Here is a 56,437-nt window from a genome sequence, read left to right as displayed (position 1 = left end):
CCACCGATTGCGGCGGCAGGACCGAGGTCGGCTCGTCAAGGATCAGGAGTTTCGGTTCGGTCATCAGGCAGCGGATGATCTCGACCCGCTGCCTTTCGCCGACAGACAGGGAATGGACATGGGCCGACGGATCGACTTCGAGCCCGAAATCCTGCCCGAGCGCCCGAATGCGTCGCGCGAGTTCGGGCTTCGTTCCCGGCACGATCAGCGAGATGTTCTCGACAACAGTCAGCGTCTCGAACAACGAGAAGTGCTGGAACACCATGCCGATCCCGTGGCGCCGTGCCTCGGCGGGCGAACTCAGGCGAACAGGCTGTCCCTGCCAGAACACTTGCCCCTCGTCAGGTTGTTCAACCCCATAGATCAGCTTCATCAACGTGGACTTGCCCGCGCCGTTTTCGCCCAGGATCGCATGGATCGAGTTCGGAGCCACGTCGAGGTCGATGCCCCGGTTGGCTCGGACCTGACCATAGCTCTTGGTCATTCCGCGAAGGGACAGAAGCGGCGCGGGCATGAGCGTTACTGCGGCAGCGGCGTGGCCACGCCCTTCACATGCCAGTCCATCGCGACGATCTGATCGTCGGTCAGGGTAGTGCCGGCCGCGACGCCTTCGCTGCCGTCGGCCTTCGTGATCGGGCCGGTGAAGGGCGAGAAGCTGCCATCGGCGATCGTGGCTTCGACTTCCTTGATCTTGGCCATCAGATCGGCGGGCACGTTCGGGCTCCAGTCCACCACCTCGACTACCTTGTCCGCTACGCCGAGGAAGGCGTTCGCCCCCTGGAAGGTTCCGGCGACATGGGCATCGACGGAGGCCTTAAAGAAGGGCGACCAGTCGGTGGCGACGCAGCCGAGGTAGGTCTTGGGTGCGTAGGACTTCATCGAGGAGTTGAGGTTGAACGAGGGAACGCCCGCTTCCTCGCAGACCGAAATGACCGAAGGCGTGTCCTGCGCGTTCGAGAAGATCACGTCGCAGCCCTGCGCCAGCAGCGCCTTGGCGGCTTCCTGTTCCTTGGCCGGGTCGAACCACGAGTTCACCCAAACCACGGAAACCTCGATGTTCGGGTTCACCGCCTGCGCACCAAGGGTGAAGGCGTTGATCGATGTGATGAGTTCCGGAATGGCAAAGGCCGAGACCGAGCCGAGCTTGCCGGATTTCGACAGCGCGGCGGCGGCCATGCCCATCAGGTAGGTGCCCTGGAAATACTTGGCCGCGAAGGGCGAGAAGTTCGGGGCGACCATGAAGCCCGAAGCATGCAGGACCGTGACCGAGGGATCGCGCTTGGCGATCTGCATCGCGCCGTTCTGGTATCCGAAGGAACCGGCGATCAGGACCTTGTTCCCGTCTGCCACGGCCTTGTTCATGATCCGGTCAGCATCCGGGCCTTCGGGGATGTTCTCGACGATGGTGATCTTGACCGCGTCGCCATAGGCGGCCTTCACGGGGTCGAGGCCTGCGACGAGGCTGTGCGACCAACCCACATCGCCATTCGGCGACGGCAGGATCAGCGCGATGCCGAGCGGCTCGGCCGCATGGGCACGCGCGCCGATCGCGGCGGCGATGGCGCCAAGGGCGGTGGTCTGAAGGAAGGTGCGTCTGTCGATCATCTGGGCTCTCCTGTTGCGCTTTTTCAGAGGTTTATCGTTGCCAGCGCAGCTTCGGCCTCGGCCGCCATCTGCGCCTCGTCAAGGCCGGGGAACTCCCCCTTGGCCCAGACGATCCGTCCGTTGACCATCGTCAGGTCGGTCGCCATGCCGATGCCGACCTTGGGGATCAGGCTCGCCGGGTCGTGCCTTGTGCCGACATAGTCCATCCGCCGGCTGTCGATGGCAAAAAGGTCAGCCGCCATGCCGGGCGCCAGACGGCCGATGTCGCTGCGCCCCAGAAGGGCGGCGCCCCCAGTTGTCCCATAAGCGAGAAAATCGCGCGGCTCCGGCACCGGATGGGCGCGGGTCGAGGCGGCAAGGCATTGCAGCATGTAGGCGGAATGGACGCAGTGCATCAGGTTCGAATTGTCGTTCGACGCCGAACCGTCGCAGCCGAGGCCCACCCGCAGCCCGAAAGCCGCCATCGCCGGGATGTCCGTCACTTCTGCGCCCACCAGATAGACCGGCTCGGGGCAATGGGCGACGCCGGTGCCCGACGCCGCCATCTTGCGCAGTTCGTCATGCGTCAGTTCCCAGCAATGGGCATAGAAGGTGTCCGGCCCGGCAAAGCCGATTTCCTCAAGGTAATCCACCGTCCGCATCCCGTGGCGCGCCGCGATCACAGGGCTTTCGCCCTCGCCGACATGGGTATGCAGGAACACGCCCTTGTCACGTGCCAGCGCCACAGATTCCGTGAAGGTCTCGCGGTAGCAGTTGACCGGCTGGCAGGGCGACACCACGACCTGCCGCAGGCCGAAGGGCGACGCGTCGTGGTAGGCGTCGATCAGGCGCGCGCAGTCGGCAATGAACTCGTCGGTCGTCTCCAGCATCGCATCGGGGATGGTCGAGCCTTCCGACTTCGGCAGGGTGTTCCCGCCCCGCCCGGCATGAAAGCGCAGGCCGATCTTCCCGGCCGCCTCGAACTGGCGGTCGACGATGCGTTTCCCGGCATGGCGGGGGAAGTTGTACTGGTGGTCGAAAGCGGTTGTGCAGCCGTGCTTGGCCAGTTCTGCCATCGCGGTCAGCGAGGAATGGTAGAAACACTCCTCGGTCAGGCGTGAAAAGATCGGGTAGATCAGGTCGAGCCATTCGATGACCGAAAGCTTCGTCCAGTCCAGCTCTGCCCGGTTACGCACGAAACACTGGAAGAAGTGATGGTGGGTGTTGACGAGGCCGGGGTACAGGAACCAGCCGCGTGCGTCGATCACCTCGGTTCCGGCGGGCGCCACCAGATCGCGGCCGATGGCGCGGATCGCCGGGCCTTCCGTCAGCAGATTCACGTCGCGCAGCACGCCGTCCGCCGCACCGGGATCGGTGACAACAGCCGCGCAGCCGCGAAACAGGTAGTTCGGCATCACACCCGCTCCGGGATCGGGCCCGGTTCGGGCTTGAGGTCGTGCAGGCGGTGGATGCCCGGCATCTCGATGAAGCCCGGCAGTGCCCGGATCGACCGGGTCCAGAGCCGGATTGACGGATAAGGATCGACCGAGATGCCACCGTCGGGCGCCAGCATCGAATGCGGGAAACAGGCGATGTCGGCGATGGTCGGGCGATCGCCCGCAAGGAAGGCGTGTCCCGCCAGCCGCTGCTCGACCAGCGCCGCCTCGATCTCGCGCAGGCACTGGGTGCCGGCCCTGCGGCAGGCCTGGATATCGGCGGGCTTGTTCAGCATGTCATGGACGCGGGCCTTGCCGATTGAGGCCGACAGGCGCTGCGAGAAGGCCAGCCATTGCGCCACCCGTCCCCGCATCGCCGGCGTGTCGTCGCCGAGCCATGCAGGCCCGGCCTTGGCGGCAAGATAGGTCAGGATCGCCGAGGATTCCGTCAGGATCAGCCCGTCATCCTCGAAGATCGGGATGGTGCCAGAGGGGTTCATCGCCAGAAACGGCGCGGTCTTGTGCTCACCGCCGGGGTGAAAATCGACGGGGCGCAGCGTGATCCTCGCCCCGGTCAGCGCGGCCAGCAGGCGCACCTTGTAGCAGTCTGGGCTGAGGATGTAATCGTACAGGATCATGCCGCCACCAGTTGCGCGCCATAGGTGAAGCCGTGGCGCTTCAGCCAGCGGCGATAGGCGACCGAGGTCATGTCGGCGCGTGTCGGGATCTCCATTCCTGGGTCCAGCGGGAGCAGCCGTGGCAGCTGGTTCTCCAGGATTGAGCGGTCCTGCAGGAAGATCATCTGCTGGAAATGGATGAGGTCGGTCATCGGCGTCTGGTCATCGAACAGCGCCATCCACGGCCAGACCTGGCACAGGTCTTCGGCCATCGGCTGCACGAACAGGGTGATGACATCCCATTCGCCGGGGCGCGGCGGGCAGGTCTTGTACAGGATCGAGACGGTCGGCGCCGGAACCCGGTACATGTAATCGGTCGTGATCCCCCCTGCGGCCGATTTCGCTGCCTGCGGCTGGTAGAATTTCACCTTGGTCGCCCAGACCTCGTCCACCTCCTCGCGGATCTGCACCTCGTAGCGCTGGACCTCGGTATGGGGTTCGGCGCCGAGGATGTCGGTATGGACGAAAGGGAAATGCGCGATGTCGAGGAAGTTTTCGACGGCGCGAAGCGGCGAGCATTTCACCCGCACGACGCCCACATCGACAAGGCGGCGGCCGGGCTGATCGGCCTCGGGAATGTCGAAGAGTTCCTTCGTCGGAGACCCGAGCGAGGTCCAGACATGGCCGTAGCGGGCGCGCACCGGCAGGGTGCGGCCATCTTCTGCGCTGACAACCGGCGCGCCCAAACTGTCGCAAGCAACGTTGATCGCTTCGCCCATGAGCAGCGTATCACGGCCGGCCTTGGTCAGTTGGGTCAGGATGCCGACCGGATACCATTCGTTGAGCATCGGTGTGTCGGTCATGCGGCCAGCCTTTCGCTTTCAACCCTACGGCGGAGATCTTCCAGGGCGCGGGACACAGCGGCCTGCGCGGCCGGGGACGCATTCGATGCGACCAGCACATGCAGTACCGTCCTGTCGCCCGGAATCGGCTGCACGAGCAGCACGCAGGCGATGCCGGCCAGATCGGGACGCAGCGCTCCATCCTGGTCGATCGGCATTCCGGCCGCCGTGGCGATTGCGGTGGCCGGTGCCTCGACGGTCAGCGACCGCAGCGCGACGAGGCCGGTTAGCGTTGGCGGTGGCTGGCTGGCGGGCTCTGAAGCGACCCAGATGATACCGTCGGACTCGACAGCGGCGACGGTTGGTACACGGATCGCCTCCGGCGGCACGAGATCAGGATGGGCAGGGATGCGTTGGCAAAGTCCCGCCTCGTTGTAGCTCCAGCCATGGTAGATGCAGGAAAGCGACTCGCCCCGGACGAAGCCGTGGGAAAGGCGCATGCCTCGATGCGGACAACGGTCATCCCAGGCGGCAATGCGGCCCGACTGGCTGCGCCAAACGGCGAGTTCGCGCCCGTCGACGAACGTAGGAATGACGACCTGTGGCGGCACGTCGCGAGATAGGGCCACGGCTGTCCAGTTTTGCGGCATTTGAGGTGTCTGTCCCCGGCTATCGTTCTGCACCGACCCTCGGCACGACTCCCGGAATGTCTTGGCAGCATACCGGAACGCAAGCCGTCGCGCCTAAGGTCAGGGCAGAAACGGTTCGTTTGTGTTCATGATTGCCTAGCAATTGGGCAAAGGCCAGCGCTACCTGTCGCGACGACCCGTCAGGGTCGCGAGAGGAGGCGCTCGCGTTTGATCGACTCCACCCAAACGTCGATCGGGCCGAGCGAAACGCCCAGTTCCATCGCATCGACCAGATCGGGGGGGCCTTCTACAAGCAGACTCACCTCATCAGCGCTGGCCGCTGTTACCCTTCCGATGATGCCAAGCCTGCCGGCATGGCGCGCGATCCACGGCAAGAATGAAGGCGCGCCGAGATCGCCGCGCAGGGTGAACATGTCCGAGCAGGTGGCATTGCTTGACATAGGATCCCCCAAGTGAGGTCCACCGCGACCCCGTAAGATTCCCTCTTAGTGCCTGCGCCTCCGCCCGGCAATCGACGTGGGAGACCCGCACTGACTCTCGTCAGATCCTGTTACGGGCATTTTCTCAGGGGTGTGCGGCAGGCGGAAAGGTCGCGGAATCATCGCTGCGGGAGGAGTAAGCCGTCGTGACTTCAGGCGATTTCCGTCCTGGCGCGGCATCAGGGATTTTTATCCAAGTTATGGAGTTATAACAACATTAATCGGAAATGTCTGAGGTCACATTTGCATTTTACATATAGTATTACTTTTGCTAGCGTCATTGCAGGCCAGCCCTGAGGAGAGGTTGGGCCGAAATCTGTGGGAGGAAATATGTCAATCATCAGGAAGCTCGCGCTTGGCGCGGGTATCGGAGCTTTGTTGTCTACCGTTGCCTTTGCGGACGGCCTGCAGGGCAAGGTGATCGGGTTTTCGCAGATCGGGTCTGAGTCCGGTTGGCGCGCCGCCGAAACCTCGGTGACCAAGCAGCAGGCAGAGAAAGCCGGCATCGATCTGAAGTTTGCCGATGCGCAGCAGAAGCAGGAGAACCAGATCAAGGCGATCCGTGGCTTCATTGCGCAGGGCGTAGACGCGATCCTGGTCGCGCCCGTCGTCTCGACCGGCTGGGACGAGGTGCTGGGAGAGGCGAAGGACGCCAACATCCCGGTCGTGCTGCTCGACCGTGGCATCGATGCGCCCGAGGATCTCTACCTGACCTCGGTGGCGTCTGATCAGGTCAAGGAAGGTCGTGTTGCTGGCGAATGGCTGGTGGCGACGGTCGGCGACAAGGATTGCAAGGTGGTGCAACTGGAAGGCACTGTCGGCTCGTCGCCAGCCAATAACCGCAAAAAGGGCTTCGAAGAAGCGATTGCCGGTCACGGCAACATTACCATCGTCCGCAGCCAAACGGGTGACTTCACCCGTTCGAAGGGCAAGGAAGTGATGGAAGGCTTCATCAAGGCCGAGAACGGCGGGAAGGATATCTGCGCTGTCTACGCCCATAACGACGACATGATGGTTGGCGCGATCCAGGCGATGAAGGATGCCGGCCTGAAGCCTGGCACCGATATCCTGACCGTGTCGATCGACGCTGTTCCCGACATCTTCGCCGCGATGGCGGCGGGCGAAGCCAATGCTACGGTCGAACTGACGCCTGACATGGCTGGTCCCGCCTTCGTCGCGCTCGACGGCTACCTGAACGGCGGCAAGGTGCCCGAGAAGTTCATCATTACCGAGTCGAAGCTGTACACCGCCGCAGATGATCCGAAAGGGCAGTACGAAGCTCGCAAGGGTCTTGGCTACTGACCCCTCCCTGGTGGTAGCCTGTCCGCCGACCGGGAGATCCGGCCGGCGGACTCGTTTCGGTTGAGGGCCGACAGCGGAAGCGTCACGACAATAAGGGGGGAAATCGTGCCAAACATCCCGAGGGATGGCCTGGAACCCGTTTTGCGGGCCCGCAAGATCACCAAGATCTTCGGCCGGCACCGCGCGCTCGACGATGTCGACTTCGACATCTACGGGGGAGAAGTGCACGCGCTTCTGGGCGAGAACGGAGCCGGAAAATCCACGCTTATCAAGATCCTGACAGGCGCCTATCAGCCTGACGAGGGCGAGATCCTTCTGGCGGGGCAACCGGTATCTTTCCGCGATCCGTTGCAGGCGCAAGCCAAGGGCATCGGCACTGTCTATCAGGAAGTGAACCTGCTGCCGAACCGTTCGGTGGCCGAGAACCTGTTTCTGGGCCATCAACCCACGCGCTTTGGCATCGTCCAGCGCAAGGCGATCGAGGCGAAGGCCCGTGACGTCCTTGCGACCTACGGTCTGGAAATTGACGTGCGCGCTGAACTGGGCAGCTATTCGGTCGCTGTCCAGCAAGTTGTCGCTATCGCACGCGCCGTAGAGCTTTCTGGCAAGGTCCTGGTGCTCGACGAGCCCACGGCAAGCCTCGACCACAACGAAGTGCGCAAAATGTTCGAGGTGGTCGAGCGTCTCAAGGCGCGCGGTCTTGCCATCGTCTTCATCACCCATTTCCTTGACCAGGTCTTCGAGATCGCCGACCGCGTGACCGTGCTGCGCAACGGCCGCAAGGTAGGCACCGAGAACCTGGCGGACGTCACCGCGACCGATGTGGTGCGGATGATGCTGGGCAAGGACATTGCCTTTGGCCACCAGCCCACCCGGATCGGGGAGGCCGAGACAGGGCCGGCGCGGGTAGAGTTCACCGATCTTGGAAAGTCCGGCAAGGTTGCTCCCTTCTCGCTGACGTTGCACGAGGGAGAAGTGGTCGGCGTCGCCGGACTTCTGGGTTCGGGCCGCACCGAGATGGCGCGACTGATGTTCGGGGTCGATGCCGCCGACAGTGGCAGGGTTCGGGTCGGCGGGAAGCCTGTGACGATCTCCAATCCGTCCCAGGCTGTTGCCGCCGGCTTCGGCTTCTGCCCCGAGGATCGCAAGATTGATGGCATCTTTGGTGACCTTTCGGTGAGGGAGAACATCATCATCGCCCTTCAGGCCAAACTCGGCTGGTTCAAGGCGCTGAACCGCGACGAGCAGATCGAGATCGCCGGTCGCTTCGCCGAGGCGCTCGACATCCGCGCGGCCAGCCATGACATGCCGGTGAAGCTTTTGTCGGGCGGCAACCAGCAGAAGGTCATTCTTGCCCGCTGGCTGGCCATAGACCCGGGTTTCCTGATCCTGGACGAACCGACACGTGGCATCGATGTGGGCGCCCATGCCGAAATCGTACGCACGATCAATCGGTTGCGTGAAGACGGTCTCGCCTTGCTTGTGATCTCTTCGGAACTTGATGAAGTGGTCGCCTATTCCAATCGCGTCGTCGTGATGCGCGATCGGGAAATGGTTGCCGAACTGACCGGAGAAGACATCTCGCCCGCGGTCATCGTCAACGCCATTGCAGAAAACAAGACACGGTCGGCATCATGAAGCGTTCGGGTTTCTCCTTTCTGGCGCGGCCGCAATTCGCTGCCCTCATTGCGGTACTTTTCATCAACTGGCTGTTGTTCCCGGGCTTCTTCGATATCACCTGGCAGGATGGGCGCCTGTTCGGCAGCCTTATTGACGTGCTGAACCGCGGCGCTCCCGTTGCGATCCTGGCAATCGGCATGACAGCGGTAATTGCGACGAAGGGCGTCGATCTGTCGGTCGGCGCGGTCATGGCGATCTCTGGCGCAGTTGCGGCAAGTCTGGTCGTAGGGGGGACTGCCTCGTGGATCGCGGTCCTGGCGGCGTTGGGCATCGGCCTGGCCTGTGGTTTGTGGAACGGCATGCTGGTGACCGTGCTCGACATGCAGCCGATCATCGCGACCCTCGTGCTTATGGTGGCTGGCCGGGGTCTGGCGCAGCTGATCACTGAAGGGTCGATCGTGACCTTTTCTGACCCATTGCTGATCTTTATCGGGACCGGGTCTTTCCTGGGATTTCCGATGCCGGTCGTGATTGCGTTCGTTCTGCTTGTCGGATCGACCCTGGCCGTTCGCCGGACGGCCCTCGGGCTACTGATCGAAGCGGTCGGCGTGAACCGGTCGGCGGCGCGCTTTGCCGGGATCACCTCCGGTGCGTTGCTGCTGCTCGTCTATGCCTTTGCAGGGTTCTGCGCCGCGGTTTCCGGCCTGATCGTAGCGGGCGACATCCGCGGGGCAGATGCCAACAATTCAGGTCTTTGGCTTGAGCTTGACGCCATTCTCGCGGTCGTGATCGGCGGCACGTCGCTTCTTGGCGGGCGTTTCTCGATTCCGATGTCGGTGCTCGGGGCAATGATCATCCAGGCCATGAACACCGGGATCCTCATCTCGGGCTTTTCGCCCGAGTTCAACCTCGTGGTCAAATCGGGCGTGATCATCCTGATCCTCGTCCTGCAATCCCCGCTCGCAGCGCGCCTGTTCAGCCGCGGACATGCCCGACCCGAGCCTGCCACCGCCCCAAGGACGACCCCATGAACCGCAGCCTGCGCCCTCTCGCCGCGACGGCGACCATCTTTGTCCTCGCGTATCTGGCGGCGGTCAGCCAGCATCCGGGGATGCTTTCGACCCGCGTCCTTGGGAATTTCCTGACCGACAACGCCTTTCTCGGGATCGCCGCCGTCGGTATGACCTTCGTAATCATTTCGGGTGGGATCGACCTTTCGGTCGGAGCAGTCATCGGCTTCACCACGGTCCTCATCGCCGTCCTCATCATGTGGGTGGGATTGCATCCGCTGGTGGCATTCGCCATCGCCCTGGCGGTGTCGGCGCTGTTCGGTGCCTGCATGGGGGCGGCAATCCACTACCTCAAGGTGCCATCGTTCATCGTGACCTTGGCGGGAATGTTCCTGGCGCGTGGCGGTGCTTCGGTGCTGTCGCCGGATTCCATCGGGATCAAACACGAGTTCTACTCAACGATCTCGAAAAGCTACCTGCTGATGCCCGGGGGGGGGCGCCTGACGGTCATTGGCGGGATCATGATCGCCGTCTTCCTCTTCGGCATCGTGCTGGCGCATCGGACCCGCTTCGGCTCATACGTCTATGCACTTGGCGGGAACGAAACCTCGGCGGCGCTGATGGGCGTTCCCGTCGCGCGGACCACGATCCAGATTTACATGCTGTCTTCGACCCTGGCTGGCCTCGCCGGGATCGTATTCTCGCTCTACACCTCGGCAGGCTATTCGCTTTCCGCCCTTGGGGTCGAACTCGACGCGATCGCTGCGGTGGTGATCGGTGGAACGCTGCTGACAGGGGGGTACGGCTTCGTAGCGGGGACGTTCGTGGGCGTCATGCTGCAGGGGCTGGTGCAGACCTACATCGTCTTTGATGGATCGCTGTCCAGCTGGTGGACGAAGATTGTCATCGGTGCACTGTTGTTTATGTTCATCTTGCTGCAGCGGCTGGTCTTCACTGCTTCGGCACCCAGCAGGAAGGTGCTTTGGAAGACATGAGATGAGCGAACCCGGGAGCCTGATACGCTCGCTCTCCGGGCGTCAGTCTGCAAGGAACTTCCATTCCTACGTGATCAGCGAAATCGGGGTCGGCATCGCGTCCGGCAGGCTTCCCGTCGGTTCGATCCTGCCGAACGACGCCGAGATGATGGACACCTACGGCGTATCCCGCACGGTCTTGCGCGAGGCATTGAAGACGCTTGAGGCCAAAGGCCTGGTCGAGGCGCGCGCCAAGGTCGGCACACGCGTCCTGCCAAAGAGTCGCTGGAACCTCTTCGATCGCCAGGTGCTGTCATGGATCCACGAGGCAGGGCCCGACGCGGCCTTTCTGCGCAGCTTTGTCGAGGTCCGCGAGGCCTTGGAGATTCCCGCGGCCCGCGAGGCTGCGGAAAAGCGGAATGCCGACGATGTGCGGATGCTCCATTACTGGCTGAAGCAACGCCGTGCCGTCACGGCGCTTCCCGAGCCGTTTGCCCTGGCCGAGTTCGAGCTGCATAGGACGATTTGCGAAGCGTCGCACAACCCGTTCCTGCGCGCCGCCACTGGGGTTGTCGAATTTGGGAATGCCCAATCGACCGTTCGCAGGCTTGAAGCCGGCGTGACCGACCTCGCAGCGGAGAAGGAAACGCTCTACCAAGCGCTTGTTGATGCGGTCGAGCGCGGCTCCGCCACGGAAGCGGCGTCAGTCATGGCGGATGTCCTGAAGATCGACCGCGATTGGATCCTTGGGGTCTGACGACCTTCGTATTGCCTGGCCCGCAAGGCTTTGGGGCCAGAGGGTTGCGCTGAGCATCATCAACGAGATGCATCCCTCCTGGCCAACTCGAACATGAAATCTCTGGTGTGAGCCGAATGGGGGCCGCCCGCTCAAGGCTCGAACTGTGCTAGGCGGCGCGCCGCTGAACGGCCGATGGACGAGCGGCGGTACGGATCGGTGGATGTTCTGTCAGGGCCTCCGTTCGCCCGGACTTCTGAGAGAGATCGAATGGGAACGAATCGGCCATCAGGCTACTTCCGATGAGGAGCAGAAAGTCGTCGAGAACCTGATCCGGCGTGGTCTCGACCCGTGTTTGGCGGCCTGTTGTCCGAGGGTGGTCAATCTGCCACCCCCGGATTTCAGGATGGTCGCGCAGGGGACGCGCAGCCATCAGTTGGCTCCAAGCACTTCGATCCCATGGCGTGCGCAGGCCGCCATGATCTGACCAATCACTTCGTCCGAGGGCGGGCCAGCCGGCGGCATGTCGGCAACGCCGACTTCCTCGAAGAACTGCATCATTTCATTCTCGAGAACCGCGGTGAACCGCGCCGGTCGCCCAGACTGGTTGCTGTAGTTGTGGCCAAGCCAGGACGGCACCGTCACTACCGTGCCTTCGGCGGCCGTAAAGATCCGCGGCGGACCGTCTGCGAAGATACCGAAGGTGATCTCCCCCTCGGTTACCCGAAAGATCTCGGGCGAGGCATGGCGGTGGGGCGGCGTGCCCGAGCCGGGCATGACGGTCACATCGACGACGCTCAGGTTTCCGCCTTCGACGGTGCCCATGAAGCGTACCTGATCGCCGATGACCCAGACGCTTGGCGCCTCGTCCACGGTAGTTACTCTTTCTGTCATTGCGGATGCCATCTGGCATTCTCCACTTGCGGTCTAGGTTGCGCTCCGGGACTGCGACCGCATGGCAGTCAGCAGGAGCGTGAGGGCATGAGAGACGGTCTTCCCCGCCTCTGCGCCCGAAAGGCCAGCATAGTCCTTGAGCGTCTCCCAGGCCGAGGCGCTGACCAGAAGGTGGGCCAGTGCCTCGAACTCGTGCCGCTGGAAGGGCGGAAGGTCCGGCAGACCAGTCTCGACCACCCGGGCGAATCCCTCGCGCCGTGCGGGCACGGTTTGCAGGCGCATGGCCCGCCCGGAGGCCGTGTGCAGGCTGGCCCGGATAAGGTTCTCATTCGCATCGAAGCCCGCAAAGATCCTCGGGGGCATGTCGAGAAGGTCCGCCAGCGTCGATGGCAGGATCTGCGGACTGATCCGCGTTCCGATCCAGAGCCAGAATGCCCGCAGAAGCTCGGTCTTGTTCGGGAAGTAGCGAAAGACCGTGCGGCGTTCCACGCCGGCGGCTTTCGCGATCTCGTCGAACATCACCTCGTCTCCTCCGGTTTCATCCAGAACATCGGCCGTCGCCTGCAGGATCCGCTCGCGGGTGGCTTCGGCCTGGGCGCGGCGCAGCGGGCTTTCGTAGGGTCTGGAATCAGATGCATTCATGTCATTTGAAGTGACATGAAATTCAGCATCTGTCAAGTCACCGTCTGTGACATGCCGTTCGGCCATGGCCTGATGCGAGTTGCCGCCGTCTGCCGGTCTGGTCGGGGTGGCAAGATCCGCGGGCGAAAACGGCCGGATGGCGACGTCCTCGAGTGTGACTGCGTCCAATTCGTCAAAGAATGCCTGCCGCGCCTTGCGAAAGGCTCGGGGCAGGCGGCACGCCCCGGAAATGACGCACTCATTGGCTCCGCCGAGGCATTCCACCAGGGCAAAGTCTGGCTCCATGGATCTGACAACGTCTCCAATCCGAATGGAACCTGCCTCCCTGGCCAGTTTCAGCCCTCCTGACCGGCCGCGCACGCCGGTCAGAAAGCCCGAAGCCGTCAGTTCGTTGGCGACCTTCATCAGGTTCGCGCGAGACAACTGGAACCGGGTCGCGGCCTGTTCGATGGTTACAAGGCGCCCATCTGCCTCTTGCACCATCAGCAGTAGCCTCAGGGCGTAGTCGGTGAAGCTGGTTAGTCGCACATCTGGCCTCCTTAAAGATACTGTTGACTTGTATCTTAAACAGGTTCATCTGAAAAGATGCTTAGAAAAGGAATCTAAAGGGAGCGAGTCGCATGCAGAAACGCGGCACCACCGAACGGGCGGATGCGATAGACCGCCCGTTGATCGGACTTGTCGTCCGGACCTTCTACGATCTTGTAAGGCGGGACCCGGTGCTTGGACCGATCTTCAATCCACGGATCGAGGATTGGGTCGAGCACGAGGCGAAGCTTACCCGGTTCTGGTCGTCTGTCTTGCTAATGACGGGTGAATATCACGGCACGCCGATGCGTGTTCATCTTCAGCTGCCCGATCTGGAAGCCGGTCATTTCGACCGGTGGCTGTCGTTGTTCGCAAAGGCCCAGGCTGCGGTCTGCACACCAGATCAGGCGGCTGCCTTCCAGTCGAAGGCAGAGCGTATCGCCGAGTCGTTCCGTTACGCGCGGGACGCGCAGCGGAGTAACGACGTTCCCCGGCTGGCCAGTTAGCCGGCTCTCAATCATTGACGGAGTTCATCATGGTCCGGATCACTCTGCGATCCCTGTGCCCGGCTATCACCGGACTGATGGTCGCTTCTGCCGCAAACCCTGCCGCGGCGCATGTCAAATGGTTCGCGCCCTACATCGTTGGCGCGGCTCCACGGCCAGTTTCGTCGACGCTCGCCGATCCCTATTTCTGGAGCGGGATTGCCATTGCGCTTGCCTTCTTCACCGCAACCCGGCTGATCGAAGCGTTGGGATATGGCGAAAGGCCGACCCGGGTTCTGAACAGCGTAACCGAGCCGCTTTGGTGGCGGCTGGACGATTTCATCCGCGCGACGATCGCGGCCTTCTTCATCGCGATATTTGCCGTTGGCGGCATCTACTTGACCCCTGACCTAAAGACCGACAGTGGCCTTGTGTCATGGGTGCAGCTTGCGATCGCAGTCGGTGTGTTCTTCCGGGTCACGATGCCGCTTTCCGCGCTTGGCGTGATCTGGCTATGGCTGCTGGCGCTTCGCGACTACGATCTTTTCCATCTGCTTGACTACCTCGCCCTCGGTCTCGGCGTCGCTGGCTATCTAGTACTTGCCTCGGCACGAAATCCTGATCTGCGGCGCTATCGCTTTGATCTGCTCCGCTGGGCTGTCGCCATATCGCTGATGTGGTCGAGCCTTGAGAAGTTCGCCTATCCCGAGTGGTTCTACCCCCTCGTGGTCGAAAAACCGTTCCTGACGTTCGGCCTGCCGCGTGATGCATTCATCCCGATGGCCGGCGTTGCCGAGTTCACCTTGGGCTTCGGCCTGCTGTCGACCCGTCTGATCCGGCGGCTTTCAGCCATTGCCTTGCTGGTGATCTTCACTGCTGCCGTCTTCCCCTTCGGTCGGGTCGATCTTATCGGGCATGGGCTTATCATGGCCGCGCTTATCGTGATCGCGGTGGACCGTGGCCAGGAGCCGGGGCGGCAGCCTGGGCCAGCACGTGTTCTTGTCAAGATACCGGCTAGTATGGCGGCATCGCTTTTGGTCTTCGCAGGAGCCTATTGGGGAACACATGACATGATCTACGATCGCGCTCCTTCGGAGGTTGCCGGCTATCCGGCCACCCACAGCCCCGACCCCGATCATCCACATCCGAAGGGGATAACCGTGTCCGATCATTCAGAATCGGAGCTTGCTGCCCGTCCCGGCGATGAAAGTGCGATCCTGCGCTAACGGACAACGGTCTGGAACTGGGCCAGGCGCCCGCGTTTCCCACGCAGGCGCCCTTCTTTTGCGTCTCAACCACCGGACTGGCCTGGAAGGACGACCTTGTAGAACGGTGCGCGCGCAGCCTTGGCATCGACGACAGGATCGAGGCGCTCGGTGCTGACTGCCGGCATCGACGCGAGGTAGGCCGTCAGCGCCTGCATGTCGTCGTCGCTGAGTGCAGCGTAGGAAGGCCATGGCATCGCCGGGGCAAGGATCCGCCCGTCCGGCCGCGTGCCGGTCCTGAGTGCTGTGGCGATGTCCGCCTGGCTCCATCCCCCGAGACCGGAGGCATCCGGCGTCAGGTTCGGCGGCCAGAAAATGCCAAGGCCCGGGATCTCGAAGCCAACCGTTCCACCAGACAGGCCGGCTTCCTCGATCGGCATGCCCTGCGGATTACGCGGCATGTGGCAACCGGCGCAGTCCATGATGCGGGCAAGATAGGCTCCGCGCGCAACCAGTGCCTCGTCTGCGATGGCAGAATTCGCCAAAGCCGCCCATACGACCGTCGTGGCCAGATATTGGATCTTCATGTCGTTCCCTTTCGTTCAAGCTGCGATGGGCAAGGATGTGTTCCGCGTGTCGGGTAGGGGGCGAAGGAACATGCCCTTCGGATCGTAGATCGCCTGTAGCGCTCGCAGACGCCCGAGTGCCGCAGGCGAATGGCAACCATTGCGCCGTTCCGGCCGTTCCAGATCGGCCTCGCCGACATAATGGCCAGTCACCGAGGGCTCGAGTTTGTCGGCAGTGCTGCGCAGCCAGCCCAGGTTCGCTGCGTCATCCTCGGACTTCTCCCAGACCGTGTATATGCAGCCCCAAACCGCGCCGTGCTTCGAGAAGGCAGCGTCGGGCGGAACCGGACGGTTGGGCGGCATCACCACTGCAAGCGCAAAAGTCTCCGCCGAGGGCGCCGACACGATCCCTTCCGCCAAACCGGCGACATAGTCTGCCGCCCGATCGTCAGACCAAGAGGAATCGACCGCGTAGCGGTGCCCGACCGGGAAGAAGCGTCCGATGATATCGTAAAGTACGGCGAAGGGCGTTGCCAGTTCCGGCTCGACCACCAAAGCACCCTCCGGCGCGGAAGCTGCAATCTTCGCGTGAATCGCCGTGGCTTCTTCCGGTTCGTCGGCGAATACCGTGGCAATCGCGAGCGCTACCTTCACTGCCCCGTCAGATCCAGGTGCGCTGGTCATTGCCGTGGTGAACTCGACATGGTTCGGCAGCACCTCCATCATTGCCTGTTTCCAGGCAAGAATCTGCGGCACATGCGCGAGCGGGTAGACCCTTACGACCGTCGTCATCGCGCGAGGCAGCGCCTTGAGCCGCAGCCTGTAGCCGACGACGACGCCGAAGAATTCCGGACCACCGCCGCGCGCCGCCCAGAAGATCTCGGGGTCTTCGGTCTCGCTGACGCGGCGCAGCGCACCGTCGGCCAGCACTACGTCGATGCTGTCGACATTGGCAAAACCAAAGCCCCAGGCACCCGAATTCCAGCCGATCCCGCCGCCCAGAAGATAGCCCGACATCGGCACCGTCGCGCAATGCCCAACGGGGAATGCAAGCCCTCTTGCCCCGAGTTGGCTGGCCAGTTCGCCATTTGTCACAGCCGGGCCGACCTCGGCGATGCGTGCCTCGCTGTCGATCCAAACGTGGTTCAATCCCGACAGGTCAAGCACCAGCGCGCGCTGTGCTGCGATTCCCGAGAAGTTGTGGCCGCCCCCACGGGGCGAAACACGCAACTCATGCTCGGCCGCGAACCTGATTGCGTGAATGACGTCGGGCACACAGGCGGCTTTCACGATCAGTCGTGGCGCCGCCGCCTGCTTGCGGCCATTCCAAAGGACGGCGTCCGCGGCGGCGCCAAAGTCTGGCTCGTCTGCAGTTATGACGGCACCCTTCACGGCCGCCCTGAAAGCGTCGATGTTCATGTCTCTCTCCTCACTGGGCACAAACCGGACTTGCCGGGAAAGGGCATTCCCTATCCTCGTTGGCGTCAGCCGGTTCTGTGCGTTTTCGACAGGAGATTGCTTAGTCCGGCACGTGATCGGACGCCTGCTAAGTGTTCCTGCAAAGATTGCTAAGTTTTTGCTAAACGCTCAAAGGCGTTTCGGCACCTACGGATTCCAGGGTCACCCCACCGGCCACGCAGAGCCTCAGTTTGCCGCGTCCGCTCTTTTCGAGTCGGATTGGCGCAGACCTTTCATTCAGCCGATTGCGCAGCAGGACAAGCCTGGCATCAAGGTTCTCGGAATGCTGCGGAAGGCGAAGTGTTGAATCCAGCCTCAGCTCCCGTGTGGTAAACTCGGTTCGACCAGTCGTCGCATGTTGGCGCAGCAGCAGCCACAGGATCGCGCCGGCGACGCCCTTGATCAGATAGTCATGATCCAGAAAGACGCTGTCGTCGCGAGTGAAATGCCGCACAGTGACCGACCGCGCGATGGGAGGCGGTGCGCGCTCTGTCTCGACCTCTGGGATGTCTACCTCGCAATCGGACAGCGAACTGATGCACGCGCCAAGCACATCGGCAAGGACGGCCATCGCGTCTTCGTCATCGTGCCAGAAGCGCATCGGCTGCTCGCTTTCCACGAAAAGGACGCCAAAGACCTTGTCCTGCACCATGATCGGGATCGCGAGCTGGCTGGAGGGAGAGTCGAGCCCCGGGAAGGGAATCTCGGTCGCCGCCTGCCATTCGATGCCAGACCCAATGACAGACTCGCGGATCGCGGCGCCGTAGCGGTAGTCGGCGGTCATGTGGTTGATGCGGATGGGCACGCGCTCGCGGGCCGCAACACCGATGATGCCCTCGCCGAGAAGGATTTCGGATCCGATGCCCGATGCGGCATAGCCGCGCGACACCAAGGTGAAGAACCGCTCCGCGTCCGGGTCCAGCATCAGGATCATGCAATGCTCAACGCCGAACTGGCCGGTCAGGCAGTCGACGGTGGCATCGAACAGGGCTGTCAGATCGCTGCAGGATCGCAAGCGAGCAGAAGACAGGCGTAGGGCCTTCAGCGGGTCGCGCGGGTTCGTCGGCTCGGGCAAAAGGTGGCTGGGCACCGCTTCGATGTCCGTCACCCGGAAGATGTCGGCGCCCAGCAACCGAAAGACGCCCGCCATCCCGGTATGCGACGCGATGCCTGCCAGCTTGGCGCGCATCTCTTCGAAGACCGGGCCCGCGCTTTGGGTCTCGAGGTATTCGAGCGTCAGCCGGTGCGTGGCATTGGTCAGCGGATCTGCCACCTCGACCGAGGCGAGCCGCGTCTCGAGCAGGTTGCGCCGGGTCTTGTTGAAGAACTGGTAGGACAGCGCAACATGCTGGTCGTCGACATAATGCACCTGCGAGATCATCGAGATATTCGGAGTCCCGGCTCTATCCCGCGTGGCAAGCACCGCTGCGACGATCCCTTCCAAGGACCTGCGCAGCGGGGCGAGCGAAATGGGGGTGGCTGCCATCATTCGCTCAGCGCAGCTCCTGCACCTGGGCCAGGCGTCTGGACGAACGCCTGATCAGGGGTGAATTCGATCACCCCAAGAAGCTCTGGCCAGTAGCCGACATAGGCTTCGGCAAACTCCCGTGCGAAGATGAACTCGGCCAGAACATCGGCGAAATGGCCGGATTGGCGCGCGGTGGCTTTCACATCCTCCTGCTCGACGGAGACCACACGGGCCGATCGGGCCTTGAGTTGGATCGAACGATGATCCTCGGGCCGCGAGAAGGTCGCGGCAACGGGCTGGCCGGCATCGATCGCTTCGATCGTCCGGGCAGCTGCACGGCGGCAGAGAATAACCCGCACCGTCCCAATGTCGGTTACGCGGCAGCCATGGGCCAGGCGTGGCAAGGGAACGCCGTTGGGCTCGACCGTGCCGATGAGAATGCTGATCCCGCTTTGCAGGAAGGTGACGAGTTCTTCCGTCAGCGGGTTCTCTGGGCCGAATGCATGGGCGCTCCGCTGCCGAAGGCGGGCCTCATCCTGAGGAGAAGCTGGAGACTGATACGTCGGCATGCTCGGTCTCGTGGAGGGAACAGGTCCGACCATACAGTCCGCTCGGGTTCCGATCCATCCCTCTGACGGACGCTGCCAAACTCTGCCCGGTTCGATGTGCCGTCCTTAGGGTCTTCCGCGACCAGCGGTCAGCCGCGCCTTGCCACTGGATGGAGGCCGCAAAAACGATGATCGACGGGCGTCGCGGCCAATCGCCCGGTGATCTTCGATTGGCTGCCGCAGTTCCATTTTGTCGCCCTCGGCGATGCCCGTACTCTTCTACGGCCGAACGATCCCCGCAAGTGACGGGTTGCAGGCGCCCACCTCAGCAGATCCGCGGCAATTGCTCTCCGACGAGCATGTCGACGACCCGCATTCCGCCAAAAGACGTCGCCATGCGCACCTGCCCCGGATGCGCCTGCACTGCCCGCCCGACGACGACCGCGTTGCGGCCTTCGGCACGGCTCCGCATGGCGGCCAAGGCCGCATCTGCTTCCGACTCTGGCACAAAGGCCACCAGCGTGCCCTCGTTGGCCAGATAGAGCGGGTCGAGGCCAAGGATCTCGCACATCCCGCGGACCTCGTCGCGCAGAGGCAGGGCGTCTTCCTCGACCACCACTCCCACACCAGCCGCCGCGGCGATCTCGTTCAGGGCCGAGGCGAGCCCGCCTCTTGTCGCGTCCCGCGCACAGGACGTTCCCGGCGCGACCGCGAGGACTGCTTCCATCAGATGCCCGAGCGCGGCGCAGTCGCTCCTCAGATCCGTCGACAGCGCGAGGTCACCCCGCGCCGCAAGAATCGTCGCGCCGTGATCCCCGAGTACCCCGTTCACGATCGCCACGTGGCCCGGCTGCACCCGAGCCGCCGAAAGCTCGCGCCCGGGGGGGATCACGCCCACCCCTGAGGTGGTGACAAAGAGCCGGTCCGCCGCCCCGCGCCCGACGACCTTGGTATCGCCCGTCACGATCCGCACACCCGCCGCCGCTGCTTCGCGCTGCATCGAGGCCACGACCCGCTCGAGCAGTTCGACCTCGCAGCCTTCCTCGATGATGAAGGCCGCCGACAGCCACAGGGGCCGTGCCCCGCCAACCGCGAGGTCATTGATCGTGCCGCAGACCGCGAGCGTGCCGATGTCGCCACCAGGGAACTCGACCGGCGTCACCACGAAACTGTCGGTTGTAAAGGCGAGCCGCGCCCCTGGTTCTTGCAGGGCGGCATCCATCAGCCGCGCCTGATCCTCCATCCCAGGCGGTTCGAAAACCGGCGTGAAGACGGTCTCGATCAGGTCGCGCATCGCACGACCGCCGCCGCCATGGGCAAGGGTCACGATCCGGTCTCTCAGCGCCAAGGCTGCCTCCATCTTCTGCTCATAAATGTCTCGGGGGTGAGCCGCCTTCAGGCGGAGAGGGGCAGCGCCCCCTCATTCAGCCGCCAGCCCGCGCGACCCACCATATTGCCAGTAGGCGGCACAGGCCCCTTCAGACGACACCATCAACGCGCCAAGGGGCATGTCGGGGGTGCAGCCCTTGCCGAATTGCGGGCAGGCGGTCGGTTTGATCCGTCCGGTCATCACCGCTCCGCAGGCGCAGCCCTCCGGCTCATCGACCGCCTTGCGTCCGACCGCGTAGCCGATCCCGAACTTTTCCTCGGCGTCGAAGGGGCGGTATTTCGGGCGGATGCGCAGCCCGCTTGCGTCGATCTCGCCTAGGCCCCGCCACTCGAAGGAGGGGCGGCGTTCGTAGACGTCGGCGATGGCGGCCAGACTGACCGGGTTTCCATCCTCTGGCACAACCCGGGCATACTGGTTCTCGACTGCCGCACGCCCCTCCGCGATCTGGGTCAACACCATCAGGACCGATTGCAGCAGATCGGTCGGCTCGAACCCGGCCACCACGATCGGCTTGCCATAGTCCCGCGCGATGAAGTCGTAGGGTCGGGTCCCAATCACCATGCTGACATGGCCCGGCCCGATGAAGCCGTCGAGCATCATGTCAGGATCGTCGAGCAGCGCCTTGATCGGTTCGGGCACGGTGATGTGGTTGCAGAAGACGGTGAAGTTGGTCAGCCTCTCTCGCGCCGCTTGCTGGATGCTGAGTGCGGTCGAAGGTGTCGTCGTCTCGAATCCGAGGCCGAAGAAGACCACCTCACGGTCAGGGTTGCGGCGGGCGAGTTCCAGCGCGTCGAGTGGCGAATAGACCATGCGGATGTCGGCTCCTCCCGCCTTGGCCTGCATCAGGCTCATCCTGTGGCCGGGCACCCGCATGGCGTCGCCAAAGGTGGTGAAGATCACCTCCGGCCGCATCGCGATCTCGACGCATTCATCGACCCGCGACATCGGCAGCACGCAAACCGGACAGCCCGGCCCGTGGATGAACTCGACGCCGGGATGGATCAGCTTGTCGAGACCGTATCGGAAGATCGAGTGCGTATGCCCGCCGCAGATCTCCATGATGTGGACAGGTTTTTCCCGCGTGGCGCCGATCCGGTCGGCCACATCGGAGATGCGGGCGAGCAGAGCCTTGGCCAGGGCCGGGTCGCGGAACTCGCTGGCAAACTTCATTTCGCTGCCTCCAGTGCCCTCTGGCCCTCGGCCATCGCGTCAAGCGCTTCCTGTGCCTCGCCCAGATCACGCAGCGCCTGCAGGGTGCGCTCGGCTTCGTCCGGGTCGATGCGGCTCATGGCAAAGCCGACATGGATCAGGGCCCATTCTCCGACGAGATCGTCGAGTGGCCCCTCCGCGATACAGGCGACATTCACTTCTCGCCGGACGCCCGAGATCTCCGCCAGCGCCAGTTGCCTCGCTTCGTCGGTGATGGCCACGATCCGGCCCGGAATGCCAAGGCACATTTCTTCAATCCTCCTCGTCTTCGTCGGCCGTGGTCCGCCCCGGCTGCAGGATGCCGTAGCGGTCAAGCTTGGCCCGCAGGCCGACGCGGCTCAGGCCCATCTCGGCCGCCGCGCGACTCTTGTTCCAGCGGTGGCGGGCCAGGGTCTCACGCAGGATACGCATCTCGACCAGTTCGATCCGGTCCTTGAGGCTTCCCGCGCCGGTCATCGCCGCTTCGGCCGAGCGATCGGCGCCGCTGTCTCCAGGCGGGGCCTGCAAGATCGCCCGCGAGATCAGTTCAGCCCCCAAGAGCGGGCCTTGGCCAAAGATCAGCATGCGCGTGACCTCGTTGGAAAGCTCCCTCAGGTTTCCGGGCCAGTCGTAGTTCTCAAGGAATTCCAGCGCCGCCGCCTCGAAGCCGTGCACGGGCTTGCCATGGCGGGATGCCATGTCCATCAGCACCGCCTGCGCGTGCAATGCGATGTCGCCGGGGCGCCCGCGCAGCGGCGGCAGCTCCAGCTCAGTCACCGAAAGCGCATAGTAGAGGTCGGCGCGGAAGCGCCCTTCGGCCACCAGGGCCCGCAGGTCGCGATCTGAACCGGCTATCAGCCGAAGATTGGAGCCGATGATCTCTTGCCCGCCCGCGGGCGAAAACGCCCCCTCGATCAGAAGCCGCAGCAGCGCCACCTGCAGTGCCGGCGAGGCGCTGTCGATCCCGCCCAGGTAGAGCGTGCCGCGTTCGGCCTTCTGGACCAGGCCGATCTTGTTCGATCCACCGGGCAAAATGCCACGCTTCGCCCCGAACAGCTCGATCATCGCCAGATCATCAGGCAAACCTGACAGCGAAAAGGAATGGAACGGCCGGTCCGACCTGAGCGAGCCATAGTGCATCGCGCGGGCCAGCGCCGCCTTTCCGGTGCCGGGCTCGCCAATCAGCAGGACCGGCACATCGAAGCTGGCGAATTGCCGCGCGGCCTGGACGACCGCGTTCATGGGCGAATTCGGCGCGCGCAGGATCGTTTCGAAGCCAAGCCCCTCGCGCAAGGCCCGGCGGCGCTTTTCGACCCGGCTTTCGGCGGTCGCGGTCAGCACCCGCATCTCCAGCGCCATGCGGTCATTCTCGCGCGACAGCTGGAATAGCCGTGTGGCATTGCGAGCCGCCATCAGCAACTGGTCGGGATGCCAGGGCTTGGTGATGAACTGGTAGATGCCTGCCTCATTGATGGCCGCAACCATCGCGCCCGCATCGGTATAGCCTGTAATGACGATCCGCACCGTCTCGGGCCAGCGCTCGCGCACCTCGGTCAGGAACTCGACTCCGGTGCGGCCCGGCATCCGCTGGTCGCAGAAGATGACCTGCACCCAATCTTCGTCCAGCACCCGCAGCGCCGTTTCGGCGTCGCCAGCCGTACGTATGTCGAATTCATCCTCAAGCGCCATACGCATCGAGGTCAGCGAATGGGGCTCGTCATCGACCACGAGAATTGTGGCGCGCGTGGCAGACATCACCCGGCCTTCCGAAGCGTTTTTTCGGCCAGCCGGCCCTTGAGCCAGCGCAGCCAGTGCTCCATCCCCTCGCCGGTGCGGGCCGAGAGACGGATAACCTCGATTGTGGGATTGACCCGACGGAGATTGGCCTCGATCAGGTCGAGATCGGTCCCGCAATAGGGGGCGAGATCGGTCTTGTTCACCAGTGCGACGCGGGCGGCTGTGAACATGTCGGGATATTTGAGCGGCTTGTCCTCGCCCTCCGTCACAGACAGGATCGCGACCTTTGCATCCTCGCCAAGGTCGAAGGCGGCGGGGCAGACCAGGTTGCCGACATTCTCGATGAAAAGAAAGCTGCCCGGCGCCAGCGGCAGCGCGTCCATCGCACGCGCGACCATCTCGGCGTCCAGATGGCAACCCTTGCCAGTATTCACCTGCACCGCCTCGGCCCCGGTTGCGCGGATGCGGTCCGCGTCGTTCGATGTCTGCTGGTCGCCCTCGATGACCGTAAGCGGATGGGCACCAAGATGGCGGATCGTCTCGCACAAAAGCGTCGTCTTGCCCGAGCCGGGCGAGGAAACAAGGTTGACCGCATAGGCGCCAAGCGCCCGCAAGACGCGGCGGTTGGCGCCGGCGACCGCATCGTTCTTTGACAGGATGCCTGTCTCGATCTCGATCAGCCGCGACTGCTCCATCCCCGGCACCGAGGTTCCAGCCACGCCAAGCCCGAAATGGATCGTTCCGCCGGACAAGCGGGGGTGGTCGTGGTCATGCGCATCATGCCTGTGCTCATGGTCGTGGCCATGAGGGAGTCCCAGCCGGTGCGCCTCCTCGTGGGTCAGTTCAAGATCGCCGATCTTCACCGTTCCCGAACATCCGCAGACCGTGCACATCACACCACCTCCATGTCCTTGATCCGCATCTCGTCCCCCCCCTGCGGCATCAGTTTGCCACTGCCGCAGTTCGGGCAGGGGTCCAGCCGGTCGGCCAGTTCTACCGTCTCACCGCAGTCGTAGCACAGCGCGCGGCCCGGCAGGTCGATCATTTCAAGCGTCGCTCCCTCGGCCGGACTGCCGCGCATCACGACGTCGAAGGCGAAGGCCAGCGCTTCTTTCTCGACCCCGGCGAAGCGACCGATTTCCAGCCGGAGATGGCGAACCCGGGCAAAGGAATGACGGCGCGCCTGATCCTCGATTATCTCGCGGATACCTTCGGCTAGCGACATCTCATGCATGGCTGCCCTCCTGCACCAGCACTGTAACGCAGGGGTCGAGGATGTCCGATAGCAGCCGGACCTGCGAAGCGGCCAATTTGCCCATGGCTGCAAGAAGACCTTCCAGAGAGCCACCAGTGGCAACGAGATGGTCCGTCGGCGCGCGGCGCTCGAAGGCCGTGATCCGGCCCGCCGCCGATTTCGCCCGCAGTGCGTAACCGCCGCGCGCCGCCGGAACAACCGCCGTTCCGTCCGCCAAGCGCACCGGAGCCGGCAGATCGCCCCTAGCCACGGCCAGCGCATCGGCAAGACGAGCCACGGCATGCCAGACCGGCCCCCGGCCCCAACGGACTTCGGCAGCAAGGACCATCGGATCGGTGGCGCGCCGGGCGGCGACGCTGTTTTCCTGGGCGGTCTTCGCCATGGCAGTCTCTGGCGTGGTGAAGGCCAGATGGGGTGACATGCGCACCTCCCCAAGTTCTGCGGCGATCGAGCGGATGACCGGGGCCACGCCTTGGCCCCGCGCCATCCAGTCGGACAATCCCGTCATGTCCGTGGGGCAGGTTGCCTGACCGAGCAGCAGCTGACATGCGGCCTCGCCTCCTGCATCCCAACCGCGAGGCAGCCGTAGCGGCGGCAGGCCCAGAAGCGTCGGCCAGCTGAGGCACAGCTTGGCCACGTGGTCACGCAGAATTTCGCGCTGCAGGCTTGGCGCCTGTGTAACTGGCAAGGCCAGGGAAAGACGAAAGGCCAGGCTTTGCGCGGTTCCACAGAGGTTGAAGAGCCGGGGCAAGAGTTCAAGCGCCTCTTCCACCGGACGACCAAGCATCAACGCCTCGACTGGCAAGGGGGCGCCGCGGCGGATTTCCACCCCGTGCTCCTGCAGGACAAGGGTCAGCCCGGCCTCCATCGCTCAACCCTCGGACAGGCCGCCGGTGAGCAACGCCCTGCGTGACGGTGCCACCGCAATCTCGGGCTCGGGTGGCGGGGCAAGCTCGGCCTCTCGCACCGCGCGGATCTCGGCGGCGCGGTCGGTCTCGGCACGATTGCCCGGGTCGAACAGCGCGACCATCACTGCGCGCGCCACGTCCTGTGCCTGCATGTGGCTGGAGAAGTCCGCCATCGGCGAGAACAGGGAGCAGGCCTTGTAGGGTCCCGTCAGGTCTCGGTGGTTATGGAGGAATTCGTATTCGCCCGAGGGGAAGACCAGCACCTCTTTTTCGCCGGGCGTAAGCGCGGACCAGTCCTGATCCGGGCCCGGTAGAAGGACGAGGTTCATGAACCAGGGCGCGATGAGCACCCCCAGCCAGTTGCCGTCATGCGGCCGGAACGCGATCGCCTCGACATGCAGCGCGGTGTTGACCATCGGCAGACCGCGCATCTTCGACGACCAGATCTCGCGGAAATCGGCTTCGAGCGCGGCTGTCGCGCCTGCAATCATGGCCGCCTCCGCTGCCTCGGCGCTGCCCGGGTCTTCACGGACCATGAATTGGGTCTTGGGCGTGCCGCAATGCGGGCAGGACCAATCTTCGGGCAGGTCGGCAAAGGCGGTGCCGGGCATGATTTGGCGGAAGCTGTCGCCTTCGGCCGGGTCATAGGTCGTCCAGCACACCTTGCATTCCATGATGGCAAGGGGGCTGATCCTGTCATTCGCCCCCAGATACGAGCCTTCGAAGCTCATCTCAGGGCCTCCACCACTTCGCGGATGCGAGCCGCTGAATCGACCAGATCCTCGCTCGCGGCCAGAACCACCTCGGGTATGGTCGTGACCTCGAACGTATCGAGGATCAGCACATCCATGGAGTTGTAGTACTGCACCCGCCAGACATGCGGCAGCGCGGTTGCGGTGATGCGGCAGTTTCCATAGCCGCGCGACAGGACGGTCACCGCACCTTCGCCGAGTGCCTCGTCCAGCCAGGCCAGATCCTCGGCGGTATGCGGCAGAAGGGTCAGGTTGACGGCATGGGTCGCCAGCCCGGGCTGGTAGGACTGCGACTTGTCGGAGAGCTCGGAATAGAGTGCAGGCGCGTTCACGACCCCCGGGGTCCGGACCGCTCGAGCGCCCAGGGCAGGGCGGTGAGGCAGATGTGCCCGAGCCAGCGCCACCGAGGGAACGCCTGACACTTCGACCCGGTCGACGCCACTGCCTGCCAGCATCCAGACCCCTGCGAAGACGCTTTCCTGAACCGCGAGCGCCGGGACCCCGCGAACCTTCAGCGACACTTCGCCCTGTCCCATGGTTTCGGCAATCAGCTTGCGCGAGGGGTCCGGCAGCTGTGCCAGATCGAAGGCCGCAGGCCTGCCAGTCTTGGCGACGCGGTCGCAGGCTTCGGCGATCTGAGCCAGAAGACCTAGTGCAGGTGCGGCCGCACGGGCCAGTTCCGGCTCGGGCAGATGCGGGCTGTAGGTGCGCATGCCAGAGGGCATCGCAAGATAGTTCAGTTCGTCATCCTCATCCTGTAGCTGCGAGCCAGGGCCGAAGCCGATCGGGGGAAGCTGGAAATTCGAGACCATGGGTGCCTCACTGGCCAAGGATGTGGGTGGTGCGGGCAAGGTAGTCGTCCCAGTCGCGGACCTTCTCGATCGCGCCCAGGTAGCGGCCCTCGCGGAAGAACAGGAATCCGGGGGTGCGCAGCGCGCGGGCGGCCTCGCGCACCTGCGCCTCGATCACATCATCGACCAATGCGCAGTCAAAGCCGTTCTGAAAGGCGATGCGTAACTCGGGCAGGATGACCGCCGCATCCGCCGTCTCGAGGTTGCGGTTCGCGTCGCCCGGCACGAACAGGCAATGTGCGCCAGGCCGACCGGTGAACTCGGCCACATCGGACAAACTGGCAAGGCGCGGCCATCCCATCTCGGTTTCCAGCCGCATCACCAGCGGGTGCGGGCCGCGCGATGCGGCGGCGTCGGGCATGGCGAAGTCGGCGGAATGGTCGTGCATCGGGTTCACCCTTGGATTTGGCCGGCATCGAGTGCGGCCTGGAGATGAGGGGGAAGGATCGGGCCACGTGCCTCGAGATCAGCGAAGGCGTCCGCAGCGTCCCCCCCGGCCATCACGGCGGCAAGCCCATCCAGCGCGTCGCGGATCCGTCCTGCCTCATGCGCATCAATCACCGAGCGGGCGGCATCGAGAAAGCACAGCACCCAGTCGCCGGGGACGACAGGCTCGACCAGGCTGATGTCGATCAGCCGGGTCTCGCGGTCGTCGCTGGCCAAGGCCGAAATGCCGTCGACCGACAATATGCGATAGGGGATGCCCAGGCACATCAGCGGGCACCCGGCAGGAAGCGGTCGTCGCCGATGCGGCAGGCGTCTTTCTCTGATGGGCGACCGGATTCATAGGCGTCGCGGCGGATCGACGCGTCGGCAAGATCGGGCGCCGAGGTGCGCCCGGGCTCGACCGGGCTTCCCCACGCCGCAAGCTTCTGCCGCGCGATTTCAAGTGCCTCTGGGATGCAGGCCGCCGTCTGTGGCCGCAAACCGCCGCCATAGTCCTCAAGTTCGACCGGCTGACAGCCGATCAGCATCAGTCGCTTTGGGCAGACATCGAGAAGCTGCGCCGTGGCGATCACGTCCTGGAACCCGGTCTGATGCAGGCTCATCTTCTTGGCCCCCATGAAGGCGGGAACCTCGTCGCCCTCGACAATCTTCAGCGTCCCGGGGGCAAGGCCGTAGTCGACCGCATCGAAGACCATCAGCGCGTCGGCTTCTTCCAGGAAGGGCAGAAGATACAGCCCCTGCGTTCCTCCATCGAGCAGACGGACATTGGCCGGCAGAGCATAGGTTTCTGCCATCGCCTCGACGCAGCGGACGCCAAAGCCCTCATCTGCCCAAAGGACATTGCCGATCCCGAGGATCAGGATGCGATCTGCCACAGGTTCCCCTCCCTGACTGGCCAGCAGCTTTGCAGCAGTGCCATTGCACTGAATATAAACTTGGCAGCTTGGCTTGGTGAGCGAGATTGTGGAAGGCCTGTAGAATTCAGTATCTATTGGTAAGTCTTTGGAAATGAGAGAAATTTAGGATGCGAGGATCAATGAGAGTGGAAGAGTTGTTTCCAAAAATCTGCACAGATTGGATGCATGGCTTCCAAAGTCAAAACGGGCGGACCGAAGCCCGCCCGCAGCTCTGACCGGGTCGACTCGACGCCTACTCTACCCGGTCGTCCTTGAAGGTCCGATGCCCCGAGATCATCGTCGAGACGATAGACTGGCGGCTCATGATGTCTTCGCGGATCGCGGCATAGATATGGATGATCATGAAGACGACGATCGCCCACATCCCGAGGTGATGCAAAGTGTGGAGCCGCTGGCTGTTTCCGACGAGAGCAAGCAGCCAGCCCATGGCCATGTCCGGCAAGCTGCCTTGGCCCGCCCCCTCTGCATAGAGCGCCCACCCGGTTGCCAACATGAAGTTCAGCCCAAGCGTAATGAAGAAAAACATCGCAGTCTGGGCAAGCGGATTGTGCCCGACATACTTCTTCGGCTCCTTTTCAAGGAACAGGTACCAGCGGAGTTCGAAGAAGACCTCTGACCACCAGCGACGGTTGAAGATCGGCAGGTAAAACATCTGCTTGGCATGGTGATTGCCCACGAAGGCCCAGTAGATGCGGAAGAAGAAGCCGACAGTTAGAACTTGCGCCGCCGCGAAATGGGCGAAGCGGATATAGCCGAAGACGAACTGCTGATAGGCCTCGCCGATCATCATCGTCGGCGGAGGGCTTCCGATGAAGTAGCCCGTCACGATCAGAACCAGGATCGCTGCCGCATTGATCCAGTGCCACAGCCGCACCGGCGCTTCATAGACATAGACCGAGGTTCGCTTGCGGATGCTTTCGATATCCTCGGCTGTGGCATCCCCCGTCAGACGCGCCGCTTCCATAGGCTGGGGCGCTTGGGGGTTCGGAGTATGGATGGTTGCGTCGCTCATGGTCTACCCCGCCATCATCAACAAGCCGCTGCCGGCGATGACCAGCCCAAGCGCACCCTGCGCAATGCGCGCAATGCTGCGGTCCGCCACTCTGCGGGCGATGCCGATCCCGACGAGATGGATCGCAAGCGTCGAGGCCAGGAAGCCCGCCAGATAGGTCGCGACCGAGCCCGTCGCCTCGCTGGCATGGGCGAAGCCATGGGCCGAGGCGAACAGAGCGGTCATGCCGAGCGACGCGAGCGTGATCCAGCGCGACTGGCCCGGCCGCGCGGCTAGGACCAGCATCCCGAACAGGATCAACGAACCGAGGATCATCGTCTCGACGGCCGGAAAGCCGATGCCCGCCCAGGACATGCCGGCGCCGGCCGCCATTGCTGCGAGGAAGGTCGCAGCTCCGGCCCAGAACCGGTTCGGCAGCACGAAGCCCGACCAGAGGCCGACCGCGAGCATGGCCAGCAGGTGGTCTGCGCCTGTTAGCGGATGCAGGAAGCCGTGAAGGAAGCCTTGCGCATCGCCGTGGCCGGTATGCGCAAGGGCAGGGCCGGCGACCAGCGACAGGGCAGCGGTCAGTGCGAGTTTCTTCATCGGGGCCTCCTCAGCGGACTTTGACGCGGGTCAGCTCGGACCCGTCGGGTGACATGACATGCGTGGAACATGCCAGACAGGGGTCGAAACTGTGAAGCGTGCGCAGGATCTCGACGGGCTCCTCGGGGCGAGCCATGGGCGTATTCATCAGGCTGGCCTCGAAAGCGCCTATATTTCCGGCAGAATCGCGCGGCGAGCCGTTCCAGGTCGTGGGAACCACGCACTGGTAGTTCTCGATCCGCCCGTCCTTTATCTTGACCCAGTGCCCAAGCGCACCACGCGGCGCTTCGGTCATGCCTACGCCCTTGGCCTCTTTCGGCCAGGTCGAGGGATCCCATTTCGCCACGTTCGCGGTGTTGGAGTCGCCGTTCTTGATGTTGGTCATCATCTTGTCGAAGAAGTGCTTCTGCAGCCGGGTGCAGTACTCTGCCTCGAGCGCCCGGGCCGCAGTCCGGCCAAGGGTCGAGAACAGCGCATTGACCGGGACATCAAGCGCGCGGAGCAATCCGTCGACCTGGTTCTTGATGTCCTCGTGCCCCTTCGCATAGCCGACGACGTAGCGGGCGAGCGGACCCACTTCCATCGCATTGCCTTTCCAGCGCGGCGCCTTGATCCAGCTGTATTTGGCGGCCTCGTCCAACTCCTCGATGTTGGTGCGTGTGCCCTTCGCATTCGGCCCGAGTTCGTATTTCGGCTCGGTCACGCCATCCCAGGGATGCAGGCCCTTGCCCGGCTCGCCATAGGTGTACCAGCTGTGGTCGACGAACTCCTGGATCTGCTCGGGGTCGCGCGGATCGACGTCATGGACCTCGTTGAGGTTGCCGTTGATGATCGCGCCGCGCGGCAGGTGCAGTTGGTCGGCCGAAAAGTCGTTGGCATTCTCGGGGATGTCGCCATAGGCAAGCACAGACTTGCCTGACAGCCCGCCGCCATAGAGCCAGCCCTTGTAGAAACCGCCGATCGCGATGACGTCCGGAATATAGACGTTGGCCACGAATTCGGTGCACTGGTCAATGATCCGGCTGACATAGTTCAGCCGTTCCATGTTGATCGCGCCTACCGCCCCCACGCCATCGACATTGATCGGGCAGGGTACGCCGCCGACCAGCCAGTTCGGATGCGGGTTCTTGCCGCCAAAGATCGTGTGGATCTTCACGACCTCTTTCTGAAGGTCTAGCGCCTCGAGATAGTGGGTCGTGGCCATCAGGTCGGCTTCCGGCGGCAGAAGATAGGCTGGGTTGTCCCAGTAGCCGTTCTTGAACAGGCCAAGCTGGCCGGACTCGACGAATTTCTTCAGCCGGTTCTGCACGTCGCGGAAGTAGCCGGGCGAGGAGAGCGGGTGGTTCGGCCCGACCATCTGCTGCAACTCGCTCGTCGCCTTTGGATCCGCTTTCAGCGCGTTGACCGGGTTCACCCAGTCCAGTGCGTGCAGGTGGTAGAAGTGCACGATGTGATCGTGGATCTGCAGGTTCAGCTGCATGATATTGCGGATCGAGTTGGCGTTGTCCGGGATCGTGATACCTAGCGCATCCTCGACCGCGCGGACGCTGGTCAGCGCATGCGTCCCGGTGCAGACCCCGCATATGCGCTCGGTGAAGGCCCAGGCATCTCGTGGATCACGACCCTTTAGGATCACTTCCAGCCCGCGCCACATCGTGCCGGTCGAGACCGCGTTGCGGATCACGCCCTGGTCGTCGACGTTAACTTCGCAGCGCATATGCCCTTCGATCCGGCAGACCGGATCGACCACGATACGCTTGCCGGTATTGTCGAGGGTGAAGCCGTTCGGCGTGTTGATAGTCATGGCTCAGTCCTCCACCTTGTCCTGCGATTTCTTCTGCGCTCGCTTCAGCGCCGAGACGGCGGCATGGACCGCAACCCCGGCCGCCACCACGCCGGCAGAGGCCATGCCGATCTGGTCGGCATTTTCCTCGATCCCGAACTGCTTGATGGTCGTCAGGCGGTTGTAGAACCCGCCCTGATCCCAGAACCCGTCCTCGGAGCAGCCGATGCAACCGTGGCCAGACTGGATCGGGAAGGAGACGCCGTCGTTCCAGCGCACAGTCGAGCAGGCGTTATAGGTGGTCGGGCCCTTGCAGCCCATCTTGTAGAGGCAATAGCCCTTGCGCGCGTTCTCGTCGTCCCAATGCTCGACGAACTGCCCTGCGTCGAAATGCGGGCGCCGATAGCATTTGTCGTGGATGCGCTGGCTGTAGAACATCAGCGGCCGGCCCTGGCGGTCAAGCTCGGGCAGCCGGTCAAAGGTCAGCATGTAGGTGATGACGCCGGTCATAACCTCGGCGATGGGCGGGCAACCGGGCACCTTGATGATTGGCTTGTCGAGGATGACCTTGTGCACCGGCGTGGCGCGGGTCGGGTTGGGGCTAGCAGCCTGCACACAGCCGTACGAGGCGCAGGCGCCCCAGCTGATGATCGCCTTGGCGTGTTCTGCCGCCATCTTCAGCTGCTCGACGAAGGGTTTGCCGCCGACGATGCAGTACATCCCGTCTTCGTTCAGCGGCGGGTTGCCTTCGACCGCGAGGATGTAGTTGCCCTTGTACTTCTCGATAGTGTCCATCAGGGCCGCCTCGGCCTGATGACCTGCTGCTGCCATCAGCGTGTCGTCGTAATCGAGGCTGATCATCGACAGGACGACGTCCTTTGCCAGCGGATGCGCCGAACGGATGAAGCTTTCCGAGCAGCAGGTGCATTCCAGGCCATGGACCCAGATGACCGGCGTCCGAGGTTTGGTTTCCATCGCCTCGGCGATCTTCGGTACATAGGCCGGGCCAAGGCCCAGGGCGGCGGCGGTCAGCGAACAGTATTTCATGAAGCTGCGGCGGGTGATCCCCTGCCGACGCATCACGTCGTAGAAGGTTTCGATCTGGGACAAGGCTCTCCTCCCTGGGTCGCGCCGGACATGCCGGCACCTCGGTATGCAAGAGGATGCAAGGGGACGCCGGCCAATCAAACCGGAACCTGAACGCAGTGATGTGCGAACGTTTTGGCTTTTATGTCAGGGGTTTGTTTGGCGTGGCGTGGCGATTTGTCTGCGTGTGGCGATAGCTGAGTTGTCAAAGTGCTCAACGCACTGGTCAGTTGCTTTCCGCTGCCGCGATCAGCGCCTGTCCAAATGCAAGCCCGCCGTCATTCGCCGGAACGCGGGCATGCACGAGCACCGAAATGCCTTTCAGCTCGGCTAGGACGGCGCCAAGCAGGACCGGATTCTGGAAGCAGCCGCCCGACAGGGCGACTGCCCTTGCCCGCCCCGAAACGACAGCTTCTCGCGCCACACCCGCGAAGGCGCAGGCGAGCCCGGACTGGAACCCGCCCGCTAACCTTTCAGGCGGCACGCCGTCGCGGAGCCCGTGAAACACAGCTGCGATCATCGGAGCCGGTTCGATGACGCCCAACTCCGCGCCGAAGGGCAGGGGCGGTGCGGCTTCGTCGGCCATCGCTTCCAGCCGCATGGCCGCCTCGCCCTCGTAGGACTGCCGATCGGGGTAGAGACCGAGCAGCGCGGCCACCGCATCGAACAGCCGGCCAGCGGACGAAGAGAGGGGCGCGTTGAACCCGGCCGCAGCCGCAGCCCGGATCGTTTCAAGGGATCTCGACGGAAAGATCTCTCCTCCCCAGTCCGCAAGACCTGCCTGGTCCAGCCGCATGACGGCATTCCGCCAAGGCTCGACATTTGCCGCATCGCCACCGGGAAGGGGCGCCGGTCGAAGATGGGCGATCCGTTCGAAGCCGCGGTAGTCGCCGAGCAGAACCTCGCCACCCCAGACGGTGCCATCACTGCCATAGCCCGTCCCGTCAAGGATGATCCCGGCCACCGGTCCGCCGTTCATCGGCCAGAGCGCATCGCCGAGGCAGCTTGCCAGATGGGCATGGTGATGCTGCACCCTGACCAGCGGCATCCCCGACCTTTCAGCCTCGCGGGTCGAGACGTAGTCGGGATGCAGGTCGCAGGCTCCGATTGTGGGATCGTGATCGAACAGGGCGGCGCAATCGGCCAGAGCCTTGCCATACTCTTCTTGGGTGAGGGCGTCGTCAAGGTCGCCAAGATGATGCGACAGCATCGCCTGCCCGTTCTTGACCAGGCAAATGGCGGATTTCATCTGGCCGCCAAAGGCCAGAATCTGTTGCGTCGACTCGAATCCGGCAGGCAGCGGCAGGGTGCCGGGCACCCGCCCACGGCCTCGACGCAGCACCATCGGGCCCGAGGGGCAGACCCTCTCGACCGAGTCGTCCAGTCGGCGTGCAATGTCGCGGTCATGCATGAGGAAGGCGTCGGCAAAGCCTGAAAGCTTCTGCCGCGCCTCCTCATTGCCGATCACCTGCGGCTCGCCCGAAAGGTTGCCGGAGGTCATCACCAGCGGCCCGCCGAAGGCATCGATCAACAGATGGTGCAACGGCGTATAGGGGAGCATCCACCCGATCACCCCAAGCCCCGGAGCAAGACGATCGGGCAGCGGCTCCCCGGCTTTGGTCAACAGGACAATCGGCGCAGCGGGGTCGGAAAGCAGTGAGACTTCTGCCGGCGAAAGCCGGGAATGCCGAGCGATCATCTCCAGGGTAGCCATCACTGCCAGCGGCTTTGCCGGTCTCCTTTTGCGGCGACGCAGTTCGGAGATCGCGTCACCGGATCGCGCGTCGCACGCAAGATGGAACCCGCCCAGCCCTTTGACGGCGAGGATTTGCCCAGCTTCGAGCCGGCTGACAGCCAGGTCGATCGGGTTGCCCGGGATTTCCGCACCGGCTTCTTCCAGCCAGAGTCGTGGTCCGCAGGCAGGGCAGGCGACTGGTTGGGCGTGGAAACGCCGATCCGCCGGGTCGTCATACTCTGCGCGACAGTCGGAGCAGAGCGGGAAGCGCGCCATCGTCGTTTGCCCTCGGTCATATGGCAGACCGGTCAGGATCGTGAACCGTGGGCCGCAATGTGTGCAGTTGGTGAAGGCATAGCCAAAGCGCCGCTCAAGCGGATCGCGGATTTCGGCCGCGCAGGAGGGGCAGGTGGCGGCATCGGGCGTTACGCGTGTTTCGCTTCCGCGCCCCCGGCTGGCGGAAATCAGGAAATCCTGTGGTGGAAAATCGAACTGGTGTTCGGAAATCTCGATCGCGTCGATCCGGGCCAGCGGGGGCGCGCGATCCCTCAAAGCGGCAAGGAAGGTGTCCGGAACGGCAAGGCGGATGTGGATCAGGACGCCTTCCGGATCGTTGAGGACCTCACCGGCGGCCCCCGCCTCGCGCGCGATCTGCCAGACGAAGGGGCGGAAGCCGACGCCCTGCACCTGTCCGCGGACCCGAATTCGCAGGTCGTGCATCAATGAACCGTGCAAACCATGCAGGGATCGAAGCTGCGGACGATATGCTGAACCGAGATCGGAGTATCCTCGCCCTCTCGCACCTCGGCCCCGACCAGCGCCGCCTCCAGCGGGCCGGGCTGGCCCCCGGCATCGCGCGGCGAGAAATTCCAGGTCGTCGGCGCAACGATCTGATAAGAGGCGATCCGGCCCCGCTCGATCCGCAACCAGTGGCCAAGCGCCCCCCTGGCCGCTTCGACCAGCCCCGCCCCCGACCCCTCGTCCGGGGTTTCGTCCTGCAGCATGAAAGTCGCCGAGGGGTCGATGGTCGCCGCCAGGTCTTCCATCAACACCTGCGTCCGCGCCAGTTCCAGAAGGCGCGCCGCGACGCGGGCCAGCACGCCGCCCTGCCGTGCAAGATCCCGCGCAAGGGGATGGCCGTCCACCACCTGACGGGCCAGTGCACCGGTCTCGAACGTCTGCCCGCCGAGGCGAGGTGCCTTGCACCAGCTATAGGCCGGGGCGCGCATGTCTTCGTCGGGCCGGGTCTCGCCTTGCGCTGGATGAGCGGTGGGGCCCAGCATCCACGAATGACTCAGGTCCTCGGCAATCTGCGCCGGGTCAAGCGGAGACAAGTCCCCGTCCCAGACCCCCTGCCGGAAGGCATGGGTCGCGCCTAGGGGATAGGCGCCGAAACTCAGGAAGCGCCCTGACCCGACGCCAAGCCCGGCGAGGCCGGTTTCGCGTGCGATCTGGAGGAACAGACCGGCATCTCCCGCCTCCCAGCCGTGCAGGGCGTCGATGTCTGCGAGTGCAGCGAAGGCTTCGAGCGGTCCGCCGAAGACCGTCGTTTCCAGATAACGGCGGAAGGCCGCAAGAGTTGCCATGATCCGCACGCGGTCGCGCGCTGTGGGCGCGCGGGTGACGCCACCCGGTTGAAGCGCAAGCGTATGCGGCCATTTGCCGGCCATCAGGCCAAGGATGTGCATGAGGTCCGCCCGCGCCTCGACCGCCGACCTTTGGGCAGAACCCTGCATCGGCGTGAAGCGCGCCAAGGCACGATCGTGCCAAGGACGTCCCGCATAGGCCGGTCGGGTGAAATCGGGCATGAAGAAAAGGTGGAAATGCGTCAGGTGGTCTGCGGCGTTCTCGACCGCATGGATCAGCGCCGCCATCGCATCGCCCTGTGGCGTCGGCGTCAGGCCCTGCGCCGCCGCCAATGCTCGCGCTGCCGATGCCGATTGGCTGATCGAACAGATCCCGCAGATGCGCGGCGTAATGGTCAAGGCATCGCGAGGGTCCTTGCCGAGGAGCATCTGCTCGAAGCCGCGAAACAAGGGGGCATTGACATGTGCTGCGGAGACACGGTCATCCTCGATGGTCAGCTTGACTTCGAGATCGCCCTCCACCCGGTTGAAAGGGCCAACAAGCAGCGTCGATTGGTTCATCGCCGCGGCGTCCTCAGCCGGGGTGGCACCTCGATGCGGTCTGCCACCGCGTTTCGTGCGATGCGGTCGGGCGTCGCTGCCTTGGAAAGCGAGGCCAGCGCCATGAACCAGGCTTTCGGCATGTCTGACGGAAGGCCGACAGGGATTCCGGCGATCTTCGGCGTTTCGGTGAAAGGGTGGCGCGGCTCCTCGAATTCGGGCGCGGTGCAGGCAATGCAGGGGTACCCGCCGCGCGTGCAACTGCCGCCCCCATTCCAGGGGCGGATGTTGCAGTCGCCCACGGCCTGCGTGCCGACACAGCCGAGATTTTCCATCAGGCAGCCCGCCTGTGACAGGCGCCGGGCGCTGGCCTTGTATTCGTAGAACTCGTTCTTCGGGCAGGCGTGGTGGACGAGATGGTCGGCATAGAATCGCGGGCGGCCAAGGCCGTCGAGTGCGGCCGCGTCAAGATTTCCGGCCTTCAGCAGCAAAAGTGTCTCGGTCACCCAGTCCGGATGAGTGGGGCACCCCGCGACATTGATGACCGGCAATCCGGAGCGGGTCGTGAAATCACCTGCCAGTGCCCCGCCGCGATGCGAGCCTTCATATTGCAGGCCCACGGCATCTGCCGGATTGCCCCCCGCCGAAGTGATCCCTCCGAAGGCAGCACAGGTCCCCACGGCAACGACATGACCGGCACGCGGCGCGAGGCTGCGGACCCAGTCGAGCATCGACCGCCCGGTGCCACCCAGCATCTGGAACCGCCCCGTGCCCTTCGGTCCGCGCAGGATCGATCCTTCGACGCAGAGGATGTCCAGGAGGATGTCACCGCGCTCGAGGGCCTCGAGCAGATGCAGCACGTCCTGACCGCTTTCAACCGACAGGGCCGGATGCCACAGGACATTGATCCCGGCTCCGTCCAAAAGGTCGAAGACATTCGGGTCCTCGGCGCACAGAAGCGACATGGTGCAGCCGCCGCACCCGGCCGATTGCAGCCAGAGTAGGTTCACGGTGCAGTCCCCTTTGGCAGATCGAAACAGAAAGTGGCCCCGCCGTCGGGATCCACCGGCAAAAGGCGGAGTTCGCCACCATGCTCCGCCACGATCTTGTGGCTGATCGACAGGCCGAGCCCCGTGCCCTTGCCGACGATCTTGGTGGTGAAAAACGGATCGAAGATCGCATTCTCGGCGTCCTTCGGCACGCCTGCACCGTTGTCATGGACCGAAAGCGCGACGCGGTCACTGCCATCTTGCACGCCGATGGTAACCTGCCCGTCGGACCGGCCTTCCAATGCGTCGATGGCGTTCTGCACGAGGTTCATGATCACCTGCTGGATATGACCTCGCCTGCCAAACGCCATCACGATATCAGGACCGTCAAAGCGGATCTGCACGGCGCTGCGCGCCCCGCGCAGAACCCAGTTGGCCGCAACCTTCGCCGTTTCTGTCAGGTTGAAGGATTCCGACTCTCCAGAGCCGTCAGCCGAAAGTCGCCGCAAATCTTCGACGATATCGCGCACCCGCTCCGCACCTTCTCGCGCGCCCTGGACCGCATCGCGGAGGTTCTTCACCTCACGGTCCAGTTTCAGGTCTTCTCGCAGGCGGACGAGTTCTTCGCGCGTCGCACCGGCTTGTACCCGGTCGAAATAGGTCTGGAATTTGCCGGAATACCGCTCCAACGCATGGGCGTTGGCATAGACAAAGCTGATCGGGTTGTTCAATTCATGCGCGACGCCGGCCAGAAGCCGGCCAAGCGAGGCGAGTTTCTCGTTTCGTACCAGTTGGGCCTGCGCCGCCTTGAGCTCGGCATGGCTTCGTTCAAGCGCGGCATAGGTTCTGCGCAATTCGCCCACCGGCCGGCCCGTCAGGACAAGTCCCGCAACTCGCCCTCGCTCGTCGAAACGGGGGGCAAGCGACACTTCAAGCTCGGATGGCCCAGCCTCGGTTGCCAATGCAACCTCAAGCGTCACCGGCTTGCGCTCGCGCGTGACGGTCTGGATCGCCGCCTCCAGCGCCGGGACATGATGGGCTACGAACAGACCGGTGACCGGTCCGCCCTGCAGGGCTGCCAAAGGACGGCCGGTCAGGTTGGCCAGCGACGCGCTCATCTCCTCGACCAGTCCCTGCCGGTTGGTCACGATCAGCACATCCGAAGCCGAGGCGAGGATTGATCCCAGGAACCGCCGCATCGCCTCGAGTTCGGCGTTCTGGTTTTCCAGCCGCTCCTGATAGTCGACCAGATCGGCGTAAGTGCGGTCGACAGCCGAAAGCACGTCGAGCCATACGGCATCCGACAGTTCGGGCCGCTCCGGTACGAAATCGGGCGAAGGTCTGGGCATGGTAGCTCCCTCGTCCCGAAATCTACGCCCCTTCCGCCGCCGGCGTCCAGCGCGTCTGTCCCGGCGGGGACCAGACCGTCCCGGGCCACCGTGCACCCCCTGACTTGATCGGGATCAGTTGGCCTGCGGGGCAACTCGCTTACGATGAAGTCATCAAGGTGGGGGAGAAGCGAACATGAATGAGCACTCTACGCGGCCAGAGGGCGAAGCTCCTTCGGTCTGGCGGGCCGCCGACGCTGTAGAGAGTCTCAAGCGCGTTGGAGGCGACCCTTTCCTGACCATGGTTGCGAGAGGGGAGGCCCGAACGTTTAGCGGCAACGATTTCGTGCAATTGATCTACGGGGCCTGTCAGGCCCTGGAGGCACGCGGCGCTTCACGGGGCGATGTGGTGGCGATCTGGGCCCCCAATTCGGCCGCTTGGATCGCAGCCGGTCTGGCTTGCCATCTGACGGGCATCATCCTTGCCCCGCTAGACTCTCTGGTTTCCGCGAAGGAGGCGCTGGAGCAGGCCAGCGCATCACGGGCAAAACTTCTCCTCATCGAAGCCGCGGCGCGCCAGGAGTTTGAAGGGCGGATCCCGACACTTGAGATTGACGGGATCACACCGGCAGCCGCGGCCCCAGTGCTACCGATGCTGGAGGATTCTGCGCCGCTGGCGCTTTTCCGCACCTCGGGGACGACCGGAACACCCAAGAGCTTCTACCTGACGCAGGGCAATCTTGGCTGGAACGCCCGGACCATCAGCCGAAGCGGTCTGCTGAAGGTCTCGGACCGGGTGCTGATGCCTCTGCCGATGCACCATGTCTACCCTTGGATCACCGCCGTGCTGACCTCTGTCACCCTGGGCGCCAGGATCATCCTCCCGGAGAGCCCCTCGGGCCCGCACATTGCCGAGGCATTGAAGCTTTGTTCGCCGACCCTGATTGTCGGTGTGCCGAGGCTTTATGACGCGATGCTTGTCGGCTTGCGGACGCGCGCCGCATCCAAAGGAAAGCTGGCAGCACGACTCGTCGAGATGCTGATCTCTCTGTCGATCAGGTTGCGCCGGCTGACTGCCGGCAGGTTCGGCCACCAGTTGCTCGCCCCATTGAGACGCTCCGTCGGGCGCGACCTGCGGATGCTGATTTCCGGTGGCGCGAACCTGACCGCCGAGACGACGGAGACGCTCGAAGCTTTCGGATGGGACGTGCGCTCGGGCTATGGGTTGGCCGAGACGGCGGCCTCGGTCTGCGGACCGATCTCGGCGAAGCGCGCGGGATCGGTCGGAAAGCCGCTCGACGGGTGCGAAATCCGTATCGATGGCCCCGGCCAGGACGGGGTCGGTGAAATCCTCCTCATGGGTCCATCGCTGTTTTCGGGCTACCTCCAGAACCCCGAGGCGAACCGCAACGCCTTCACAGCTGACGGGTTTTTCCGTACTGGCGACCTCGGACGTGTCGACAAGGACGGCTTCCTCTTCATCACCGGTCGCATCAAGGAGCGCATTGTGCTCGCCGGAGGGGACAAGATCTTTCCCGAGGATGTCGAACGCGCTTACCTCGCCATTCCCCAGATCGGGGAAATCGGGGTTCTGGAACGGAATGGCGGACTTGTCGCCTTGGTGGTGCCGAACATGGCCGAGGTTGGCAAGTTCGATACGATCGATCCATACGATGCCATCCGCGTCGGACTAGGCTCGGTTGCGACTTCGGTGCCCTCGACCTGGCGGCTCTCGGGCTTTGCGCTGTCCCGTGAACCGTTGCCCCGGACACGCCTTGGCAAGCTGCGCCGTTTCGCTCTGCCGCAGCTCTACGAGCAGGCGCTGACCGGCCGCCGCGACGGCCCGGCCGAGGAAATGTCTGAGGCCGATCGGGCGTGGCTTGCCGGCCCTCCGCGCGACAAGGTGTGGGAGATTCTGAAGCGGGATCATGGCCAGGGGCTTGCGCTCGGCAGCCACATGCAACTGGACCTTGGCTTGGATTCCTTTGCCTGGATGACCTTGGCGGTGGCGATCGAGGAGTCAACCGGTGTTCGCCTCGAAGCGGCGGACATAGCCGCGATCGGTACGGTGCGCGACCTGCTTGAGAGGGTCAGCGAGAAGGCGGCAAACCCGATGCTGCAGGAATTGGACGAAGCCCGTTTGGCTGCGGAGAAGGCGCACTGGTTCGCCCCTCTTTCGACAATCGAACGGGTCTTCGGAGAGATCGTGTTCGCGATCAACCGCGCGACGCTGCGCCTCGGCTTCTCGCTGACGGTTTCGGGTCTCGAAAACCTGCCGCAGTCAGGCCCCTTCGTGCTCTGTCCGAACCATGTCAGCCTGATGGACCCCTCATCCGTGGCCGCTGCCCTGCCCAGGGCAGTCCGGCAGCGGACGGTCTGGGCCGCCGCGCGGTCGCGGGTGAAGGGACGCTGGCTGAAACCCAGGGCGGCGCGCGCTTTGCGGCTCTACCCGGTCGATGATTCATCGCCCGCGTCGGCGATCGGGATGGCACTGACAGCGCTTTCGGCTGGAAACGTCGTCGTCTGGTTCCCCGAAGGATGGCGGTCCGGTGACGGGCACCTCCTGCCGTTCCACGCGGGCATTGGTCATGTGATGCTCGGTTCGGACGTGCCCACCCTGCCAGTCTTCGTGAAGGGCACCTTCGAGGCCTGGCCGAGAACCTTGAAGTGGCCGAAGTTCCGTCCGGTTCACGTAGCCTTCGGTCCCCCCTGCACCCGGCAGGACCTGCTGCAGGGCAAGGCAGATGCGGACTCTCCTGCCGAAGCCATCGCCGGGGCCTTGCGCGACCGCCTGATCGATCTTGCTCGACAGAACGGCACAGAGGTTGGCTGAGATGACTGCGACATCCGCAACTCCCGAGAAGGTCATGGACAAGGCGGGCCGCCGCAGGCAGGTCCTTTACTGGTGCATGTATGACTGGGCAAACTCGGCCTACGGTGCGGTAGTCCTGTCGTTCGTCTTCGCGCCCTATTTCCTCGCGCGTGTCGCAGAAGATCCGGTGCACGGGCAGGCGCAATGGGGCTTCGCAATCTCTATCTCGGCGATCTGCGTTGCCATCCTGAGCCCGATGCTCGGCGCACTGGCTGACCAGGGCGGGCGCCGACGCACCTGGCTGGCCGTTTGCACTCTGGCTGCCATCGTGGCAACCACCGCCATGTGGTGGGTCAGACCGGACCCATCATCCCTGACCTTCGCATTGACCCTGCTTGTCGTCTCGAATGCCGGGTTCGAACTGGGCTATGTGTTCTACAATGCGCTCTTGACCGATGTGGCACCGGACGAATTGCGGGGCCGTGTGTCGGGCATGGGCTGGGCTGCCGGCTATTTCGGCGGACTCGCCTCGCTCGCTCTCGTTTACCTGATGCTCGTGATCCCCGATCCGCCGCTCTTCGGACTTGATCCGGCGCAGGCCCAGCCTGCGCGTCTGTCGAGCCCGGTCAGCGCGCTCTGGTTTCTTGTCTTCAGCGCGCCGCTGATCCTGTTCGGCCCGAAGGAGCGCCCGTCGCCGGAAAGCGCCGCGACAATCGTCCGGAAAGGACTGGCGGACATCTGGCAGACGGTCCGCCAGTTGCCGACTACCCCCTCGATTGCCTGGCTGCTTCTGGCCCACATGTTCTTTGCGGACGGGGTAAGCTCGATCTTCATCTTCGGGCCCCTCGTGGCAAAGGGCGCCTTCGGGTTCAGCGACACGCAGATGTTGTTCTTCGGTGTCTCGATCTACGTTGCTGCGGGAACGGGAGCGTTCATCTTCGGCTGGATCGACGACTGGATCGGGGCGAAACCCGTGGTCATGGTTTCGATCGTCGCCCTCGCCGTCGTCTCGGTTTCGATCGTTCTGCTGGACTCGCAGAGAGCATTCTGGATCGCCTCCTGCATCCTCGGGATCTTTTTCGGCCCTGTGCAGGCCTCCGGCCGCAGCCTGATGTCCCGCCTTGCCCCGCCCGACAAGGTGGCGAAGTACTTCGGCCTCTACGCGCTTGCGGGCCGTGCCACCGGTCCTCTGGGAGCGGCAATGATCGGTTGGGTGACGCTCGCCACTCAGAACCAGAAGGCCGGGATCGCGGTGGTCGCCGTATCCTTCGTGCTCGGCTTCCTGTTCATGCTGCCGGTCCGCGAGCCCAGGAAGCAGAAGGCCTGACGGCAGATCAGGTCGGTGAAACGTGGCGCCGGCGAACCGAGGCCGGTCGCCCGTCAAGAGTGAGCCGGCTGTCGTTCCGGGCTTTTTCCGCCACGACCTTGCCTTTCGAGACCACGAAAAGGCGGTCGGGTCGCAGACGCACGGCTTCGGTCGGTGATCCCGCATCCAGGACGACGAGGCTCGCCCTGTCTCCGACCCCAAGACCATAGCCTTCCAAGCCCATGATCGCGGCATTGCATTCGGTCACCATGGTGAAGCAGCGCGCCATCTCGGCGGGATGGGTCATCTGTGCGACATGCAGGCCCATGAAGGCCACATCCAGCATGTCGGCGGTGCCGAGCGAATACCAGGGATCCAGCACGCAGTCCTGCCCCCAGCCCACGGTGATCCCGAGTGCCTGCATTTCCTTCACTCGGGTCAGGCCGCGCCGCTTGGGAAAGGTGTCGTGCCGGCCCTGCAGCGTGATGTTTATGAGCGGGTTCGGGATTGCGGTCATGCCGCTCTCGGCGATCAGTGGAAGGAGCTTCGAGACATAGTAATTGTCCATCGAATGCATCGAGGTCAGGTGGCTGCCTGCTGCACGTAATCCCAGACCGTGGCGCGTGACTTCACGTGCCATCGTTTCGACATGGCGAGACATCGGATCATCGGTCTCGTCGCAATGGACATCCCACATCAGCCCGCGGTCTGCTGCAATGCGAGCAAGGTCGCGCATGGACTCTGCGCCTTCCTCCATGGTTCGTTCGAAATGGGGGATGCCACCGACGACATCCACGCCCATGTCCAGCGCCCGGATGACGTTCTGCCGCCCCGTCTTGGTCCGGTAGAGGCCGTCCTGGGGGAAGGCGACAAGCTGCAGGTCGATGTAGGGCGCGACGCGGCGCTTGACCTCCAACATCGCCTCGACGCCGCGCAGATGGTCAGGGGTGGTGTCGACATGCGTGCGGATCGCCAGAAGCCCCATCGATACTGCCCAGTCGCAATAGCGGAGCGCGCGGTCCACCATGTCTTCCACCGACGCGACTTCGCGAAGCTCACCCCACAGGCCGATCCCCTCCAGCAGCGTGCCCGACGCGTTGACCCGTGGCAGCCCGTAGGACAGGACCGCATCCATGTGGAAATGTGGATCGACAAAGGGGGGGGCAACGAGGTCGCCCGTGGCGTCGATCACACGGGCGGCGGGGGCATCGACATGCCCCACGGCAGCGATGCGGTCGCCCTTGATCGCAATATCGGCGGTGGTGCCATCGGGCAGCGTGCCACCCCTGACCAATAGATCGAACATCAGCGTTCCCCCTTGCTATAGGGTGTCATGAGCGCGGCAGGCACCTCGGCACGGCGCGACATCAGGATGAGGGCGAGGATGGACAGCACATAGGGCGCCATCAGGAAGACCTGATAGGGCAGGTCGGCGCCTATCGGGGTTTGCTGCAGACGGATCTGAAGCGCGTCGAAAGCGGCGAACAGGATCGCCCCCAGAACCGCCTTGCCCGGCATCCATGCTCCGAAAACCACCAGGGCCACGCAGATCCAGCCGCGGCCGTTCACCATCTCGAAAAAGAAGGACGAGAAGGCCGAGAGCGTCAGGAATGCGCCGCCCATGGCCATAAGCCCCGACCCAACGATCACCGCGCCCATGCGAAGGCCGGAAACCGAAAGTCCCTGCGCTTCCACGGCCGAGGGGTTTTCCCCCGCCGCCCGGATCGCAAGACCCAGAGGCGTGCGGAACAGGATTACGGAGACCAGCACCGCGATGGCGAAGGCAAACCAGGTGAAGGCGGTCTGGGTGAAGAGAACTTCCCCGAGGAACGGCAGGTCAGACAGGACCGGCAGGTCGAGCGGTTGGAAGGGCACAATCTTTGGTGGGCTGGTCACCTCGGGCAGCGCCAGTCGATAGGCAAACGAGCTTGTCGAGGTGGCGAGTAGGGTCACACCCAGGCCCACGACATGCTGGGAAAGGCCGAAGGGGACCGTAAGCGTTGCATGGAGAAGGCCGAATAGCATCCCGGCCGCCATGGCCACCCCAACGCCCCCCCACAGCGGCAGGCCCTGATAGACCGCAAGCCAGCCGGTGAAGGCCCCGATCACCATGATCCCCTCGATCCCGAGGTTCAGGACGCCTGCGCGTTCGCAGATGAGTTCTCCCATCGTCGCGAGAACCAGAGGAGAAGCGATGCGGATCACCGCGGCCCAGAAGCTGGCGGAAACCAGGATATCGACGAGATAGCTCATCCCCGCACCACCCGCATGCGCACGAGGAAGATCGCGAGGACCATGAAGAGAAGCGCCGAAGCCAGAAGCATGTCGGCGATATAGGTCGGCACTCCGGCGGCACGGCTCATGGCGTCCGATCCAACGAAGACGCCGGCGACGAAGATCGCCGTGCCGACCACCGCCAGCGGATTCAGAAGCGCCAGCATCGCGACGATGATGCCGGTGTAGCCGAAGCCCGGGCTCAGGTCCTGGCTGAGGTGCCCCTTCAGCCCGGCGACCTCGGACCAGCCGGCAAGGGCCGCCAGCCCTCCAGACAAGAGCGCGGTCTGGATCAGGACGCGGTTCACCGGAACTCCCATGAACCGCGCAGCACCGATATTCGATCCGACTGCCCGCATCTCGAAGCCAAAGGTCGTCCTGCGTTCTATGACATGGACAGCGACTGCGGCGATCAGTGCCAGCGCAAAACCCCAATGCAGCCGGAGGCCTTCGACGATGCGGGGCAGGCGGGCGTCCTTGATGAGGGCCGGCGATTTGGGCCAGCCCATGCCCATCGGATCCTTCATCGGCCCTTCCAACAGGTAGCTGACGAACAGGAGCATGATGAAGTTCAGGAGAAGCGTCGTGACCACTTCGTCGACGCCGAGCCGGGTCTTGAGAAGGACCGGACCCAGAAGCACCAGCGCCCCCGCCACCATCGCGGCAAGGGCAGAGACGGGAAGAACAAGCGGCGACCCGAGTGCCCCGGTTCCGAGCAGCACCGCGACGATGGCCCCGGCGTAAAGCTGCGCCTCGGCGCCTATGTTCCAGAGCTTTGCCTTGAAGGCCACGGCCACGGCGAGACCGGTGAAGATCAGCGGCGTTGCCCGGTTGAGAGTCTCGAGCAGCGCAAACCGGGACCCCACCGCGCCCGTGACAATCTGACCGAGAACTGCGAAGGGGTTGGCCCCGGCCACAAGCGCAAGCAGCGCCGCCATGAGCGTGGTCGCGGTCAGCGCAGCCGCGGGCAGGCCGATGCGCCTGGCGAGAGTTGGGTTCGGGATCGGCTCAAGCCGCATGGGTGCGCCCTTCGAAGCCCTGTCCCGCCATCCACAGGCCAAGCTCTGCCGCCGTCTTTGTTCCGCGTGGGAAGGCGGGCGAAAGTCGGCCTTCGCTCATCACATGGATCACGTCCGAAAGGCTCTGGATATCGTCGAGGTCTTCGGAAATCAGCAGAACCGCAGCTCCGGCATCCCGCGCCGCGATAAGCCGCGACTGGACATAGGCGATCGCCCCGACGTCGAGGCCCCGGACCGGCTGATTGGCAAGGATGATCCGGGGTGAGGGCTCAAGCACGCGTCCGAGAATGAGCTTCTGCATGTTGCCACCGGACAGCAGGCGGATCTGTTGAGACGGACCCTGGCAGCGCACATCGTACTTGGCGATGATATCCTTGGCGAACCGCTCTGCTGCATGCCAGTCCATCCAGCTGCGGCGGCTGAAGGGCGGGTGAGAATAGCCCTCGAGGACGGCGTTCTCGGTCAGGCTGAAATCCGAGATGGTGCCGGTCTTGTGGCGATCCTCCGGAATGCGGGCGATGTGGTGCTTGAGCGCCTGTCGCGGTGTCCAACTGCGGAGTTCTTCTCCCGCAATCTCGACCCGTCCTTCGTCCGGCCGCACCAGCCCCGACACGAGGTCGGCCAGCGCCGCCTGCCCGTTGCCGGAAACGCCTGCAAGCCCGACGATCTGCCCGGCGCAAAGGTCGATCGAGACGTCGCGCAGCCCGGTCGCCGTTCCCTTGGCAGGTGTCGATACCCGATCGAGCCGCATCAGTACGGGACCAGGCCGACGCGCCTCTGCCTTGGGCAGAGAGACTTCGCTGCCCACCATCAGTGCGGCCAGCCTTGCCCGGTCGGTCGCGTGCGTATCCACTTCTCCCACGACCTTGCCGTGCCGAAGGACGATGCACCGGTCGGCGATTGCCATGACCTCATGCAGCTTGTGGCTGATAAAGATGATGGACAGACCCGCGGCGATCGCCTTGCGAAGGGTCTCGAAGAGCGCGTCCGTTTCCTGTGGTGTAAGGACCGCAGTTGGTTCGTCCAGGATCAGGATGCGGGCGTCCCGGTAGAGCGCCTTTAGAATCTCGACGCGCTGTCTTTCGCCGACGGACAGCGTGCCGACACGCGCTTCAGGATGCACGGAAAGGCCGAAGTCACGTGACAGCGCGGCGATCCGTTCGCGGGCGGCCCTGCGTCCCCGGCCGCGCGACCAGAGGCTTTCGGTGCCGAGCGTGATGTTGTCGAGGACAGACAGGTTGTCGGCCAGGGTGAAGTGCTGGTGGACCATGCCGACGCCTGCCGCCAGAGCGGCGCGCGGATTTCCGGGCGGCAGGGGCTGACCGAAGACTTCGACGGTTCCCTCATCGGCAACGTAGTGGCCGAAGAGGATGTTCATCAGCGTGGTCTTGCCCGCTCCGTTCTCGCCAAGGAGCGCGACGACCTCCCCCCGCTTCAGGTCAAGTGTGATGCCGGAATTCGCGACCAGCGGCCCGAAGCGTTTGGCGATGCCGTCGAGGCGGAGGACATAGTCCCCCGCCTGCACGTCTGCGCGCGTCACGACGACTTCGGCTCGTTGTCGTCAATCGTCACGGTGAACGAACCATCCTTGATGGCGGCTTCCTTCTCGGCAACCTTGGCCATGACGTCCGCAGGGACCTTGCCCTCGAAGGTGCCGAGCGGAGACAGCGAGCAGCCGCCGTTCTTCATGAAGGAATAGACGCCGTAATCCGCCGCCTTGAAGGAGCCGGCATTGATCGCCTCCAGAGCGGCGTTCAGCGTCGGCTCGAAATGCCACAGCGCCGAGACGACGACTGTCTCGGGATAATCGGGCTGGGTGTTGATGACGTTGCCGATGGCGAGCACGCCCTTCTCCTTTGCCGCATCCGATACACCGAAGCGCTCGGCATAAAGCAGGTCTGCCCCTGCCTCGATCATGGCGAAGGCGGTCTCTTTTGCCTTGGGAGGATCGAACCATGAGCCAATGAACGAAATCTGGAACTTCGCGTCGGGCCGTGTCTCGCGCACGCCCGCCATGAAGGCGTTCATCAGACGGTTCACCTCCGGGATCGGGAAGCCGCCGACCATGCCGATGTTGCCGGATTTCGTCATGGCTCCGGCGACGATCCCGGACAGGTAAGAGGCATCCTGGATGAAGTTGTCGAAGACGGCGAGGTTGGGATTTGCCGCCTCGTCCGGCGGGAAGGAGGAGCCAAGCAGGAACGCGACATTAGGATACTCGGCGCAAACCTCGCGCGCTTCCTGCTCCGCGCCAAAGATCTCGCCGACGATCAGCTGCATGCCCTGCTCGCAGTACTCTCTCATCACGCGGGCATAGTCGGTATTGGCGACATTCTCAGTGAAGACATACTCGACCGCGCCGGCCGCCTTGGCAGCTTCGGCCGCCTGATGGATGCGGCTGACCCACTGCTGTTCGACGGGAACAGTATAGATGCCCGCCATCTTGACGGGACTCGCGGCCCAGACTGGTACGCTTGGCAGCGCTGTGGCCAATGTGATGGCGCCGGCGGCTAGCATTAGCCCACGGCGCGTGGGCCGGAAGTCGCGTTCGGTCATGTTGTTTGCCCCTGTTGGTTGTTATTTTACCATCTGGTAAAATGCAGCATCGATTCGCGCAACAAATGTGATGCTGATCCGCTTTGCTGCGCGAAACAATCTGGACACATTCCCGGTCCACCAAGCAGCACGAAGTGTGGTCAAAAAGGGGTCGCTCCGCGCGGCGAGATGCCAGACGACGGGCAGGTCCTCGTCAGATTGACGGACGTGGAAGGCATCCGCCAGCAATCGCAGTGGCCTTCGCGAGTGAGGCAGGCGAGTGTCGACCAGCGGACCTATTGTTGTGCCGGTCGTGCCGACCTACGCGTCTTGGCTCTTTTCCCGTTCGGCAAAGGCCCAGTCGCGGAAAGCACGGACCGCAGCATTGCGCCGGCCTGAGGCCGATGAGCGAACGAGATAGTAGCCGCTGGCAGGCTCCACTTTGATCCGCGAGAGTTGGCTGAGCCGCCCGGCCAGAAGATCATCGCGGATCATGGCGTGGGGGCAGAGCGCGACGCCCTGTCCCGCCAATGCCGCGGCGCGCAGCAGGTTGAAATCCTGGAATGCCGGCCCGTCGGGCAGATCGACCCTCTCGACGCCCGCCTGCCGGAACCAGTCCAGCCATCCCGCGCCATCGCTGTCGTGAAGAAGCGTCATGCGCGCCATGGCTTCAGGCTCAACCGGGCCGGTCGCCAGTTTTGGGCTGCACACCGCAATACTGGTGCCCGGGAAGAAGAGTTCAGCTTCAAGGTGACCCTCGGCCACGGTGCTCTGTGGAGCATAGATGAAAGCGAGATCGACATCCGAAAAGTCGATCTCCTGCCGATGATAGGCATAGACGATCCGTGTTGCGACCTCGGGATGGTCCGCGCGAAACCCCGCGAGCCTCGGGATGAGCCAGCACAGCGCAACCGAGGGGATTGCAGCGATAACCAGCCGCGACTCGCCGGACTCGCGACGCAGGCGTTGGCAGGCGGCCTCGATGCCGTCGAACGAAAGGGCCAGGGTTCGGGCCAGTTCCTCTCCCTCGGGCAGCAACCGGGGTCTCGGGCCCGACCTGTCGAACAAAGGTCGGCCCAGCCAGTCTTCGAGATGGCGAACCTGATGGCTAACGGCCGATTGCGTGACGAAAAGTGCATCGGCTGCGGCCTTGAAAGTGCCGGCCCGGACGACGGCATCGAAAGCCCTGAGTGCATTCAGCGGAACTTGAGCCATGAGCGCCTCAATTAGTTTTTCTCATCTCGGCATGAGAATCGGTCTTTTGACAAGCCATGCTTCCGGCCGCACGTTCGACCATGGGTAACAGGCTTTCGGAGAGGGCAGATGCAGCGGGAACGGCTTCAGGACTACATGGGCAACGGATCACCCGTCACGCCAACCTTTCCTGCCAGCGAGATGGAGCGGCGTCTGGCCGCGATTCGACGCTACATGGCCGACAGCGGCATCGATGCGGCCCTGTTCACGTCTTACCATAACATCAACTATTACAGTGACTTCCTGTATTGCTACTTCGGGCGTCGCTATGGTCTGGTCGTCGATCACGACAAGTCCACATCGATCAGTGCGGGCATCGACGGCGGGCAGCCGTGGCGGCGGACCTTCGGCGGGCGCAACATCACCTACACCGACTGGCAAAAGGACAACTACTTTCATGCCGTCCGTGGCCTGATCCCGGGCGTACGCCGGCTTGGAATCGAATTCGATCACATCAGCATCGACACCCTCGCCTTGCTCAAGTCGGAATTCCCCTCGGTGGAATTCGTCGACATTGCCCAAGGGGCGATGCGTCAGCGCATGATCAAGTCTGCTGCCGAGATCTCGCATATCGAGAAGATGACCCGTATCGCCGATATCGGGGGCGCCGCCTGTGCCGAGGCGGCCACGGTTGGAACGCCCGAACACGAGGTGGCGCTCCATTCGACCGCGACGATGGTGCGCGAGATCGCCAAGACATGGCCGCATGGCGAACTGCTCGATACCTGGACCTGGTTCCAGTCGGGGATCAATACCGACGGTGCCCATAATCCGGTCACAAGCCGCAGGATTGAGCAGGGCGACATCCTGTCGCTGAACTGCTTCCCGATGGTCGCTGGATACTATGTCGCGCTGGAGCGCACGATGTTCGCGGGCCAGCCGACCGACGAACACCTGCGGCTGTGGGAGTTCAATTGCAGGGTCCATGATCGCGGCAAGGAACTTCTGGTGCCGGGCAACCGCTGCTGCGACGTGGCGCGCGAGTTGAACGAGATGTATGCCGCGGAAAATCTCTTGCAGTACCGCAGTTTCGGCTATGGCCACTCCTTCGGAGTTCTCTGCCACTACTACGGCCGCGAGGCCGGACTGGAACTTCGCGAAGACTGCGAGACGGTGCTTGAACCGGGCATGGTCGTGTCGATGGAACCCATGATCACCATTCCCAACCATCTGCCGGGTGCGGGCGGCTACCGCGAGCATGACATCCTCGTCATCACCGAAGACGGCAATCGGAACATCACCGGATTTCCCTATGGACCCGACCATCTTATCCTGCCATTCAAGAACTGAACCCTCGCTTGAGAACAGGCGGCGGCTGGGCAGCGTGCTGCTCGGTCCGACAAGGGGGCAACCGCAACGGGGATGCGCGTATGGCTGAAGGGGCGATGGCGAACGATGCGTTCGTCGTTTTCGACCGAGTTCAAAAAAGCTACGACGGTGTGACGCTCGTCGTGAAGGATTTGAACCTTTCCCTGCCGAAGGGAGAGTTTCTGACGATGCTCGGCCCGTCAGGCTCGGGCAAGACGACCTGCCTGATGATGCTCGCGGGCTTCGAAACGGCAACGCACGGCGAGATTCGCCTGAACGGGCGCAACATCAATACCGTTCCACCCCACAAGCGCGGCATCGGAATGGTGTTCCAGAACTACGCGCTTTTCCCCCATATGACGGTTGCCGAGAACCTTGCCTTCCCGCTTGAGGTGCGCAAGCTCGACAAGTCCGTGCGCGACGAAAAGGTCAAGCGGGCGCTCGACATGGTGCAGATGGGTGCTTTCGCTGGCCGACGCCCTTCCCAGTTGTCGGGTGGACAGCAGCAGCGCATTGCTCTGGCTCGCGCGCTGGTGTTCGAGCCCGAGCTTGTCCTCATGGACGAACCCCTGGGCGCCCTCGACAAGCAACTGCGCGAGCACATGCAGTTCGAGATCACCCATCTTGCCCACAATCTCGGCATTACGACTGTCTATGTGACCCATGACCAGACCGAGGCGCTGACGATGTCGGACCGGGTTGCGGTCTTCAATGACGGCCGCATCCAGCAACTCGCCCCACCTTCCGAACTCTACGAGGCGCCGGTGAACAGCTTCGTTGCTCAGTTCATCGGCGAGAACAACCGCCTGATGGGCACCGTGACTGAGATCACCGGCGAGACCTGCGTCGTGCGGCTCGACTCGGGCGACATCATCGATGCCAAGCCTGTGAATGTCTCCAAGGTCGGCGACCGGACCCAGGTCTCGATCCGCCCGGAGCGGGTCGAGACCAACAAGGCGCGCCTCCGCCCTGGAGTCCACACGCTGAAGGCCGAAGTGACCGAGTTCATTTACATGGGCGACATCTTCCGCACGCGTCTGAAGGTGGCCGGTCATGACGATTTCGTTATCAAGACCCGCAACGCCCCCGACCAGATCCGCCATCAGCCCGGCCAGATGATCGAGATCGGCTGGCTGCCTGAAGACTGCCGCGCGCTTGACGCGCCGTAGAAGCCCGCAAGGGTAAAAACCAAAATAACAACCGGGAGTATGAAAATGACACTCAAGTCCCTTCTCAGTGCAACGGCGCTGGCGATGCTGCCGCTTGGTGCCAGTGCCGCCTTCGCCGAGGATCTTCCCCCTTGCGATAACTGCTCTGACTCGATGGTCCTGATGTCCTGGGGCGGCGCCTATCAGGCATCCCAGGTCGCGGCCTATGCCGAGCCCTATTCGAAGCTTACCGGCGTCAAGATCACCTGGGACGAAGGCTCGAACGAGGCGATCGCCAAGATGCGCGCCGCCTCTGAGGCCGGCAACATGACCTATAGCCTGGTCGACGTCGAAGGCCCCGACAGCCAGCGCGCTTGCGACGAAGGTCTGGCCGAAGAGATCGACTTCGACAAGGATCTGGCCGCCGCGCCCGACGGCACCGCCGCATCGAAGGATTTCGGCTCGGCGATCATCAACGAATGCTTCGTGCCGCAGATCGTCTTCTCGACGACCTTCGGCTATCGCACTGACGTCAAGGAATGGAACGGCAAGGTTCCTGACAACCTTTGCGCAATCTTCGATCTCGAGAATTTCCCCGGCATGCGCGCGCTCGAAAAGCGTCCGAAGAAGAACCTGGAGTGGGCGCTTCTGTGTGACGGCGTTCCGAAGGAAGAACTCTACACCGTGCTCTCCTCAGAAGGTGGCGTGGACCGCGCCCTCGCCAAGCTCGACACGATCAAGGATCAAGTCGTGTGGTGGTCGGCCGGTGCCGAGACCCCGCAGTTGCTGGCCGACGGCGAAGTCGTGATGGGTTCGACCTATAACGGTCGCCTCTTTTCGGCCATCGTCGAGCAGAAACAGCCCATCGGCATGCTTTGGGACTGGCAGGTCTTCGACTTTGACGGTTGGGTTGTTCCCAAGGGTCTGGACGAAGCACAGAAGAACCGCGTCCTGCACTTCCTGAACTTCGCGACCGACACGCAGCGTCTGGCGGATCAGGCCAAGTACATTTCCTACGGTCCTGCCCGCGCATCGTCGCAACCGCTGGTTTCGACCCACGCAACACTCGGCATCGAAATGGCCCCCTACATGCCCACCAACCCCGCGAACCAGAAGAACTATCTGGTGAACAACATCGAATGGTGGGCTGACAACCAGGACGAGGTCGAAGTCGCCTTCCAGAACTGGCTCTCGAAGTAAGCCAAGTGCCAATGGGGGCGGGGCGAAGGCCCCGTCCCCTGATCGCGGGGACGACGGATGACGGAACAGACAGCAGATGGCCTTATGCTCGCGGCAGACGGAAAGCCGCTGAAACAAAGCCTGAACCGCGCGCTCCGCCGGCAGAAGCTGCGCGCCTTCCTTCTGATCGCGCCGCTTCTCATCTTTGTCCTCGTCACCTTCATCGCCCCGATCGGCGATATGCTTTTCCGGTCGGTCGAGAATGATATCGTCGCCGATACACTGCCGCGCACCGTGGCGGCTCTTGCGGATTGGAGCCCGGATTCAGGCGCTCCGCCGGGGGAGCCTGTCTATCGCGCCTTGGCTTCTGATTTGCTCATCGCGGTTGCCGCGAAGACCCATACACAGCTTGGGACCCGGCTGAACTATGAGGATTCTGGCTTTTCCTCGTTGCTGCGCGGCACGGGCCGCGATGTGGACGACATGGGCGAGGATGTCGGCAAAGCTCTGGTCGCGGTCGACCCCGTATGGGATGAGCCGGTAACCTGGACCAACCTACTGGGCGATCCTGCCTGGATCTCTGCCCAGGCGGACTGGGCCAAGGCAGGCGACAAGACGCCCGAACCACCCTTTGTCCCGTCTGCGGCTGCGCAGAAAAACCTGCCCCTAACTGCGGCCGCCTACGGCGATTTCGCCCGCGTCATGCAGACGGTGAAGGAGGACAGCCCGACCGAAAAGCGCCCTTGGAACACGGTCGCCGTCAGTCTGACCGAGGATCTCAAGGCCAATCCGTCCGCTGCCGCTGCCTTCGGAGCCGATTGGCAGCCGCGCCTTTCGGCAGTGGTCGCAGCGGAACAGGGGGGAGCGATCCCCGCGGCCGATTTCATGGCAGCCTTCACGGAAAGCGACAAAGCCTGGGGGACGCCACAGCCGTGGGAGGTCATCAAGACTTTCAGCCCGCGCTTCACGTCCGGCTATTTCCTGAACGCTGTTGACTTGAAGATGACTCCGGAAGGCATCGCCCCGCGGTCCGAAGCCGAGCGCGTCTACCTAATGCTGTTTCTGCGCACGATGGTCCTTTCGCTGGTCATCACGGGCACCTGCATCCTGCTCGGCTATCCGGTGGCCTGGCTACTGGCGAACCTTCCGGCGCGGACGGCCAACCTGCTTATGATCCTGGTTCTGCTCCCCTTCTGGACCTCGCTTTTGGTGCGGACCAGCGCTTGGAAGGTCCTGCTACAGCAACAGGGTGTCATCAACGACCTGCTGGTCTGGGCTGGACTCGTGGCCGACAACAACCGTCTGGTCCTCATCAACAACCAGACCGGCACAATCATCGCCATGACGCATATCCTGCTGCCGTTCATGATCCTGCCGCTTTATTCGGTCATGAAGACGATCCCGCCGTCCTATCTGCGCGCGGCCAAGTCCCTCGGCGCAACGGACTGGACCGCTTTCTGGAGGGTCTATTTCCCCCAATCCGTTCCCGGGATCGGGGCGGGCTCGATCCTCGTCTTCATCCTGGCGATCGGCTACTACATCACGCCCGAACTTGTTGGCGGCGCGAAGGGTGTCTTCATCTCGAACCGCATCGCCTATCACATCGGCACGTCACTGAACTGGGGGCTCGCCGCCGCGCTCGGCTCATTGCTGCTTGTCGTGGTTCTGGTGCTCTACTGGGTCTATGACCGCATCGTGGGGATCGACAATGTCAAACTCGGCTAGACGCGTCCCAATGCAGCTCGATATGGAAGGGCCGATCGCATGAGCCTGCCCGTCTATGCCTCGACCGGTCAGCGCATCTGGCACTATGCGTTCCGAGTCATCTGCGGGCTGATCTTCTTTTTCCTGATCGCGCCCATCGTCATCATCATCCCGCTCAGCTTCAACGCGCAGGACTTCTTCACGTTCTCGCCCGAGATGCTGCGGCTCGATCCGGCCGGCTATTCGCTGAAGCACTATCAGGACTTCTTCACCAACCCCGACTGGCAGCTACCGCTGTGGAACTCGCTTGCCATCGCGCCGGTCGCCACGCTGATCGCTGTCAGCCTTGGCACTCTGGCCGCCATCGGGTTGTCGCAGTCGCACGTTCCGTTCAAGAGCGCGATCATGGCGATCCTGATTTCGCCGATGATCGTGCCGCTCATCATCTCTGCGGCGGGGATGTATTTCTTCTACTCGCGCGTCGGATTGCAGGGAACCTACTGGGGGGTCGTGCTCGCCCACGCCGTGCTTGGCATTCCCTTCGTCATCATAACTGTGACGGCAACGCTCGTGGGCTTCGACCGTTCGCTGACCCGCGCGGCGGCAAGCCTTGGCGCCGGACCGGTCCGCACCTTCTTCATGGTGCAGATGCCGCTGATCATGCCGGGCGTGGTGGCCGGTGCGCTGTTTGCATTCATCACCTCGTTCGACGAAGTGGTCGTTGTGCTGTTCCTTGGCGCACCGGGCGACAAGACGCTGCCCTGG

53 protein-coding genes (2 of these 53 running past the window's edge) are annotated in these 56,437 nt (G+C 63.6%); 14 read left to right on the top strand and 39 right to left on the bottom strand.

Annotated elements, in window-relative coordinates; genetic code table 11:
- The 7 genes from L0V05_RS11065 to L0V05_RS11035 all read right to left on the bottom strand — a co-directional run.
- Positions 1–484, bottom strand: the 5' end (the start) of a protein-coding gene (locus tag L0V05_RS11065; protein ID WP_234870402.1) for an ABC transporter ATP-binding protein. 1,007 nt of this gene lie to the left of the window's left edge; only the first 484 of its 1,491 coding nucleotides appear in the window; it begins with the start codon at positions 482–484; its stop codon lies beyond the left edge, outside the window.
- A 35-nt stretch (positions 485–519) separates the two neighbouring features.
- Positions 520–1,605: a BMP family ABC transporter substrate-binding protein gene (locus tag L0V05_RS11060; RefSeq protein WP_234870400.1), complete on the bottom strand. Its 1,086-nt coding sequence runs from the start codon at positions 1,603–1,605 to the stop codon at positions 520–522.
- Positions 1,606–1,628: 23 nt separating this feature from the next.
- Positions 1,629–2,999, bottom strand: coding sequence for an amidohydrolase (locus L0V05_RS11055; protein WP_234870398.1), 1,371 nt, complete (start codon positions 2,997–2,999; stop codon positions 1,629–1,631).
- Positions 2,999–3,658, bottom strand: coding sequence for a glutathione S-transferase family protein (locus L0V05_RS11050; protein WP_234870396.1), 660 nt, complete (start codon positions 3,656–3,658; stop codon positions 2,999–3,001). The genes L0V05_RS11055 and L0V05_RS11050 overlap by 1 nt, the downstream gene beginning before the upstream one ends.
- Entirely contained in the window at positions 3,655–4,500 is an 846-nt protein-coding gene (locus L0V05_RS11045; RefSeq protein ID WP_234870394.1) for an aromatic ring-hydroxylating oxygenase subunit alpha, read from the bottom strand. The genes L0V05_RS11050 and L0V05_RS11045 overlap by 4 nt, the downstream gene beginning before the upstream one ends.
- The gene (locus tag L0V05_RS11040; RefSeq protein WP_234870392.1) at positions 4,497–5,108 is read right to left on the bottom strand and encodes a Rieske 2Fe-2S domain-containing protein; all 612 of its coding nucleotides are present in this window, start codon (positions 5,106–5,108) and stop codon (positions 4,497–4,499) included. Before L0V05_RS11040 ends, L0V05_RS11045 begins: the two co-directional genes overlap by 4 nt.
- Positions 5,109–5,308: 200 nt before the next feature.
- Positions 5,309–5,542 carry an acylphosphatase gene (locus L0V05_RS11035; protein ID WP_234870390.1) on the bottom strand — a complete coding sequence of 78 codons (234 nt, stop codon included), beginning with the start codon at positions 5,540–5,542 and terminating at the stop codon, positions 5,309–5,311.
- A 396-nt stretch (positions 5,543–5,938) separates the two neighbouring features.
- Between L0V05_RS11035 and ytfQ the strand changes: the two genes are divergently transcribed.
- From ytfQ to L0V05_RS11010, 5 genes are all read left to right on the top strand, one after another.
- Positions 5,939–6,910 carry a galactofuranose ABC transporter, galactofuranose-binding protein YtfQ gene (gene ytfQ / locus L0V05_RS11030; RefSeq protein WP_255683696.1) on the top strand — a complete coding sequence of 324 codons (972 nt, stop codon included), beginning with the start codon at positions 5,939–5,941 and terminating at the stop codon, positions 6,908–6,910.
- 105 nt (positions 6,911–7,015) lie between these two features.
- Entirely contained in the window at positions 7,016–8,548 is a 1,533-nt protein-coding gene (locus tag L0V05_RS11025) for a sugar ABC transporter ATP-binding protein (protein WP_234870388.1), read from the top strand.
- A complete protein-coding gene (locus tag L0V05_RS11020) occupies positions 8,545–9,561 on the top strand; it encodes an ABC transporter permease (protein ID WP_234870386.1) in 1,017 nt (338 codons plus the stop codon). Before L0V05_RS11025 ends, L0V05_RS11020 begins: the two co-directional genes overlap by 4 nt.
- A complete protein-coding gene (gene yjfF, locus L0V05_RS11015; RefSeq protein ID WP_234870384.1) occupies positions 9,558–10,535 on the top strand; it encodes a galactofuranose ABC transporter, permease protein YjfF in 978 nt (325 codons plus the stop codon). The genes L0V05_RS11020 and yjfF overlap by 4 nt, the downstream gene beginning before the upstream one ends.
- Position 10,536: 1 nt before the next feature.
- Positions 10,537–11,271, top strand: a complete 735-nt coding sequence (locus L0V05_RS11010; protein WP_234870382.1) for a FadR/GntR family transcriptional regulator — start codon at positions 10,537–10,539, stop codon at positions 11,269–11,271.
- A gap of 411 nt (positions 11,272–11,682) precedes the next feature.
- On the opposite strand, the gene L0V05_RS11005 is transcribed toward L0V05_RS11010, so the two are convergent.
- Together L0V05_RS11005 and L0V05_RS20660 are read right to left on the bottom strand one after the other, a co-directional pair.
- On the bottom strand, positions 11,683–12,156 hold the full coding sequence (locus tag L0V05_RS11005) for a cupin domain-containing protein (protein WP_234870380.1): 474 nt from the start codon (positions 12,154–12,156) through the stop codon (positions 11,683–11,685).
- 21 nt (positions 12,157–12,177) lie between these two features.
- Complete coding sequence (locus L0V05_RS20660; RefSeq protein ID WP_234870378.1) at positions 12,178–13,314, bottom strand: Rrf2 family transcriptional regulator; 1,137 nt, start codon at positions 13,312–13,314, stop codon at positions 12,178–12,180.
- A gap of 92 nt (positions 13,315–13,406) precedes the next feature.
- Here L0V05_RS20660 and L0V05_RS10995 point away from each other — a divergent pair, with 92 nt between their 5' ends.
- Positions 13,407–13,820 (top strand): group III truncated hemoglobin, encoded by a 414-nt coding sequence (locus tag L0V05_RS10995; protein ID WP_234870376.1) that lies wholly within the window; start codon positions 13,407–13,409, stop codon positions 13,818–13,820.
- A gap of 29 nt (positions 13,821–13,849) precedes the next feature.
- The gene (locus L0V05_RS10990) at positions 13,850–15,025 is read left to right on the top strand and encodes a DUF305 domain-containing protein (protein WP_234870374.1); all 1,176 of its coding nucleotides are present in this window, start codon (positions 13,850–13,852) and stop codon (positions 15,023–15,025) included.
- Positions 15,026–15,090: 65 nt separating this feature from the next.
- On the opposite strand, the gene L0V05_RS10985 is transcribed toward L0V05_RS10990, so the two are convergent.
- The 24 genes from L0V05_RS10985 to L0V05_RS10870 all read right to left on the bottom strand — a co-directional run bounded on the left by L0V05_RS10985 (position 15,091) and on the right by L0V05_RS10870 (position 39,154).
- Positions 15,091–15,591: a c-type cytochrome gene (locus L0V05_RS10985; RefSeq protein ID WP_234870372.1), complete on the bottom strand. Its 501-nt coding sequence runs from the start codon at positions 15,589–15,591 to the stop codon at positions 15,091–15,093.
- 15 nt (positions 15,592–15,606) lie between these two features.
- A complete protein-coding gene (locus tag L0V05_RS10980; protein ID WP_234870370.1) occupies positions 15,607–16,989 on the bottom strand; it encodes an FAD-binding oxidoreductase in 1,383 nt (460 codons plus the stop codon).
- Between the two features lie 160 nt (positions 16,990–17,149).
- Positions 17,150–18,514, bottom strand: a complete 1,365-nt coding sequence (locus L0V05_RS10975; protein WP_234870368.1) for a GAF domain-containing protein — start codon at positions 18,512–18,514, stop codon at positions 17,150–17,152.
- Positions 18,514–19,065, bottom strand: a complete 552-nt coding sequence (locus tag L0V05_RS10970; protein WP_234870366.1) for a hypothetical protein — start codon at positions 19,063–19,065, stop codon at positions 18,514–18,516. Before L0V05_RS10970 ends, L0V05_RS10975 begins: the two co-directional genes overlap by 1 nt.
- A 304-nt stretch (positions 19,066–19,369) precedes the next feature.
- A complete protein-coding gene (hypE, locus tag L0V05_RS10965) occupies positions 19,370–20,392 on the bottom strand; it encodes a hydrogenase expression/formation protein HypE (RefSeq protein WP_319937801.1) in 1,023 nt (340 codons plus the stop codon).
- A 72-nt stretch (positions 20,393–20,464) separates the two neighbouring features.
- Positions 20,465–21,604: a hydrogenase formation protein HypD gene (gene hypD, locus L0V05_RS10960; protein ID WP_234870360.1), complete on the bottom strand. Its 1,140-nt coding sequence runs from the start codon at positions 21,602–21,604 to the stop codon at positions 20,465–20,467.
- Positions 21,601–21,891, bottom strand: coding sequence for a HypC/HybG/HupF family hydrogenase formation chaperone (locus L0V05_RS10955; RefSeq protein ID WP_234870358.1), 291 nt, complete (start codon positions 21,889–21,891; stop codon positions 21,601–21,603). The genes hypD and L0V05_RS10955 overlap by 4 nt, the downstream gene beginning before the upstream one ends.
- Before the next feature lie 4 nt (positions 21,892–21,895).
- Entirely contained in the window at positions 21,896–23,377 is a 1,482-nt protein-coding gene (locus L0V05_RS10950; RefSeq protein WP_234870356.1) for a sigma-54-dependent transcriptional regulator, read from the bottom strand.
- A complete protein-coding gene (hypB, locus tag L0V05_RS10945; protein ID WP_234870353.1) occupies positions 23,377–24,252 on the bottom strand; it encodes a hydrogenase nickel incorporation protein HypB in 876 nt (291 codons plus the stop codon). Before hypB ends, L0V05_RS10950 begins: the two co-directional genes overlap by 1 nt.
- A complete protein-coding gene (hypA, locus tag L0V05_RS10940) occupies positions 24,252–24,593 on the bottom strand; it encodes a hydrogenase maturation nickel metallochaperone HypA (protein WP_234870350.1) in 342 nt (113 codons plus the stop codon). The genes hypB and hypA overlap by 1 nt, the downstream gene beginning before the upstream one ends.
- A complete protein-coding gene (locus L0V05_RS10935) occupies positions 24,586–25,482 on the bottom strand; it encodes a HupK protein (protein ID WP_234870348.1) in 897 nt (298 codons plus the stop codon). Before L0V05_RS10935 ends, hypA begins: the two co-directional genes overlap by 8 nt.
- A gap of 3 nt (positions 25,483–25,485) precedes the next feature.
- Complete coding sequence (gene hybE, locus L0V05_RS10930) at positions 25,486–26,253, bottom strand: [NiFe]-hydrogenase assembly chaperone HybE (protein WP_234870347.1); 768 nt, start codon at positions 26,251–26,253, stop codon at positions 25,486–25,488.
- Complete coding sequence (locus tag L0V05_RS10925) at positions 26,250–27,086, bottom strand: hydrogenase expression/formation protein (protein WP_234870345.1); 837 nt, start codon at positions 27,084–27,086, stop codon at positions 26,250–26,252. The genes hybE and L0V05_RS10925 overlap by 4 nt, the downstream gene beginning before the upstream one ends.
- A 7-nt stretch (positions 27,087–27,093) precedes the next feature.
- Entirely contained in the window at positions 27,094–27,513 is a 420-nt protein-coding gene (locus L0V05_RS10920; protein WP_234870342.1) for a thioredoxin domain-containing protein, read from the bottom strand.
- A gap of 5 nt (positions 27,514–27,518) precedes the next feature.
- Positions 27,519–27,839, bottom strand: coding sequence for a HypC/HybG/HupF family hydrogenase formation chaperone (locus L0V05_RS10915; protein WP_234870340.1), 321 nt, complete (start codon positions 27,837–27,839; stop codon positions 27,519–27,521).
- Positions 27,839–28,447 carry a HyaD/HybD family hydrogenase maturation endopeptidase gene (locus tag L0V05_RS10910; RefSeq protein WP_234870338.1) on the bottom strand — a complete coding sequence of 203 codons (609 nt, stop codon included), beginning with the start codon at positions 28,445–28,447 and terminating at the stop codon, positions 27,839–27,841. Before L0V05_RS10910 ends, L0V05_RS10915 begins: the two co-directional genes overlap by 1 nt.
- 274 nt (positions 28,448–28,721) lie before the next feature.
- Positions 28,722–29,501 carry a Ni/Fe-hydrogenase, b-type cytochrome subunit gene (gene cybH, locus L0V05_RS10905; protein ID WP_234870337.1) on the bottom strand — a complete coding sequence of 260 codons (780 nt, stop codon included), beginning with the start codon at positions 29,499–29,501 and terminating at the stop codon, positions 28,722–28,724.
- Positions 29,502–29,504: 3 nt separating this feature from the next.
- A complete protein-coding gene (locus tag L0V05_RS10900) occupies positions 29,505–30,086 on the bottom strand; it encodes a HupE/UreJ family protein (protein WP_234870335.1) in 582 nt (193 codons plus the stop codon).
- A 10-nt stretch (positions 30,087–30,096) separates the two neighbouring features.
- Complete coding sequence (locus tag L0V05_RS10895; protein WP_234870333.1) at positions 30,097–31,890, bottom strand: nickel-dependent hydrogenase large subunit; 1,794 nt, start codon at positions 31,888–31,890, stop codon at positions 30,097–30,099.
- A gap of 3 nt (positions 31,891–31,893) precedes the next feature.
- The gene (locus tag L0V05_RS10890) at positions 31,894–32,979 is read right to left on the bottom strand and encodes a hydrogenase small subunit (RefSeq protein WP_234870331.1); all 1,086 of its coding nucleotides are present in this window, start codon (positions 32,977–32,979) and stop codon (positions 31,894–31,896) included.
- A gap of 202 nt (positions 32,980–33,181) precedes the next feature.
- Positions 33,182–35,410 carry a carbamoyltransferase HypF gene (hypF, locus tag L0V05_RS10885; protein WP_234870329.1) on the bottom strand — a complete coding sequence of 743 codons (2,229 nt, stop codon included), beginning with the start codon at positions 35,408–35,410 and terminating at the stop codon, positions 33,182–33,184.
- Entirely contained in the window at positions 35,410–36,837 is a 1,428-nt protein-coding gene (locus tag L0V05_RS10880; protein ID WP_234870328.1) for a nickel-dependent hydrogenase large subunit, read from the bottom strand. The genes hypF and L0V05_RS10880 overlap by 1 nt, the downstream gene beginning before the upstream one ends.
- On the bottom strand, positions 36,834–37,826 hold the full coding sequence (locus tag L0V05_RS10875; RefSeq protein WP_234870326.1) for an NADH-quinone oxidoreductase subunit B family protein: 993 nt from the start codon (positions 37,824–37,826) through the stop codon (positions 36,834–36,836). Before L0V05_RS10875 ends, L0V05_RS10880 begins: the two co-directional genes overlap by 4 nt.
- Positions 37,823–39,154, bottom strand: a complete 1,332-nt coding sequence (locus L0V05_RS10870; RefSeq protein WP_234870324.1) for a sensor histidine kinase — start codon at positions 39,152–39,154, stop codon at positions 37,823–37,825. The genes L0V05_RS10875 and L0V05_RS10870 overlap by 4 nt, the downstream gene beginning before the upstream one ends.
- A 175-nt stretch (positions 39,155–39,329) precedes the next feature.
- Here L0V05_RS10870 and L0V05_RS10865 point away from each other — a divergent pair, with 175 nt between their 5' ends.
- A complete protein-coding gene (locus tag L0V05_RS10865; protein ID WP_319937794.1) occupies positions 39,330–41,966 on the top strand; it encodes an AMP-binding protein in 2,637 nt (878 codons plus the stop codon).
- A 1-nt stretch (position 41,967) separates the two neighbouring features.
- Entirely contained in the window at positions 41,968–43,272 is a 1,305-nt protein-coding gene (locus L0V05_RS10860; protein ID WP_234870320.1) for an MFS transporter, read from the top strand.
- A gap of 7 nt (positions 43,273–43,279) precedes the next feature.
- Here L0V05_RS10860 and L0V05_RS10855 read toward each other — a convergent pair whose 3' ends face one another.
- From L0V05_RS10855 to L0V05_RS10830, 6 genes are all read right to left on the bottom strand, one after another.
- Complete coding sequence (locus L0V05_RS10855) at positions 43,280–44,557, bottom strand: amidohydrolase family protein (protein WP_234870319.1); 1,278 nt, start codon at positions 44,555–44,557, stop codon at positions 43,280–43,282.
- Positions 44,557–45,504 (bottom strand): ABC transporter permease, encoded by a 948-nt coding sequence (locus L0V05_RS10850; protein WP_234870317.1) that lies wholly within the window; start codon positions 45,502–45,504, stop codon positions 44,557–44,559. The genes L0V05_RS10855 and L0V05_RS10850 overlap by 1 nt, the downstream gene beginning before the upstream one ends.
- On the bottom strand, positions 45,501–46,544 hold the full coding sequence (locus L0V05_RS10845) for an ABC transporter permease (protein WP_234870315.1): 1,044 nt from the start codon (positions 46,542–46,544) through the stop codon (positions 45,501–45,503). Before L0V05_RS10845 ends, L0V05_RS10850 begins: the two co-directional genes overlap by 4 nt.
- Positions 46,534–48,084 (bottom strand): ABC transporter ATP-binding protein, encoded by a 1,551-nt coding sequence (locus tag L0V05_RS10840; RefSeq protein WP_234870314.1) that lies wholly within the window; start codon positions 48,082–48,084, stop codon positions 46,534–46,536. The genes L0V05_RS10845 and L0V05_RS10840 overlap by 11 nt, the downstream gene beginning before the upstream one ends.
- Positions 48,081–49,100, bottom strand: coding sequence for a BMP family protein (locus tag L0V05_RS10835; protein WP_234870312.1), 1,020 nt, complete (start codon positions 49,098–49,100; stop codon positions 48,081–48,083). Before L0V05_RS10835 ends, L0V05_RS10840 begins: the two co-directional genes overlap by 4 nt.
- Before the next feature lie 300 nt (positions 49,101–49,400).
- Entirely contained in the window at positions 49,401–50,294 is an 894-nt protein-coding gene (locus L0V05_RS10830; protein WP_234870310.1) for a LysR substrate-binding domain-containing protein, read from the bottom strand.
- A gap of 108 nt (positions 50,295–50,402) precedes the next feature.
- Here L0V05_RS10830 and L0V05_RS10825 point away from each other — a divergent pair, with 108 nt between their 5' ends.
- The 5 genes from L0V05_RS10825 to L0V05_RS10805 form a co-directional block, all read left to right on the top strand.
- Positions 50,403–51,623, top strand: coding sequence for an aminopeptidase P family protein (locus tag L0V05_RS10825; RefSeq protein ID WP_234870308.1), 1,221 nt, complete (start codon positions 50,403–50,405; stop codon positions 51,621–51,623).
- Positions 51,624–51,718: 95 nt separating this feature from the next.
- Positions 51,719–52,810 carry an ABC transporter ATP-binding protein gene (locus L0V05_RS10820; protein WP_234870306.1) on the top strand — a complete coding sequence of 364 codons (1,092 nt, stop codon included), beginning with the start codon at positions 51,719–51,721 and terminating at the stop codon, positions 52,808–52,810.
- Positions 52,811–52,849: 39 nt separating this feature from the next.
- Positions 52,850–53,989, top strand: a complete 1,140-nt coding sequence (locus tag L0V05_RS10815) for an extracellular solute-binding protein (protein ID WP_234870304.1) — start codon at positions 52,850–52,852, stop codon at positions 53,987–53,989.
- Between the two features lie 57 nt (positions 53,990–54,046).
- A complete protein-coding gene (locus L0V05_RS10810; RefSeq protein ID WP_234870302.1) occupies positions 54,047–55,693 on the top strand; it encodes an ABC transporter permease in 1,647 nt (548 codons plus the stop codon).
- Positions 55,694–55,732: 39 nt separating this feature from the next.
- Positions 55,733–56,437, top strand: partial view of an ABC transporter permease gene (locus L0V05_RS10805; RefSeq protein ID WP_234870300.1) — the 5' portion only. Its footprint extends 147 nt past the window's final position; 705 of the gene's 852 nt are visible here — the first part of the coding sequence; it begins with the start codon at positions 55,733–55,735; the stop codon falls past the right edge of the window.

The organism is Alitabrizicola rongguiensis (assembly GCF_021491355.1).
Taxonomy (GTDB): domain Bacteria; phylum Pseudomonadota; class Alphaproteobacteria; order Rhodobacterales; family Rhodobacteraceae; genus Aliitabrizicola; species Aliitabrizicola rongguiensis.
Note: the sequence above shows the minus strand (reverse complement) of the source record. Positions and strands in the feature narration are given on the sequence as shown.

What these genes read in the sequence shown, in the direction of transcription:
- L0V05_RS11060 (WP_234870400.1), bottom strand. Translation starts at nt 1,605, where the DNA reads ATGATCGACAGACGCACCTTCCTTCAGACCACCGCCCTTGGCGCCATC.
- L0V05_RS11055 (WP_234870398.1), bottom strand. Translation starts at nt 2,999, where the DNA reads ATGCCGAACTACCTGTTTCGCGGCTGCGCGGCTGTTGTCACCGATCCC.
- L0V05_RS11050 (WP_234870396.1), bottom strand. Translation starts at nt 3,658, where the DNA reads ATGATCCTGTACGATTACATCCTCAGCCCAGACTGCTACAAGGTGCGC.
- L0V05_RS11045 (WP_234870394.1), bottom strand. Translation starts at nt 4,500, where the DNA reads ATGACCGACACACCGATGCTCAACGAATGGTATCCGGTCGGCATCCTG.
- L0V05_RS11035 (WP_234870390.1), bottom strand. Translation starts at nt 5,542, where the DNA reads ATGTTCACCCTGCGCGGCGATCTCGGCGCGCCTTCATTCTTGCCGTGG.
- ytfQ (WP_255683696.1), top strand. Translation starts at nt 5,939, where the DNA reads ATGTCAATCATCAGGAAGCTCGCGCTTGGCGCGGGTATCGGAGCTTTG.
- L0V05_RS11020 (WP_234870386.1), top strand. Translation starts at nt 8,545, where the DNA reads ATGAAGCGTTCGGGTTTCTCCTTTCTGGCGCGGCCGCAATTCGCTGCC.
- yjfF (WP_234870384.1), top strand. Translation starts at nt 9,558, where the DNA reads ATGAACCGCAGCCTGCGCCCTCTCGCCGCGACGGCGACCATCTTTGTC.
- L0V05_RS11010 (WP_234870382.1), top strand. Translation starts at nt 10,537, where the DNA reads ATGAGCGAACCCGGGAGCCTGATACGCTCGCTCTCCGGGCGTCAGTCT.
- L0V05_RS11005 (WP_234870380.1), bottom strand. Translation starts at nt 12,156, where the DNA reads ATGGCATCCGCAATGACAGAAAGAGTAACTACCGTGGACGAGGCGCCA.
- L0V05_RS10995 (WP_234870376.1), top strand. Translation starts at nt 13,407, where the DNA reads ATGCAGAAACGCGGCACCACCGAACGGGCGGATGCGATAGACCGCCCG.
- L0V05_RS10990 (WP_234870374.1), top strand. Translation starts at nt 13,850, where the DNA reads ATGGTCCGGATCACTCTGCGATCCCTGTGCCCGGCTATCACCGGACTG.
- L0V05_RS10985 (WP_234870372.1), bottom strand. Translation starts at nt 15,591, where the DNA reads ATGAAGATCCAATATCTGGCCACGACGGTCGTATGGGCGGCTTTGGCG.
- L0V05_RS10980 (WP_234870370.1), bottom strand. Translation starts at nt 16,989, where the DNA reads ATGAACATCGACGCTTTCAGGGCGGCCGTGAAGGGTGCCGTCATAACT.
- L0V05_RS10975 (WP_234870368.1), bottom strand. Translation starts at nt 18,514, where the DNA reads ATGGCAGCCACCCCCATTTCGCTCGCCCCGCTGCGCAGGTCCTTGGAA.
- L0V05_RS10970 (WP_234870366.1), bottom strand. Translation starts at nt 19,065, where the DNA reads ATGCCGACGTATCAGTCTCCAGCTTCTCCTCAGGATGAGGCCCGCCTT.
- hypD (WP_234870360.1), bottom strand. Translation starts at nt 21,604, where the DNA reads ATGAAGTTTGCCAGCGAGTTCCGCGACCCGGCCCTGGCCAAGGCTCTG.
- L0V05_RS10955 (WP_234870358.1), bottom strand. Translation starts at nt 21,891, where the DNA reads ATGTGCCTTGGCATTCCGGGCCGGATCGTGGCCATCACCGACGAAGCG.
- L0V05_RS10950 (WP_234870356.1), bottom strand. Translation starts at nt 23,377, where the DNA reads ATGTCTGCCACGCGCGCCACAATTCTCGTGGTCGATGACGAGCCCCAT.
- hypB (WP_234870353.1), bottom strand. Translation starts at nt 24,252, where the DNA reads ATGTGCACGGTCTGCGGATGTTCGGGAACGGTGAAGATCGGCGATCTT.
- hypA (WP_234870350.1), bottom strand. Translation starts at nt 24,593, where the DNA reads ATGCATGAGATGTCGCTAGCCGAAGGTATCCGCGAGATAATCGAGGAT.
- L0V05_RS10935 (WP_234870348.1), bottom strand. Translation starts at nt 25,482, where the DNA reads ATGGAGGCCGGGCTGACCCTTGTCCTGCAGGAGCACGGGGTGGAAATC.
- hybE (WP_234870347.1), bottom strand. Translation starts at nt 26,253, where the DNA reads ATGAGCTTCGAAGGCTCGTATCTGGGGGCGAATGACAGGATCAGCCCC.
- L0V05_RS10925 (WP_234870345.1), bottom strand. Translation starts at nt 27,086, where the DNA reads ATGGTCTCGAATTTCCAGCTTCCCCCGATCGGCTTCGGCCCTGGCTCG.
- L0V05_RS10920 (WP_234870342.1), bottom strand. Translation starts at nt 27,513, where the DNA reads ATGCACGACCATTCCGCCGACTTCGCCATGCCCGACGCCGCCGCATCG.
- L0V05_RS10915 (WP_234870340.1), bottom strand. Translation starts at nt 27,839, where the DNA reads ATGTGCCTGGGCATCCCCTATCGCATATTGTCGGTCGACGGCATTTCG.
- cybH (WP_234870337.1), bottom strand. Translation starts at nt 29,501, where the DNA reads ATGAGCGACGCAACCATCCATACTCCGAACCCCCAAGCGCCCCAGCCT.
- L0V05_RS10900 (WP_234870335.1), bottom strand. Translation starts at nt 30,086, where the DNA reads ATGAAGAAACTCGCACTGACCGCTGCCCTGTCGCTGGTCGCCGGCCCT.
- L0V05_RS10895 (WP_234870333.1), bottom strand. Translation starts at nt 31,890, where the DNA reads ATGACTATCAACACGCCGAACGGCTTCACCCTCGACAATACCGGCAAG.
- hypF (WP_234870329.1), bottom strand. Translation starts at nt 35,410, where the DNA reads ATGCACGACCTGCGAATTCGGGTCCGCGGACAGGTGCAGGGCGTCGGC.
- L0V05_RS10880 (WP_234870328.1), bottom strand. Translation starts at nt 36,837, where the DNA reads ATGAACCAATCGACGCTGCTTGTTGGCCCTTTCAACCGGGTGGAGGGC.
- L0V05_RS10870 (WP_234870324.1), bottom strand. Translation starts at nt 39,154, where the DNA reads ATGCCCAGACCTTCGCCCGATTTCGTACCGGAGCGGCCCGAACTGTCG.
- L0V05_RS10865 (WP_319937794.1), top strand. Translation starts at nt 39,330, where the DNA reads ATGAATGAGCACTCTACGCGGCCAGAGGGCGAAGCTCCTTCGGTCTGG.
- L0V05_RS10860 (WP_234870320.1), top strand. Translation starts at nt 41,968, where the DNA reads ATGACTGCGACATCCGCAACTCCCGAGAAGGTCATGGACAAGGCGGGC.
- L0V05_RS10855 (WP_234870319.1), bottom strand. Translation starts at nt 44,557, where the DNA reads ATGTTCGATCTATTGGTCAGGGGTGGCACGCTGCCCGATGGCACCACC.
- L0V05_RS10850 (WP_234870317.1), bottom strand. Translation starts at nt 45,504, where the DNA reads ATGAGCTATCTCGTCGATATCCTGGTTTCCGCCAGCTTCTGGGCCGCG.
- L0V05_RS10845 (WP_234870315.1), bottom strand. Translation starts at nt 46,544, where the DNA reads ATGCGGCTTGAGCCGATCCCGAACCCAACTCTCGCCAGGCGCATCGGC.
- L0V05_RS10835 (WP_234870312.1), bottom strand. Translation starts at nt 49,100, where the DNA reads ATGACCGAACGCGACTTCCGGCCCACGCGCCGTGGGCTAATGCTAGCC.
- L0V05_RS10830 (WP_234870310.1), bottom strand. Translation starts at nt 50,294, where the DNA reads ATGGCTCAAGTTCCGCTGAATGCACTCAGGGCTTTCGATGCCGTCGTC.
- L0V05_RS10825 (WP_234870308.1), top strand. Translation starts at nt 50,403, where the DNA reads ATGCAGCGGGAACGGCTTCAGGACTACATGGGCAACGGATCACCCGTC.
- L0V05_RS10820 (WP_234870306.1), top strand. Translation starts at nt 51,719, where the DNA reads ATGGCGAACGATGCGTTCGTCGTTTTCGACCGAGTTCAAAAAAGCTAC.
- L0V05_RS10815 (WP_234870304.1), top strand. Translation starts at nt 52,850, where the DNA reads ATGAAAATGACACTCAAGTCCCTTCTCAGTGCAACGGCGCTGGCGATG.
- L0V05_RS10810 (WP_234870302.1), top strand. Translation starts at nt 54,047, where the DNA reads ATGACGGAACAGACAGCAGATGGCCTTATGCTCGCGGCAGACGGAAAG.